The 57,671-nt window shown below is 74.2% G+C and carries 46 protein-coding genes and 1 riboswitch (2 of these 47 running past the window's edge); of the genes, 22 read left to right on the forward strand and 24 right to left on the reverse strand.

The annotated features are described in order from the left end of the window. The 6 genes from ACH436_RS14865 to ACH436_RS14890 all read left to right on the forward strand — a co-directional run. Nucleotides 1-149: the final stretch of an AAA family ATPase gene (locus ACH436_RS14865; RefSeq protein WP_430560960.1), read on the forward strand. It extends 988 nt beyond the left edge of the window; the window shows 149 of its 1,137 coding nt (coding positions 989-1,137); its start codon lies beyond the left edge, outside the window; it ends in the stop codon at nt 147-149. Then, nucleotides 140-2,632 (forward strand): DUF5682 family protein, encoded by a 2,493-nt coding sequence (locus tag ACH436_RS14870; protein ID WP_430560961.1) that lies wholly within the window; start codon nt 140-142, stop codon nt 2,630-2,632. The genes ACH436_RS14865 and ACH436_RS14870 overlap by 10 nt, the downstream gene beginning before the upstream one ends. Next, a complete protein-coding gene (locus ACH436_RS14875; protein WP_430560962.1) occupies nt 2,629-3,798 on the forward strand; it encodes a VWA domain-containing protein in 1,170 nt (389 codons plus the stop codon). Before ACH436_RS14870 ends, ACH436_RS14875 begins: the two co-directional genes overlap by 4 nt. Beyond that, on the forward strand, nt 3,795-5,924 hold the full coding sequence (locus ACH436_RS14880) for a hypothetical protein (protein WP_430560963.1): 2,130 nt from the start codon (nt 3,795-3,797) through the stop codon (nt 5,922-5,924). The genes ACH436_RS14875 and ACH436_RS14880 overlap by 4 nt, the downstream gene beginning before the upstream one ends. Before the next feature lie 131 nt (nt 5,925-6,055). Further along, nucleotides 6,056-7,111, forward strand: a complete 1,056-nt coding sequence (locus tag ACH436_RS14885) for a serine hydrolase domain-containing protein (protein ID WP_430560964.1) — start codon at nt 6,056-6,058, stop codon at nt 7,109-7,111. A gap of 20 nt (nt 7,112-7,131) precedes the next feature. Next, on the forward strand, nt 7,132-10,080 hold the full coding sequence (locus ACH436_RS14890; protein ID WP_430560965.1) for an FAD-binding and (Fe-S)-binding domain-containing protein: 2,949 nt from the start codon (nt 7,132-7,134) through the stop codon (nt 10,078-10,080). On the opposite strand, the gene ACH436_RS14895 is transcribed toward ACH436_RS14890, so the two are convergent. Continuing rightward, nucleotides 10,008-10,982 carry a DMT family transporter gene (locus tag ACH436_RS14895; RefSeq protein WP_430560966.1) on the reverse strand — a complete coding sequence of 325 codons (975 nt, stop codon included), beginning with the start codon at nt 10,980-10,982 and terminating at the stop codon, nt 10,008-10,010. The two genes, ACH436_RS14890 and ACH436_RS14895, sit on opposite strands and share 73 nt — an antisense overlap. A 39-nt stretch (nt 10,983-11,021) precedes the next feature. Between ACH436_RS14895 and ACH436_RS14900 the strand changes: the two genes are divergently transcribed. Beyond that, a complete protein-coding gene (locus tag ACH436_RS14900) occupies nt 11,022-11,507 on the forward strand; it encodes a MarR family winged helix-turn-helix transcriptional regulator (RefSeq protein ID WP_430560967.1) in 486 nt (161 codons plus the stop codon). Nucleotides 11,508-11,745: 238 nt separating this feature from the next. Here the strand turns inward: ACH436_RS14900 and ACH436_RS14905 are convergent, their stop codons facing one another. The 6 genes from ACH436_RS14905 to ACH436_RS14930 all read right to left on the reverse strand — a co-directional run bounded on the left by ACH436_RS14905 (nt 11,746) and on the right by ACH436_RS14930 (nt 15,456). Continuing rightward, on the reverse strand, nt 11,746-12,285 hold the full coding sequence (locus ACH436_RS14905) for a hypothetical protein (RefSeq protein WP_430560968.1): 540 nt from the start codon (nt 12,283-12,285) through the stop codon (nt 11,746-11,748). A 56-nt stretch (nt 12,286-12,341) separates the two neighbouring features. After that, a complete protein-coding gene (locus ACH436_RS14910; protein ID WP_430560969.1) occupies nt 12,342-12,968 on the reverse strand; it encodes a hypothetical protein in 627 nt (208 codons plus the stop codon). Between the two features lie 43 nt (nt 12,969-13,011). Further along, nucleotides 13,012-13,569, reverse strand: a complete 558-nt coding sequence (locus ACH436_RS14915; RefSeq protein WP_430560970.1) for a hypothetical protein — start codon at nt 13,567-13,569, stop codon at nt 13,012-13,014. Between the two features lie 115 nt (nt 13,570-13,684). After that, nucleotides 13,685-14,272, reverse strand: coding sequence for a hypothetical protein (locus ACH436_RS14920; protein ID WP_430560971.1), 588 nt, complete (start codon nt 14,270-14,272; stop codon nt 13,685-13,687). 61 nt (nt 14,273-14,333) lie between these two features. Further along, nucleotides 14,334-14,879: a hypothetical protein gene (locus ACH436_RS14925; RefSeq protein WP_430560972.1), complete on the reverse strand. Its 546-nt coding sequence runs from the start codon at nt 14,877-14,879 to the stop codon at nt 14,334-14,336. Between the two features lie 10 nt (nt 14,880-14,889). Beyond that, on the reverse strand, nt 14,890-15,456 hold the full coding sequence (locus ACH436_RS14930) for a hypothetical protein (RefSeq protein ID WP_430560973.1): 567 nt from the start codon (nt 15,454-15,456) through the stop codon (nt 14,890-14,892). A gap of 350 nt (nt 15,457-15,806) precedes the next feature. Here ACH436_RS14930 and ACH436_RS14935 point away from each other — a divergent pair, with 350 nt between their 5' ends. Then, nucleotides 15,807-16,391, forward strand: a complete 585-nt coding sequence (locus tag ACH436_RS14935) for a hypothetical protein (RefSeq protein ID WP_430560974.1) — start codon at nt 15,807-15,809, stop codon at nt 16,389-16,391. Between the two features lie 123 nt (nt 16,392-16,514). On the opposite strand, the gene ACH436_RS14940 is transcribed toward ACH436_RS14935, so the two are convergent. Continuing rightward, nucleotides 16,515-17,162 carry a TetR/AcrR family transcriptional regulator gene (locus ACH436_RS14940; RefSeq protein ID WP_430560975.1) on the reverse strand — a complete coding sequence of 216 codons (648 nt, stop codon included), beginning with the start codon at nt 17,160-17,162 and terminating at the stop codon, nt 16,515-16,517. Between the two features lie 101 nt (nt 17,163-17,263). Here ACH436_RS14940 and ACH436_RS14945 point away from each other — a divergent pair, with 101 nt between their 5' ends. Further along, nucleotides 17,264-18,496 carry an FAD-dependent monooxygenase gene (locus ACH436_RS14945; RefSeq protein WP_430560976.1) on the forward strand — a complete coding sequence of 411 codons (1,233 nt, stop codon included), beginning with the start codon at nt 17,264-17,266 and terminating at the stop codon, nt 18,494-18,496. A gap of 147 nt (nt 18,497-18,643) precedes the next feature. Here ACH436_RS14945 and ACH436_RS14950 read toward each other — a convergent pair whose 3' ends face one another. Then, nucleotides 18,644-19,867, reverse strand: coding sequence for an MFS transporter (locus tag ACH436_RS14950; protein WP_430560977.1), 1,224 nt, complete (start codon nt 19,865-19,867; stop codon nt 18,644-18,646). 129 nt (nt 19,868-19,996) lie between these two features. Between ACH436_RS14950 and ACH436_RS14955 the strand changes: the two genes are divergently transcribed. Then, nucleotides 19,997-20,941 carry a helix-turn-helix domain-containing protein gene (locus tag ACH436_RS14955; RefSeq protein ID WP_430560978.1) on the forward strand — a complete coding sequence of 315 codons (945 nt, stop codon included), beginning with the start codon at nt 19,997-19,999 and terminating at the stop codon, nt 20,939-20,941. A 184-nt stretch (nt 20,942-21,125) separates the two neighbouring features. Here ACH436_RS14955 and ACH436_RS14960 read toward each other — a convergent pair whose 3' ends face one another. Continuing rightward, on the reverse strand, nt 21,126-21,503 hold the full coding sequence (locus ACH436_RS14960) for an HIT family protein (RefSeq protein WP_430560979.1): 378 nt from the start codon (nt 21,501-21,503) through the stop codon (nt 21,126-21,128). 361 nt (nt 21,504-21,864) lie between these two features. Further along, nucleotides 21,865-23,721, reverse strand: a complete 1,857-nt coding sequence (ggt, locus tag ACH436_RS14965) for a gamma-glutamyltransferase (RefSeq protein ID WP_430560980.1) — start codon at nt 23,719-23,721, stop codon at nt 21,865-21,867. 134 nt (nt 23,722-23,855) lie between these two features. On the opposite strand from ggt, the gene ACH436_RS14970 reads away from it, so the two are divergent. Then, nucleotides 23,856-24,797 (forward strand): helix-turn-helix transcriptional regulator, encoded by a 942-nt coding sequence (locus ACH436_RS14970; RefSeq protein ID WP_430560981.1) that lies wholly within the window; start codon nt 23,856-23,858, stop codon nt 24,795-24,797. A gap of 35 nt (nt 24,798-24,832) precedes the next feature. On the opposite strand, the gene ACH436_RS14975 is transcribed toward ACH436_RS14970, so the two are convergent. Then, the gene (locus ACH436_RS14975) at nt 24,833-25,570 is read right to left on the reverse strand and encodes a PAS and ANTAR domain-containing protein (protein WP_430560982.1); all 738 of its coding nucleotides are present in this window, start codon (nt 25,568-25,570) and stop codon (nt 24,833-24,835) included. A gap of 266 nt (nt 25,571-25,836) precedes the next feature. On the opposite strand from ACH436_RS14975, the gene ACH436_RS14980 reads away from it, so the two are divergent. After that, nucleotides 25,837-29,940, forward strand: a complete 4,104-nt coding sequence (locus ACH436_RS14980; protein WP_430560983.1) for a phosphodiester glycosidase family protein — start codon at nt 25,837-25,839, stop codon at nt 29,938-29,940. Between the two features lie 21 nt (nt 29,941-29,961). On the opposite strand, the gene ACH436_RS14985 is transcribed toward ACH436_RS14980, so the two are convergent. Continuing rightward, nucleotides 29,962-30,120: a hypothetical protein gene (locus ACH436_RS14985; RefSeq protein WP_430560984.1), complete on the reverse strand. Its 159-nt coding sequence runs from the start codon at nt 30,118-30,120 to the stop codon at nt 29,962-29,964. Nucleotides 30,121-30,209: 89 nt separating this feature from the next. On the opposite strand from ACH436_RS14985, the gene ACH436_RS14990 reads away from it, so the two are divergent. From ACH436_RS14990 to ACH436_RS15030, 9 genes are all read left to right on the forward strand, one after another. After that, on the forward strand, nt 30,210-30,434 hold the full coding sequence (locus tag ACH436_RS14990) for a hypothetical protein (protein WP_430560985.1): 225 nt from the start codon (nt 30,210-30,212) through the stop codon (nt 30,432-30,434). Nucleotides 30,435-30,495: 61 nt separating this feature from the next. Further along, entirely contained in the window at nt 30,496-33,081 is a 2,586-nt protein-coding gene (locus tag ACH436_RS14995; RefSeq protein ID WP_430560986.1) for a LuxR C-terminal-related transcriptional regulator, read from the forward strand. Between the two features lie 227 nt (nt 33,082-33,308). Beyond that, complete coding sequence (locus tag ACH436_RS15000) at nt 33,309-33,938, forward strand: hypothetical protein (RefSeq protein WP_430560987.1); 630 nt, start codon at nt 33,309-33,311, stop codon at nt 33,936-33,938. 203 nt (nt 33,939-34,141) lie between these two features. Next, nucleotides 34,142-34,720 carry a hypothetical protein gene (locus ACH436_RS15005; RefSeq protein ID WP_430560988.1) on the forward strand — a complete coding sequence of 193 codons (579 nt, stop codon included), beginning with the start codon at nt 34,142-34,144 and terminating at the stop codon, nt 34,718-34,720. 8 nt (nt 34,721-34,728) lie between these two features. After that, nucleotides 34,729-35,358 carry a hypothetical protein gene (locus ACH436_RS15010; protein WP_430560989.1) on the forward strand — a complete coding sequence of 210 codons (630 nt, stop codon included), beginning with the start codon at nt 34,729-34,731 and terminating at the stop codon, nt 35,356-35,358. Continuing rightward, nucleotides 35,355-36,107, forward strand: a complete 753-nt coding sequence (locus tag ACH436_RS15015; protein WP_430560990.1) for a hypothetical protein — start codon at nt 35,355-35,357, stop codon at nt 36,105-36,107. Before ACH436_RS15010 ends, ACH436_RS15015 begins: the two co-directional genes overlap by 4 nt. Then, complete coding sequence (locus ACH436_RS15020) at nt 36,104-37,585, forward strand: hypothetical protein (protein WP_430560991.1); 1,482 nt, start codon at nt 36,104-36,106, stop codon at nt 37,583-37,585. The genes ACH436_RS15015 and ACH436_RS15020 overlap by 4 nt, the downstream gene beginning before the upstream one ends. Further along, nucleotides 37,582-38,262: a hypothetical protein gene (locus ACH436_RS15025; RefSeq protein WP_430560992.1), complete on the forward strand. Its 681-nt coding sequence runs from the start codon at nt 37,582-37,584 to the stop codon at nt 38,260-38,262. The genes ACH436_RS15020 and ACH436_RS15025 overlap by 4 nt, the downstream gene beginning before the upstream one ends. Then, on the forward strand, nt 38,259-38,840 hold the full coding sequence (locus ACH436_RS15030; RefSeq protein ID WP_430560993.1) for a signal peptidase I: 582 nt from the start codon (nt 38,259-38,261) through the stop codon (nt 38,838-38,840). The genes ACH436_RS15025 and ACH436_RS15030 overlap by 4 nt, the downstream gene beginning before the upstream one ends. Nucleotides 38,841-38,847: 7 nt before the next feature. On the opposite strand, the gene ACH436_RS15035 is transcribed toward ACH436_RS15030, so the two are convergent. From ACH436_RS15035 to ACH436_RS15085, 11 genes are all read right to left on the reverse strand, one after another. Further along, nucleotides 38,848-39,273 (reverse strand): Hsp20/alpha crystallin family protein, encoded by a 426-nt coding sequence (locus ACH436_RS15035; protein ID WP_430560994.1) that lies wholly within the window; start codon nt 39,271-39,273, stop codon nt 38,848-38,850. A 162-nt stretch (nt 39,274-39,435) separates the two neighbouring features. After that, nucleotides 39,436-39,951 (reverse strand): FBP domain-containing protein, encoded by a 516-nt coding sequence (locus tag ACH436_RS15040; protein ID WP_430560995.1) that lies wholly within the window; start codon nt 39,949-39,951, stop codon nt 39,436-39,438. Between the two features lie 365 nt (nt 39,952-40,316). Beyond that, nucleotides 40,317-42,713: a 5-methyltetrahydropteroyltriglutamate--homocysteine S-methyltransferase gene (metE, locus tag ACH436_RS15045; RefSeq protein ID WP_430560996.1), complete on the reverse strand. Its 2,397-nt coding sequence runs from the start codon at nt 42,711-42,713 to the stop codon at nt 40,317-40,319. A gap of 28 nt (nt 42,714-42,741) precedes the next feature. Next, on the reverse strand, nt 42,742-43,764 hold the full coding sequence (locus ACH436_RS15050; protein WP_430560997.1) for a methylenetetrahydrofolate reductase: 1,023 nt from the start codon (nt 43,762-43,764) through the stop codon (nt 42,742-42,744). A 5-nt stretch (nt 43,765-43,769) separates the two neighbouring features. Further along, a riboswitch (SAM riboswitch) is annotated at nt 43,770-43,876 on the reverse strand. Nucleotides 43,877-43,969: 93 nt separating this feature from the next. Beyond that, nucleotides 43,970-44,881, reverse strand: coding sequence for an NADP-dependent oxidoreductase (locus ACH436_RS15055; protein ID WP_430560998.1), 912 nt, complete (start codon nt 44,879-44,881; stop codon nt 43,970-43,972). Between the two features lie 78 nt (nt 44,882-44,959). Continuing rightward, complete coding sequence (locus tag ACH436_RS15060) at nt 44,960-46,078, reverse strand: SseB family protein (RefSeq protein WP_430560999.1); 1,119 nt, start codon at nt 46,076-46,078, stop codon at nt 44,960-44,962. Between the two features lie 164 nt (nt 46,079-46,242). Continuing rightward, entirely contained in the window at nt 46,243-46,731 is a 489-nt protein-coding gene (locus ACH436_RS15065; RefSeq protein ID WP_430561000.1) for a hypothetical protein, read from the reverse strand. Beyond that, nucleotides 46,728-48,404 carry a polymorphic toxin-type HINT domain-containing protein gene (locus ACH436_RS15070; RefSeq protein WP_430561001.1) on the reverse strand — a complete coding sequence of 559 codons (1,677 nt, stop codon included), beginning with the start codon at nt 48,402-48,404 and terminating at the stop codon, nt 46,728-46,730. The genes ACH436_RS15065 and ACH436_RS15070 overlap by 4 nt, the downstream gene beginning before the upstream one ends. Before the next feature lie 56 nt (nt 48,405-48,460). Next, a complete protein-coding gene (locus tag ACH436_RS15075) occupies nt 48,461-48,766 on the reverse strand; it encodes a hypothetical protein (protein ID WP_430561002.1) in 306 nt (101 codons plus the stop codon). A 106-nt stretch (nt 48,767-48,872) separates the two neighbouring features. Next, nucleotides 48,873-49,109 carry a YbdD/YjiX family protein gene (locus ACH436_RS15080; protein WP_430561003.1) on the reverse strand — a complete coding sequence of 79 codons (237 nt, stop codon included), beginning with the start codon at nt 49,107-49,109 and terminating at the stop codon, nt 48,873-48,875. Further along, a complete protein-coding gene (locus tag ACH436_RS15085) occupies nt 49,093-51,360 on the reverse strand; it encodes a carbon starvation CstA family protein (RefSeq protein ID WP_430561004.1) in 2,268 nt (755 codons plus the stop codon). Before ACH436_RS15085 ends, ACH436_RS15080 begins: the two co-directional genes overlap by 17 nt. Nucleotides 51,361-51,851: 491 nt before the next feature. Here ACH436_RS15085 and ACH436_RS15090 point away from each other — a divergent pair. Then, nucleotides 51,852-57,671, forward strand: part of the annotated coding region (locus ACH436_RS15090; protein WP_430561005.1) for an invasin domain 3-containing protein (this coding region is incomplete at its 3' end). Its footprint extends 159 nt past the window's final position; 5,820 of its 5,979 annotated nt are in view.

The raw sequence follows: 57,671 nt of genomic DNA on the forward strand, positions 1-57,671 counted from the left end.
CCCGCCAGGTGGGCGGCGTCGCACTCAAGGGGGACGAGGAGGACGCGCGCCGCCTGCGGCACTACGTCGACAACGTGGTGCGCGAGCGGGCGCGGTCCGACGCGCGCTGGAAGGACTTCCTCACCGCCGCGGGCGACCTGTGGCGGTAGCACTGCGCGCCGCCTGGGACGCGGCGCCGGCCCGCCTGACGCGGGCGGCGCAGGACCTCGTCGCGCTGCGCGAGCGGGACGGCGTGCACCTGGTCGGCGTGCGCCACCACAGCCCGGCGTGCGCGGTGGCGGTCGCCGCGCTGGTCGAGGAGGTGCGCCCGTCGGCGGTGCTCGTCGAGGGGCCCGAGGAGTACACGCGGCTGCTGCCCGCGCTGCTCGACGAGCGCACCGTGCCGCCCGTCGCGGTCCTCAGCCTCGCCGGCGACCCGGGGGACGGCGGCGGCTCCCGTGGCGCGGGCTTCTACCCGCTGGCGCGGTACTCGCCGGAGTGGGTCGCGCTCCGGGCGGGCCACGCGGCGGGCGCGGAGCTCGCGTTCGTCGACTCGCCCTGGGGCGAGCGGGAGGCCGGGGCCGCCGACGACGGTGCGGGCGCCACGGGCCGCACCGTCCTCGCGGAGCGCCAGCTCGCGCACTCGCGGACCGTCGCGCGACTCGCGGAGCGCCTCGGGTGCCGCGACCACGACGAGCTGTGGGACCACCTGTTCGAGGCGCGCGAGACGGCACGCCTGCGCGACTGGCGAGAGCTCGCCGACGACGTGTTCGCGTGGGCCGCGCTCGCACGCCTCGACTACGAGGAGGAGGCGCTGGCCGCGGACGGCTCGCTCGACCGGGAGGCGCGGATGTCGGCGCGCATCGCCGAGCACGCGGCGACGGCGGCGGGCCCGGTCGTCGTCGTCACGGGCGCGTTCCACACGCTGGCGCTCGTGGAGGCCCTCGCCGGGAGCCCGCACGGCGAGGCCGTCGTGTCCCGGCGGCCGGCGGGCGGCTACGGGGCGCTCGCCGACGCCCCCGCGTGGCTCGTGCGGTACGACGACGAGCGGCTGGACGCGCTGCGCGGGTACGGCGCGGGGATGCCGGCGCCCGGGTACTACGACCGGCTCTGGGCGGCGCACCACGACGCGGGCGGGCCGGCGGCCGCGGCGAACGCGGTGCTCGTGGACGTCGGGCGCGGGGCGAGCGCCCGCGGCGCGCTCGTGAGCGTCGCGCAGTCCCAGGCCGCCGTCGAGCACGCGCACCGGCTCGCCGCGCTGCGCGAGCGGCCGTGGCCGTGCCGCACCGACCTCGTCGACGCGATCACCTCCTGCTACGTCAAGGACGCCGACGACCTGGACGCGGCGGGCGAGCGCCCGCTCGGACTGGCGGTGGCGGAGGTGTTCGCCGGCCGGGCGCTCGGCGACGTCGCCCCGGGCGGCGCGGCCCCGCCGCTCGTGGAGGAGGCCCGCGCGCGGGCCCGGGCGCTGCGCCTCGACGTCTCCGACGCCGTCCCGCGCACGGTGCGGCTCGACGCCCGCCGGCGTCCCGCGCACCGCGACCGGCGCCGGTTCCTCGCGCTGTGCGCGTTCCTGGAGCTGGGCTTCGCGCGGCGCGTCTCGGGCCCCGACCACGTCGCCGGGCGCGGGCTCGGGCTGGTCCTCGAGGAGTGGGAGCACGCCTGGACGCCGCTCGTCGAGGCGCGGCTCGTCGAGCTCTCCCACCGCGGCGCGACCCTCGAGGCGGTCGCCGTCACGCTGCTCGACGACGCGCGCGAGCGGGCGCGCGAGGAACGGTCGAGCGACGCGGTGGCGCGGCTCGTCGCGCAGTGCGTCGTGGTGGGCCTGACCGACCGGCTGCCGCCGCTCGTCGCCCTCGTGCGCGCGACGCTCGACGTGGACCCGTCCCTCTCCTCGGTGGTCGGCGGGATGCGGCGCCTGGCCGGGCTGTGGCGGGCGCGCGCGGAGCTCGAGCTCGGTGAGCAGGGCGAGTCCCTGCTCGACCTGGCCGAGCAGGGGCTCGCCACCGCGGCCTACCTGGTCCCCGACCTCGCGGCCGCCGACGAGACGACGCAGGACGAGGCGCTGGCGAGCCTCGTCGCGCTGCGGTCGCTGGTCCGGGACGTGCGCGACGCGGGACGTGACGGGCCCACGGCGGCGGCGGGCGCCGTCGCGCGCGCCCTCGCGCAGGTGCGCGAGCAGGACGACGCCTCCCCGGCGGTGCGCGGCGCGCTCACGGCGTTCGCGGTGGTCGACGGCGACCTGCGGGACGACGACCTCGTGGCGCGCGTCCGGGCGCACCTGGCACCCGGCGCGGACCCCGTGACCGCGACCGCGTTCCTCGGCGGCGTGCTGCGCGCGGCCCCCGACCTCCTGCTGCACACGCCCGAGATGTTCGACGCGGTGGACGAGGGCCTGCGTCACCTGGACGAGGACGCGTTCCGCGCCGTGCTGCCGGACCTGCGCCGCGCGTTCACGTGGCTGCGCCCGACCGAGACCCACCGCCTCGCCGAGCGCGTCGCGGCGCGGACCGGGACCAGCGCCGCCGCGCTGGACCGGCGCGTGGCGGTGACCGAGGACGACCTGCGCACCGGGCTGCTCGTCGAGCGCGAGCTCGTCGCGGTGCTGGGGCGCGACGGCCTCGGCGCCTGGGCCGCGGGGGGAGCCCGGTGACCGCCGCGGACGCCGCGCCGTCCGGCCGGGCGGACGACCACGAGGCCGCGCGGCGCTGGCGGCTCGTGCTCGGCCGGTACGCGGGGGACACGCTGCCCGTCGCGCCGCAGGACCAGCGCCTCGACCGGACCCTCGGGCATCTGTACGACCGCGAGTACACCGCGCGCGGGCACCGGCACGGCCGGGACGACGGGCCGCGCGCCGGGCGGGGCGGCGGGCGCGACGGCTCCGTCGTCGCGGGCCTGGACTGGCTCGGGTCCGCGCGGGAGCTGTTCCCGCGCGACACGTTCGAGCGCATGCAGGTGGAGGCGGTGGGCCGCTACGGCATGACCGAGCTGCTCGCGGACCCGCGTGCCGTCGACGCGGTCGAGCCGAGCCCGGAGCTCGCGTCCGCGCTGCTGCGCGCCCGTGGCCGGCTGGGCCCCGACGTGCAGGATGGGCTGCGGCGGCTCGTCGCCCGCGTCGTCGAGGACGTGGTGCGCCGCCTGCGGCCGCGCTTCGTGACCGCCGTGGACGGTCGCCGCGACCGCGCGAGGCGGTCGTCCGCCCGGTCGAGCCGGACGTTCGACTCGGCCGCCACCGTCCGCGCCAACCTCGGGCGCTGGGACCCGGACCGGCGGCGCCTGCTCGTCACGGACCTGCGGTTCTCGGCACGACGCCGGCGCGCGCTGTCGTACGACGTGGTGCTGCTCGTGGACCAGTCCGGCTCGATGGCCTCGTCCGTGCTGTACAGCGCCGTCAGCGCGGGCATCCTCGCGGGCCTGCCCGGCATCACGGTCCGCCTGGTGCTGTTCGACACGTCCGTCGTGGACCTGTCCCACCTGGCGCACGACCCGGTGTCGGTGCTCCTCACCGCCCAGCTCGGCGGCGGCACCGACATCGCGCGGGCCGTGCAGTACGCGGAGCAGCACGTGCGCGACCCTCGCCGGACGGTCGTGGCGCTGGTCAGCGACTTCGAGGAGGGCGGGTCGGTGTCCCAGCTCGTCGCGGCCGTGGGACGGCTGCACGCGTCGGGCGTGCGGCTGCTGGGCCTGGCGGCCCTCGACGGCCAGGCGAACCCCGCCTACGACCGGGGCGTCGCCCGGCGCCTCGCGGAGCAGGGCATGGAGGTCGCGGCGCTCACCCCGGAGCGGTTCGCCGAGTGGCTGGGGGAGGTGCTCCCGTGAGCGCCCCCGCCGGTCCCGGCCCGTGGGCGGCCGTGTACGCCGGGTACGACGACGCGGCGCTGGCCACGCTCGCCACCGCGGGGCTGGTCCGCCGGGGGCGCAAGGACGTCGCCGCGGGCCGGGTCGAGGTGATCGAGCTGCGCGCCGACGGGGTCACGCTGTCCGTCGGCGGCGCGCACGTCGAGCTCGACGCGCGAGGTCCCGCCGCGGCGCGGTGCGCGTGCCCGACGCCGGGCGCGTGCCAGCACGTCGTCGCCGCGTGCCTCTGGGCGCGCGAGGCGGCGGACGACAGCGCGGTCCTGGACGACGGGGCGGTCCCGGACGACGCGACGGTCCCGGCCGGCGCGGTCGTCCCCGGCGACGCGGCGGAGTCGGCGGGCCCGGGCGCCCCGGCGGGTGCCGACCCGCTGAGCGAGATCCTCGCGCTCGACCCGCGGTCCGTGCACCGGGCCGCGGGGGCCGCCGTCGTGCGCGCGGTCGCCCAGGAGGTGCGGGAGCCCTCCGCCGGCACGTCGGCCGAGCCGGCGCGCACCTCGACCGACGTCACCGTGGACGGCCCGCGCGCGCTGGTGTCCTGGCCCGGCGCGCCCCGTGTCACCTACGTCGCGGGGGCGGGGTTCGCGGGGATGCTCGTGGACCGCGAGCAGCCCGGCGGCACGCCGTCCACGGGTCGGGCCGACGACCGGCGGTGGCGGCTCGAGGCCCTGGCCCGCGTGTGGCTCGCGCACGGCCGCGCCTGGCCGTGGCCGCAGGAGACCGCGACCGCGCCGCGTCCCAGCGGGGTGCCGGACGCCGGGACGGTGGCGGACGAGGTCGTGCGGGCCGTCGAGCGCGTGCTCGACGTGGGGCTCTCGCACCTCGGCCACGACGACCTGGAGGAGCTGCGGGGAGCGGGCGTGCTGGCCCGGCTGGGCCGCCGGCCGGCCGTGCAGCGGCTCACGACGTCGGCGCTCGGCCGGCTGGAGGCGCTCGCGGACCGCGCCGACGGCGTCGACGAGGAGGACTGCCTGCTCGCGCTGGCCGAGCTCTGGGCCTTCGTGCAGGCGGAGCCCGCCCCGGACGCCGCGGCACCCGACGAGCACGTGGCGGACCTCGAGCGCCTCGTCCCCGTCGGCGCCCGCTGGTGGGTCGCGGCATCGGGCGCGCGCGGTGTCACCGTGCACCTTTGGGACGCGGTCGAGGGTCGCACGCGCGCGGTCACCACCGGGCGCCCGCCTGGCGCCGACCCCACGTTCCGCCGGTCCTGGCACCTCCCGCTGGTGTGGGGCCGCTCCGTCGAGGCGCTGTGCCGCGGCCCGTTCGCGCTCCGCGGGGCGACCGAGCGTGCGGGGGCGGGCCTGCGCCCCGGCGAGGGGCCGGTCGTGACGCCGCTCGGCACGCTCGACGCCGCCACGGTGCGCGACGTCGCGGAGCGCACGGCCGCAGCCCCGGCGCGGACCGAGGTGGGGTTCGGCCGACGACCGGCCGTCGTGCGCGTCGTCATGGTCCGGGACGCGGGACCGGTCGGGGTGGACGAGGTGGCGCAACGGCTCACGTGGACGCTCGTGGCGGCGGACGGCTCGCCGGTCGTCGTGCGCGTGGACGCGGCGGACGAGCCGGCCTGCGACGTCCTCCTCGGCGTCGCGGCGGGGAGCGGGCGTCTCGTCGCCGTCGCGGTCGAGCACGACCTCGGGACGGACGGGGTCGAGGCCGTCGGCCTGTTCGTGGAGCACCCCGGCGGCGGGCTGCGGCTCGTCGTGCCGACGCTCACGCCCGCGGACGACCAGCGCGCGGCGTCGACCTCGTGGACGAGGCTCCGCGCCCGCGTGCGCGCGCTCCGGGGCCGCGCCGTCACCCAGGTGCGCGAGGCCCCGGTGCCGAGCCCGGTCGAGGACGTGTGTGCCACCGTGCTGGACGTGGTCGTGGCGCTCGCGGCGACGGGCAGGCGGCGGCCGAGCCCGCACCAGGCGGCCGCCCTCGCGCGCGCGGCCCGGACGGCCGACGACCTCGGCGCCACGACGCTCGCGGCCGCGGCCACGCTCCCGGACGCCGGGCCGGACGCCGCGGCGCTGCTGCGCGCCGCGTTCGTCGCCTCCCGGGGGCGCGCTCTCGCCCGGTCGCTCGCGGCGGCACCCGCCGGGGGCTGACGCCCGCGGGACGCCCCGCCGCGGCCCGGCGTCGTCGGGCGGTGGTGATGAAGGTTGCCCGGTATCTGGCCTCGTGCGAAAGAATCTGCCACGATCGGGTGTCGTCAGCGTCGCGGAGGGACGGAGGGCCCGTGCTGCCGGAACCGGACGGAACGGGGCTCCTCGACGGCCGCTCCGACGACGAGGGCTGGTCGCACGCGGCCGCCCTGCTCGCGACCCCGGCGGGGACGGTGCGCGCGTTCGCCCAGGGGCCGGGGGCCGCGGGGGAGACGAGCGCCGGGAGCCGCTTCGACCTCGCCTCCCTGACCAAGGCGTTCGTGGCCGTCACGGCCGCGACCCTCGTCGACGACGGGCTGCTCGACCTCGACGCGCCGGTCCGCGAGACGCTGGACGTCCCCGCCGTGTCCACCGGCGCCACGGCCCGTCAGCTGCTCACGCACACCGCCGGCCTCCGGCCGTCGTCCCTCGCGTGGCGCACGACGGCCGACGCCGCGCAGGTGCTCGACGATGCCCTCGGCCCGCCCGCGGACCCACCGGGCGCGGTGCACCGCTACTCCTGCCTGGGCTTCGTCGTCCTCGGCCTGCTCCTCGAGCGGCTCACCGGCGACCCGCTGGACCAGGTGGTGGGACGGCGGGTCGCGGAGCCGATCGGCGCGAGCGGGCTCCGGTGGTCGCCGGGCGACCTCGCCGGCGTGGTGCCGACCGAGCCCGGCACGCCCACGGGCCGGGTGCACGACGAGATGGCCGCCGCGCTGGGACGCCCGGTGGGCAACGCGGGCCTGTTCGGCACGCTCGACGACGTCGCCGGGCTCGCGGCGCTCGTCGCGTGCCGCGGCGCGGCGGGCGGACGGCAGGTCGTCGGCGAGGGGTCGTGGCGCGCCCTGGTCGAGCCGGACGCGGGCGCGCGGCGCGCCGGGGCCCCGTGGGGGCAGGCGCTCGGGCTGCGTCGCGGCGACCCGGCGTTCACGGTGGCGGCCGACCAGGTGGGTCACACGGGGTTCACCGGCGTGTCGTTCGTCGTCGACCTGGCGGCGGGCGCGTCGGCCGTGCTGCTGACGAACCGGGTGCACGAGGGCAGGAACTCGAGCGTGGCGGGCCGCCGTCGGCGGCTGGCCGCCCTGGCCGCGGGCGAGGGCGCCGGGCGCCCGCCCGGCGACGGGCACGGGGGCGGAGGATCGTGGCGGTGAGGGGCGACGGAGGTGCGGGGATGGCGGCACGACCCAGGGCACGCGGCGGGCAGCCGCGCCGGGGCGAGGACGACGGGCCCGGCTTCGAGCTGCGTACCGACCTGCTCACGCGGGTGGCGCACGCGCACGACGCGTCGCACTACCTGCTGCGCCCGGAGGCCGTGGTCCGCCCGCACGGCGTCGACGGCGTCGTCGCCGCGCTGCGCGAGGCGAGCAGGCGCGGACTGCCGGTGACGTTCCGCTCCGGCGGCACGAGCCTGTCGGGGCAGGCGTCGGGTGCGGGGATGCTGATCGACACGCGGACGCGGTTCGCGCGCGTGGAGGTGCTGGACGGCGGGGAGCGGGTGCGCTGCCAGCCGGGCGCCACGCTGCGGCTGGTCAACGGTCACCTGGCCCGCCACGGGCGGCGGCTCGGGCCGGACCCGGCGAGCGAGATCGCGTGCACCGTCGGGGGAGTGGTGGCGAACAACTCCTCGGGGATGTCGTCGGGCACCACGCGCACCGCGTACCGGACGGTCGAGTCGATGACGGTCGTGCTGCCCAGCGGCACCGTCGTGGACACCGGTGCCGCCGACGCCGACGTGCGGCTCGCGGCCCTGGAGCCCGACCAACACCGCGGCCTGGCGGAGCTGCGCGACCGGGTGCGCGGCAGCGCGACCATGCGCGCCGAGGTGGAGCGGCAGTTCGCGATGAAGAACACCATGGGCTACGCGGTGAACGCGCTGCTCGACCACGACAGCCCGGTCAAGATCCTGGAGCACCTGCTGATCGGCTCGGAGGGCACGCTGGGCTGGGTCGCGGACGTCACCTTCCGCACGGTGCCGCTGCTCACGAGGGCCGCCACGACGCTGCTGGTGTTCGACTCCCTGGAGCGCGCCACGGACGCGCTGGTGCCGCTGGGGGCGACCGGGCCGGAGGCGATCGAGCTCATGGACGCCGCGTCGCTGCGCGTGGCCGCCGCCGACCCGAAGGCGGACCCCTCGATGCGGGCCCTCGCGCGCGGCGCCGGCATCAGCGGCCAGACGGCGCTGCTCGTCGAGTACCGGGCGGCGACCGACGGCGCGCTGGCCCCGCTGCAGGACGCCGCGCGCGCCGTCGTCGACGGCCTCGCGCTCGAGGTGCCCGCCGCCCTCACCACCGACCCGGCCACGCGCGAGCGCCTGTGGCGGGTGCGCAAGGGCCTGTACACGGCGGTCGCCGGCGCCCGTCCGGCCGGCGCGACGGCGCTGCTGGAGGACGTCGTCGTCCCCGTCCCGGACCTCACCGGCACGGTGCGCGACCTGGGCGGCCTGTTCGCCCGGCACGGCTACGACGGGAGGCTGAACGACGAGGCCGTGACGTTCGGGCACGCGAAGGACGGCAACCTGCACTTCATGATCACGCCGCGGCTCGGCGACGCCGCCGAGCTGGACCGGTACGCGGCGTTCAGCGACGACCTGGTGGACCTGATCCTGTCCCGCGGCGGCTCGCTCAAGGCGGAGCACGGCACGGGCCGCATCATGGCGCCGTTCGTGCGCCGCCAGTACGGCGACGACCTGTACGCCGTGATGCGCGAGATCAAGGGCCTGTTCGACCCGCGCGGTGTGCTCAACCCGGGCGTGGTCCTCACCGACGACCCGCGCGCCCACCTGCGGGACCTCAAGGTCGAGGCGTCCGCGGGCGGCGAGGACGCCCCGCTGGTGGACCGCTGCGTGGAGTGCGGCTACTGCGAGCCCGGCTGCCCCTCGCGGACCGTGACGACGACGCCGCGGCAACGCATCGTGCTGCTCAAGGAGCTCGCCGTCGCGCCGGAGGGGGAGCGGGAGGAGCTGGCGAAGGCGTACGAGTACTGGGGCGTGCAGACCTGCGCCGCGGACTCGATGTGCGTCGAGGCGTGTCCGGTCGGCATCGACACCGGCGTGGTGATGAAGGGGCACCGGGCGCGGTCGAACCCCGCGGCCGTCCAGAAAGGCGGCGAGGCGCTCGCCGGGTCCTGGGGGCCGGTCGTGAACGTGCTGCGCGGCGCGCTCGGCGTGGTGGAGAAGGTGCCGACGCCCGTGGTGCGCGTCGCGTCGGAGGTCGCGCGCGGGGTCGTGGGGACCGACGTCGTGCCCCGCGTGGACGGGGACCTGCCCGGGCCCGGTCCGCGACGCGAGGAGGCAGACCTGGCCGTCGCCCACGCACCCCGGGCGGTCCTGTTCGCCTCCTGCATGGGCGAGCTGTTCGCCCCGGCGGACGGCGGGCTGCCCGACGACGGACGCCCGGTCGGCGCTGAGGCCGCGTTCCGCTCCCTGTGCGAGCGCGCCGGGATCGGCCTCGCTGTCCCGGTGGGCATCGGCGGCCTGTGCTGCGGCACGCCGTGGGCGAGCAAGGGCCTGCCCGACGGCGCGGCGCGGATGGCGCGCCAGGTGCTCGACGCGCTGTGGACGGCGACGCGCGGCGGTGAGCTGCCCGTCGTGTGCGACGCGTCGAGCTGCACCCACGGGCTGGTCGAGACGCCGCACCACCTCTCCGGGCAGGACGCGGAGCGGTTCGCGCGGCTGCGGATCGTGGACGTCGTGACGTTCGTGCGCACCGACGTGCTGCCGGCGCTCGCGGCCCGCGGGGTCGAGATCGAGACGCAGGACAGCGTCGTCGTGCACCCCACGTGCGCCACCGTGCACCTGGACGCGGTGGACGACCTGCGCGCCGTGGCCGAAGCCGTCGCCGACGACGCCGTCGTGCCCGCCGCGTGGGGCTGCTGCGGCTTCGCCGGCGACCGCGGGATGCTGCACCCCGAGCTCACCGCCGCCGCGACGCACGCCGAGGCGACCGAGGTCGCGGCGGGGGAGCGGGTCCTGCCCGGCGGCCGGTACGACGCCTACGTGTCGAACAACCGCACCTGCGAGATGGGCATGACACGTGCCACCGGCCGCGACTACGTGCACGTGCTGGAGCTGCTGGAGGCGGCGACGCGGGCCGCCGGCTCGGGGCGCCCGGCGTCGCCCTGAGGCACCGCCCGCGAGAGCGCGGCGGGGACGCCGCGCCGCACCGTGACGAGCGCGACGCTCGCGAGCACGAGGGCGATCCCGAGCGACTGGGACCAGGTGAGCACCTCGCCGCCCAGCGCCACCCCGAGGGCGACGCCGGTCACGGGGTTGAGCAGGCCGATCACCCCGACGGCGCCGGCCGGGAGGTGGCGGAACCCGCTGAACCAGCAGACGAACCCGAGCGCCGTCGCGACGAGGCTCACGTACGCGAACGCGAGGGTCTCGGTGACGGACAGGGCCGGCGGCGCGCCCTCCACGAGGGCTGCGGCGACGAGCAGCTCGACCCCGCCGATGACGAGCTGCCACGCGGTGACCGTGAGCACGGGCGTCCCGTCCTGCCACCGCTTGGTGAGGACTGCGCCGACGGACGAGAGGGCCATCGAGGCGACGGACGCCGCGATGCCCCAGCCGTCGAGGGCTCCGGTCGCGGTGCCCACGATGAGCAGGACGCCCGCCCCGCCCACGCCGGCGCCGGCCAGGACGCGGCGCGTGGGGCGCTCGCGGAGCAGGAGCCACGCCGCCCCGGCGATCGCGAGCGGGCTGAGCGACATCAGCGAGGCGGCGACGCTGGACGGGAGCAGCTGGGCGGCGACGTACACGAGGCAGAAGAAGACCCCCATGTTGAGCGTGCCGAGCACGACCGAGCGCCACCACCACGGGCCGCGCGGCAGCCGGCGGGCGACCGCCAGCAGCACGAGGCCTGCGGGCAGCGCGCGGATCGCCGAGCCCCACAGGGGGGTGTCGCCGGGGAGGAGGTGGTGGGTCACGACGTAGTTGGACCCGAACGCGACCGGCCCGACGGCGGCGACCAGGGGCCAGCGGACGCGGAGCCACGCCCGCCGGGCAGGCGAAGAACTTTCCATGGAAACCATTCTACTTTCCGCGGAAAGTAGAATGGGGCCATGTCTGAGGTCGATCGCGTCGCCACGTTCGTGGACCAGTGGCGCCGGGAGCGCCCTGACCTCGACCCGAGCCCCATGGCCGTGATCGGGCGGATGCGCAGGATCTCCGACGACTTCACCGCGGCGCTCCAGGCGAACTACCGGCGCTTCGGGATCGGGGAGGGCGAGTTCGACGTGCTGTGCGCCCTGCGGCGCGCGGGCGACCCGTTCGCGCTCCCCCTGGGGGAGGTCGCCGAGCACACCATGGTGACGGCGGGAGCGACGTCCAAGCGGGTCGACCGGCTGGAGGCCGCCGGCCTCGTGGCCCGGCAGGCGCGGGCCGGCGACGGGCGCGGGCGGGTGGTCACCCTGACTCCCGAGGGGCGCCGGCTCATCGACGAGGCGTACCCCGCGCACCTCGAGCTGGAGGACGGGCTGCTGGCGCCGCTCTCGCGCGCGGAGCGGGCGCAGCTGGAGACACTGCTGCGCAAGCTCGCCGCCGGCTGAGGCGACCCGCGAGCCCCGGGCCCGCCGTCCCCGGAGCGGGAGCGCCTCGGCCGGGTCAGGCCGGACGGGGCGGCCGAGGCGCACGAAGAGTTCGACCGGGGGGCGCTCACCCGGCAGGACCAGTCGATGCCCCCGCCGCCGGCGCGCTGAGGCCTGACGCCTGGCCCCGACAACGCCCCTGATCGGCATTCCTGAAACGGGCCCTAGGTGCCCGCGGTGCGGTCTGCGCTCCGGCGCGTCAGGGGATCGAGGTGATCTCGAGGACGACCGCTTCGCTGGTGTGCGTCATTCCTCCCGGGGTGAGGCAGTCCAGAAGACCGCTGACGGTCGGCCCGGTGATGGTCGCCAGGGCGAGCGCCCCCTCGAACCGCCCGTCCGTGACCGTGCCGTTCTTGGTCACGACCGTCGTGCCCCCGACCGAGACGACGGCGCTCGACATGGTGAGCACCGACTCGCTCCCGTCGTCCCACCGGATCGTCTCCGCGGCCCCGCTCGGGGTCACGCTGGTGCAGGACCGGGAGTCGGAGACGGAGAATCCTGAGGTCCCCGACTCGACGTCGGCAGAGAGGCAGTCGTAGGTGGTCGACCCGGTCACGGTCGTCTGACGTTCGGTGAGGAGGACGATGCCGGGGGAGTATCCGACCTCCTGGGTCCCGACGCAGGTGGCCTCGAGAACCTGCGGTTGTGCAGAGGCGCCCGCAGCGGGGGCGGCCAGGGCGAGAAGCGCGCCGGCCGCTGCTGCCAGGGTGCGGCGAGGGGTGAGTACGCGTGCAGTCATGACGGCTCTCCTTCGATCGGTGTCATCTGCCGTCGGGCCGGTCTGGTCGGGCTGGTTCAGTTGCTGATGGTGAGCGAGGTGATGCCGTTGCCGAGGCTGGTGAGCCCGTCGGGTGTCAGGCAGGACAGCAGTGCGGTCAGGTCGGCGTAGGTGACCTGCTGGGTGTAGTCGGCCCCGGTGGCGTGACCGCTGGTGATGGTGCCCTGCGCGGTGACGAGCAGGGCTGAGGTGACCTGGGTGGTGGTGACGTCGACGGTCGCTTCGGAGGTGGTGATCTGGCCGGTGAGGGCGTTGCGCCAGGTGATCGTCTGCCGTACTCCGGTGATCGTGCCGAGCAGGGTGGCGCAGGACCGCTCTGAGGTGCCGCTGGACTCGACGGTGAAGGGCTTCCAGTCGGTGCTCGTGGCGCAGCTGGTGTACTCGGCGCGGGAGTCGAACTGCACGTCGGCGGGTAGGAGCGTGACGCCGGGGTCGTAGTTCGCGACGGCCGTGCCGAGGGGGCAGCTCGCGAGGAGCGCTTGTGCGGTGGCCGCGCCGTGTGCGGCCGGCGCTGGGGGTGCCGCCGATGCGGCGGTGACCGGGGCGAGGAGGGCGGCCGTCGCCAGCGCGGCTCCGACGATCCGGCCTGCCGTGCGGGGTGGGCGGGAGGTGAGGCGTCGGGGGGCCGTGGTGTTCGGGTGCATGGTCTCTCTTCCTGACAGGGGGTGTGCGAGCTGAGGTCGTGTCCTAGCCGGGCAGGATGGCGAGGGTGGCCGCGCTACCGCCGCTTCCTGCCAGGTCGATGCCGTCTCCGAGGCAGAGCACGTCGTCGGGCTCGATGAGCGTGTAGACGATCGTGGCGATCCGCCCGGCGTACTTGCCCGCGGTGAAGGTGCCGGTACCGGTGGCGGTGACGCTGCCGCCGACGCGTGCGGTGACCCAGGTGAGGCTGATCGTGCTGGTCTCGCCGTCGTCCCACTCGATCGTGCGTGCGCTGGTGCCGAGCAGATCCGACAGCAGGCAGGACATCGTGCTCGTCTTCGTGTACTCGAAGAAGCCGTCCGGAGCGAGTGCTCCCAGGGTTCCGGTGCAGCTGTCGAACGAGACAGTGGTGGTCGAGGTGATGGTTCGCGGGACGTACGTCAGGTTGGGAACGTACTCCTCGATCGCGTCGCCGGAGAGGCACGTGATCAGGCCGCGGTCCTCGGCGGCGTGGGCCGCCGGGGCGATGCTCAGCGGGACGAGCAGCGACGATGCGAGCACGATGGCTCCCGTCAGCGTGCGCGTCCTGGTGTGCTTCGACATGAGGTTCTCCGATCGTCTGAGCCGGTGCTGCGGCAACGGTGGGGAGCCGGGAGCATCGCGGCTCCCCACCGCTGCGGCCCGCCCGCCAGGGCGGACGGATGACGAACTCCTGCGGTCAGGGCACGGAGGTGATCTCCAGGACGGTGGTGCCGGAGGACTCGGTGAGGCCGGTGCTGGAGAGGCAGGCCAGGGCGCCCGTGATGTTGGGTGTGGTCGTGGTTCTCACGAACGCGTCGCCCGCGAACATGCCGGAGGTGACGGTGCCGGTGACGGTGACGACGGTGGAGCCGGCGACGTTGGTCGTGACCGCGGTGCCGGAGAGCACCGAGTTGACGTTGGTGCCGGTGAAGCCCGTCCAGGCGATCGTCTCGTTGTGCTGCGCCAGTCCAACACTGAGGCAGCCGTAGGTGACGTCCTGCAGGTAGTACCCGCCGCCGCCCTGGAAGGTGCCCACGGCAGGCTCGCTCAGCCCGAGGCAGCTGTATTCGACGCGTTCGTCGAGGTCGACCGGTGCGGCGACGAGCTTGAGCCCGGGGATGTATTCGTGCTCGACGCTGCCGGTACAGGTGGCGTCCAGGACGTCGGCCTGGGCGGGTGCTGCGCCGACGAGCGCGAGGGCGCCGGCGGCCGCGAGTCCAGCGAGGGCGGCCAGTGCCGTGCGTGTGCGGCGCTTCCAGGTGGTGCGAGACGCGGTGGTGGACATGAGGTGGTCCCCGTTTCTTGAGGAGTGACGTGCCCGCCGGCCCGGCCGGCGGGCGGGGTCGCTAGAGCGAGGTGATCTCGAGGACGGTGGTCTCGGTGATCGTGGTCAGCCCCGTGGTGGTGAGGCAGTCGAGCAGGCCGCTGATGGTCGGCCCGGTGTTGACCTGGAGGACGGCGGCGCCCAGGAATCGTCCGGCCGTGACGGTGCCGGTCTTGGTCACCACGGTGGTGCCGGCGGCGTTCACGACCGTGACGGTGCCGCTGAGCACGGAGCTGGAGCCGTCGTCCCAGGTGATGGTCTCGACGTGGGCGGACGGCGCGGCGCTGAGGCAGCCGCGCTCGACGTCGTCGAGGGCGAAGCTCGAGACGCCGGAGCTCACGGTCGCCGAGAGGCAGTCGTACTGGCGGCCGCCGTCCACGTCGACCGTGCGCGGTGCCAGCCGGAGGCCGGGCGTGTAGTGGACGGTCGAGGTGCCGGTGCAGGTCGCCTCCAGCACCTCGGCGTGCGCGGTCGCCCCGCCGGAGGTGGCCAGGACGGTCGCGAGCAGCGCGCCGGCGAGGGTCCGCGCGAGGCGGCTGATCGCGACGCCATGACGATGTGCGCGCACGGCCCCGGCCCTACAACCCCGTGATGGTCAGCACGGAGGTGCCGCTGACCTGGGTCAGGCCGGTGGTGGTGAGGCAGTCGAGCAGGCCGGCGATGTTCGGCAGCGTGCGTACCAGGACGAACGTGTCGTCCTCGAACCTCCCGCCGGAGACCGTGCCGGTGATCGTCTCGACGGTGTTGCCGGCGATGTTGGCCGTCGTGGACGTGCCGGTCAGGTCGGAGGTGCTGTAGTCGGACCAGTAGACGGTCCGGTTGAAGCTGGTCGCCCCGACGCTCAGGCAGCCTCGCTCCACGCCGGTCGAGCTGTTGGAGAGGTGACCGCGGTTGATCGACGCCTTCGAGGTGGTGCACGAGAAGCTCGTGGTGTCGGTGACGTCGACTGTCGCCGCCACGAGCTTGATGCCGGGGCTGTACGCGATGTTGGTGGTGCCGGTACAGGTGGCGTCGAGCACGTCCGCCTGCGCCGGGACGGCGCCGCCGAGCCCCGCGGCCAGGGCGAGCGCGGCTCCGGCGACCGCAGCGAGGACGCCTCGGCGCCGCCGTCGACGGATGGTCGTGCGGTGGATGGTGTCGGTCATGATGAATCCCTTCATCACACTCAGGAACGCGGGCCCACAGCTGTGGGAGCGGTACCACCCGCAGGGTGGTAGCGCGACGAGGGTCGCAGTTGGTTCCTGGATGTCGGCCGCGCGGATCTCCGGCATGACAACCGCCAAGAAGTTAACCCGGGCTCCGACGATGCGCCCGGCGGGCACCGTGCCACCGGGCGCACGAAACGGTTCAGAACCCGGTGCAGCACCGCAAATGGGTCCGGGTGAAATTTGGCGCTGCCGCGGAGCCGGACCCGGGTCATCCTGTGGTCATCCGCGATCTCGTGCACCAGGGCAGCCGCGCCGCCGTGCCGGCCGCCGACAGAAAGGGACCCACGATGGACACCTTCGTCTCGGCCGCTCGACCGTCGTCCGGCAAGGCACGGATCTCGATCCTGGCGGTGGTGCTCGCCCTGCTCGTCGCCGTCGCCGGCGGGCTGGCGGCGCCACGCGCTCAGGCACTTCCGCAGCTCGGCAGCGTGGTCTGCGGAGGTACCACCTCGGCGACCTACGACCCGGGCATCACCTACACGCCGCAGAACGTGTCCTACGAGGCGACCCGGGACTACCAGGGCTGCGTCGTCATCGGCGGGGGCGGGATCACGAGCCTGCAGGACGAGCACATCGTCAGCTCCGGCACCCGGTCGTGCCTCGACCTGCTCTCCACCCAGTCGATCACCAAGACCTACGTGTGGGACACCGGCGCGACGTCCACGTTCGAGGGCACCTACACCTACGTGCAGGCGGCATCCGTGCTGACCATCGTCTGGGACGGCACGTTCACCGCCGGAGCGTTCGACGGCCACCACGTGCGGCAGGTCCTGGAGTACCCGGGCGTCGACGCCCTGACCGCGTGCTCCAGCCCGCAGGGCCTCCAGGAGCTGGACAACGGCATCGTCGCGTTCACCGTCCTGCCGCTGTGACGGTCACCGACTGAAGAGAAGTCCTGCAGAGCAGCACCGCGCCAGATTCGACCGATTCTGAACTGCACCAGAATCGGGTTCTGGATGTTTCGAAACCTCCGCGGCCGGACCCTGAGCCGCGCGCTAGCTGGTGCTGCGGGCGAACTCGTCATCGGTCAGGGCGAGAGCGCCGAGCGGGGTGGTGGCGTCGCGCGAGGTGCGCAGCCCGTCAAGGAGGAGTGTCGCGTAGCGGCGCCAGAGGTCTGGGGCGATTTCGCGACTGTGCTCGGTGACGGCTCCGAGCATGAGCTGGACCATCGGGAAGTCGGTGTGCGCGATGTCGGTCCGGAGCTGGCCGGCCTCCTGGGCGCGAGTGATGAGCGCCTCCACGGCCGGTGCAAGTCGCGTGCCCGCCACGTCAAGGGTGGTGCCGACGCCGTGACCACCCTCGACGAGGATCTGGCGAAGCCCTCGGTTCTCGGCGAAGTCCGCGGCCGCGGCAAGGAAGAACTGCTCGAACGCCTGCCACGGGTCTTCGCGGTCGAGGGCTTGCTCGGCGCGCCCAACGACCTGGTTCACGGCGCTGTCGAGCACGGCCTCCACGAGCTCGGCGCGGTTCGCGAATCGGCGATAGACCGTTCCGACACCGACTCCGGCATGGCGGGCGACGTCATCGAGTGTGACGTCTATGCCTCGGGCGGCGAAGAGTTCACGGGCGGCAGCGATGAGGCGTCGGCGGTTGCGCTCGGCATCGGCGCGCAAGGGCCGATTCACGGGACTCGGGTCGTTCACGAGGCCCAGCATACCTACGAAGCGGAGGCGCGTCCTCCGATTGATGTAGCCTGACGCCATAAATCGGAGGACGCGCCTCCGCTTAGATGGGAGTCTTGAGGATGAGTGCACCGCGCGCGTTGGTCGTGGGAATGGGCATCGCCGGACTGGCTGCGGCCATGCGCCTGCGGGAGGTCGGCTGGGAGCCCGTCGTGGTGGAACGCGCTCCTGACCGGCGCCCGGCCGGCTACTTCGTCGGCCTGTTCGAGACCGGCCGTGCCACCGCGCAGCGCATGGGCGTGCTGGACGCGATCGGCAACCGTGCCGACCCGGACGGCACCACCTACGACGTCGACCGGTCCGGCGAGCGGCGGCGGCCGAGCATGGGTTACGGCGATCTTCCCGGCGACCCGCGGCTCATCATGCGCGGCGACATCGAAGCAGCCTTGTACCCGCAGGTGGCCGAGACCGCCGAGATCCGGTACGGCACCACGCCGGTCGCGATCGAGGAGCACCCCGACGGGGTCGACGTCACGCTGCGCACCACGACCGCCGGCGACGCCGACAGCGGCTGGGCCGCCACCGAGACGACCGAGCGGTTCGACCTGGTCGTGGGCGCCGATGGGCTGCGCTCCACGGTGCGCAAGCTCGTGTTCGGGCCAGACTCCCGACTGCTTCGACCCCTGAACCACATCATCGGGGCCACCCTGCTCAAGGAGCAGGTGCCCGGCTTCCGACCCACCGACGGGCTCATCCTCGCCGAGGAGGGTCGCTCCGCGTGGGTGTTCCCCTTCGTCGACCATGCCCCGGGCGTGCTGTTCTCCTACCGCACCGACGACGAGGACGCCGAGTTCCGCGGTACTCCGATCGAGTCGCTGCGCGCCGCCTATGGCCCCGAAGCGCCAGGACTGATCCTGCAGAGCCTGCTCGACCAGTTCGAGGCCGCCGACGACAGTTTGTTCGACTCCGTGCACCAGGTCGAGATGCCCCGCTGGCACACCAACCGCGTTGTACTCATCGGCGACTCAGCCTGGTGCCTCACGCTCTACTCCGGCATGGGAGCCTCCCTCGGCCTGGCCGGCGCCGACCTGCTCGGCACCACCCTCGCCCGCAACCCGGGCCACACCGCCCGCGCGCTGCGCGAGTGGGAACAGCGATTGCGCCCGTTCGTCAGCGTCCAGCAGCGCTCCGGACGCACCGACGGCCTCGCCATGTTCGTGCCCCAGAACCGTCGTGACCTCGCGATGCGCAACGTCATGTCCAAGGTCACGAGCAACCGCCTGACCAACAAGGCCATGCGCGCCTTCATCGCCACCAAGTTCAAGGAAAAGTCCCTCGACGTCGCTGCCCCCTGAGCAGGTCGGCAGGGTGCGACGCGGGGCGGGCTGGCAAAGTAGCCGTGCCCCGGGTCGCTCTGAACGCGAGCACCGTGCACCAATACCGACCGATTCTGAGGCGCATCAAAATCGGGTTCTGGATGTTTCGAAACCTCAAGATGCAGCTCAGCTAGCGCTCATCTCTTCAACGCCCGCGCGCTGGGGCGAGCCGACAGGCCTCTTGGACTGCCGCCAGATGATGACGCCGACGACAAGGGCTCCGGCCGCGAGCAGAGCGCCAGCAAGGTTGGGGCTGCTGTCGCCGAAGCCCGTGCTGATGACGTAGCCGCCGAGCCAGGCTCCGATGGCGTTGCCGAGGTTGAACATGCCGATGTTCATGGACGACGCGAGGTTGGGGGCGCCGGCGCGCTCGGCTCGTTCCATCACCAGGCGCTGGATCGGGGAGACCGTGGCAAACCCGGCTGCGGCCATGAGGAACACGGCGACGAACGTGACCACGACGTTTCCTGCGGCGAGCCAGAACACGAGCAGTGTCGCTGTCAGGAGAGCGAGGCTTCCCAGCAGCAGGCCCATGAGGTTCTTGTCGGCGAGGCGTCCGCCGAGGAGGTTGCCGATGAACAGGCCGAGGCCGAAGACGAGCATGTAGAGGGTGACCCAGCTCTCCGGCGTGCCGGTCATGTTCATGGTGATGGGGGCGATGTAGGTGATCGAGGTGAAGAATCCCGCCGGCCCGAGGATGGTGATCAGCATCGCGAGCAGCAGCTGCGGGTTGGTGAAGGCGCGGACCTCGGCCGCGAAGTGGAACGACTCGTGGCTGGTGCTGGTGGGGATGTACGCGACGATGCCGACGAGGGCGACCAGGCCGATGGCGGAGATGCCCAGGAAGGACACGCGCCAGGAGAACTCCGTAGACACCCAGGTGGCGATCGGCGTACCGATCAGCGTGGCCAGGGTCATGCCGGAGAACATGAACGCGATCGCGCTCGTCTTCTTGTGCTCGGGGACCGCGCGCGCGGCGATGATCGAGCCGATGCCGATGAATGCCGCGTGGGTGAGCGACGTGACCACCCGGCCCAGCAGAATCAGCGCGAACGAGGGGGCGAAGGCGGTCAGCAGGTTGCCGACGATGAACAGGACCATCAGGACGAGCAGGAATTTCCGCTTGTCGAACCGCTGCCCGACCAGGGTCATGAGCGGTGCCCCGAGGAAGACCCCGAGAGCATAGGCGGTCGCCGCCCAGCCAGCGACGGTGACCGAGACGTCGAACTCGGCGGCGATCCCCGGCATCAGACCGGACACGGCGAACTCGGTGGTACCGATGCCGAAAGCACCGGCGGCCAAGGTCAGAAGGACCAGCCGGGTACGGGAGGCGTTGTCTGGAGAAAGCATGTCCACGAGCCTGACCGGCCCCAGACGCAGCAGCCACACACCCGTTGAACGTGCGCTCTGGGTTCCTACCACCGGCAGGGATACCCTCCTCGCCGCCCGAGGTCCGTATCCGTGCCTACGCTGGTTGACATGTCCCCCTCGGTGAGCGCGTCTTCGAAGAGCCTGGGCGAGTTCCTGCGCTCGCGCCGCGCTGCCCTCGACCCCGAGCAGACCGACGCCGTCAGGTGGGGCGGCCGACGCCGCGTCCCCGGGCTACGTCGCGAAGAAGTCGCCCAGCTCGCCGGCGTGAGCGTCGCGTACTACACCCGTCTTGAGCAGGGCCAGGCCCGCAACGCGTCGACCGAGGTGCTGATGGCCCTGGCCCAGGCACTACAGCTGACGGCGACAGAGACCGAGCACCTGCTCGACCTGGCCAAACCCACTCCGCTGCGCCCCGCGCCCCGAACACGTCCGGAACGCCCCCACCCACGCGCGCTGGCCATGATGGAAGCGATCTCCGAGCAGCCCGCCGTTCTCCTCGGAAGGCGCAACGACGTGCTGGCGTGGACCCGGATGGGACACGCGCTGCTGGCCCCACACCTGCCGTTCGACAGCCCCACGGATCCCTCGACGCGGCCGTCCATGCCGCGACTGCTGTTCCTGGACCCGCAGGTCCGCGACTCCTACATAGACTGGACGACTGAGGCCTGCACGAACGTCGCCTACCTGAGGCGGATCAGTGGGAAGTACCTCGACGACACCCGCCTGGCCGAACTCGTCGGCGAACTCAGCATGAAGGACCCCGACTTCGCCTCCCTCTGGGCATCGGGCCACGTCGGCGAGTGCACAGGCGGCGTCAAGAGCTTCCACCACCCCCTTGTCGGCGACCTGACCCTCGAGTTCCAGATCTGGCTGCAGGCAGACAGCCCGGACCATCGGCTGGAGATCTACACCCCCACCGACCAGACGTCCGCCGATGCTCTCACCCTGCTAGGAACAGTCACCCACGAGGCGAACGCCGCAACCCGACCCTCAGGAACCGCAAAGATCCAACGCGGGACGCGGCCAACGACGAAGAGCACTCGGAGCCGGTAGACGACACCGGACCGGGAGCCCCGGTTGAAGCAATCAAGCTCCACCGCGACGGAGCAACCAGGCTCTGTCGATCCCCCACGATCGCCGTCGACACTTCAAAACTGACCGATTCTGAGGCGCGCCAGAGTCGGGTTCTGGAAGTTTCGAAACCTCGCCGATGGTCCGGGTGGTCGGGACATCGATGTCAGTAGTGCCCCCGTCCGACTACTGCGTGCCGGACGCCTCCGGTGGGGTCTTCGACGTCGCCGTCGTGTCGAGGGATGACGTGCAGGTGCGCGTGGAAGACCGTCTGGCCAGCAGCTCGGCCGGCGTTGAATCCGACGTTGTAGCCGTCCGGCCGGAACTTCGAGTCGAGCAGCGCCTTGACGTCGCCGACCAGATCGAGGGCCGCTGCCCACTCTTCGCGAGTCGCGTCGAACCAGACCACGATCGGGCGGACCGGGATGATCAACGTGTGACCAGGTGACACGGGGTTCGCGTCGTAGATGGCAAACGCGAGGTCGTTCTCAGCGATCCGGCTCTCCCGCGGGACAGCAAGGAACGGGGACGCGGCGTGACTCATGCCTTGATCCAACACCACGCGGCTGCCTCGATCCCAGGCCCCAGGGAGGTCACACGCACAGCGCGCGGCCTGTAGACCTTCGACAACGGACACCGCTGCTTCAAAACTGACCGTTTGTGACGCACCCGCGAGCGTGCGCTCGAGACGCCTCGACACGCCGGTCAAGAACCCCGTTCGAAACCCGAGCCCGTTCAGAACCTCCGGCAGGGGTTTCCGCTACGGCGGCGGCATGGCGATCACCTACGGCTGTGCGTGGGTCTCGACGTGCACATGCTGGCGGCGCTCGCCCAGAGGGAGGCAGGCCTCATCCGCGACCGCCCCCTCGACGGCCCAGGCCCGGTCCTCTCGTACCCGGCGAGGCTCAGCGGTCGAGCGGCTCCACCACCATCGCTGCGCCGCCGCCGCGGCGGCGCGGTTCGGACACCGCCGTGAGCAGGCCGTCGTCGCCGATCTGCACGGCGGTGGCGGCGCCGATCTCCGCGGCGGACGTGAACGCGTCGCCCGCCGGCACGAGCGTGTGCCCGTAGGCCTCCAGCGCCGGCCCGTACGCGGCGATGAACTCCGGCTCGGCGGTGACGGACGCCGTGTTGCGCTGCGCTGCGCGGGGCGCGGCGAGCGCGTCGCCGATCGGCATGCCCCGGTCGAGGTGGTTGGTGAGCGTCTGCAGCACGGTCGTGATGATCGTGGATCCGCCCGGCGACCCGAGGGCCAGGACCGGCTCGCCGTCGCGCAGCACGATCGTCGGCGACATCGACGACCGCGGCCGCTTGCCCGGCTCGATGCGGTTCGGGTCGTCCGCCGCCCACACGGTGGAGAAGTCGGTCAGCTCGTTGTTCAGCAGGAAGCCGCGGCCCGGCACGAGCATCCCCGAGCCGCCCGTCTGCTCGATCGTCAGCGTGTACTCGACGACGTTCCCGTCCCCGTCCACGACGGTGAGGTTGGTGGTGGACACGTTCTCCGTGTCGGAGTCGGCGGGGGCGATCGTCTCGCCGCACGCCGCGTCGTCGGCGTCCACGTCGCCGGGCGTGACGGGCTTGGTCGCCGCGGCCTCCGGGTCGAGCAGGCACGCGCGCTCGGCCGCGAAGTCGTCCGAGAGCAGGGTGTCGAGGGGGACGTCGACGAACGCGGGGTCGCCCACGTACGCGCCCCGGTCGGCGAACGCCAGGGCGCTCGCCTCGAGGTAGTGGTGCAGGTAGGCGGCGTCGTCCATGGCGGCGAGGTCGAACGTCTCGAGGATGTTCAGCGCCTCGCCCACCGTGGACCCGCCGCTCGACGACGGCGCCATCCCGTAGACGTCGTAGTCGCGGTAGTCGGACTCGGCCGGGTCCTGGAGCAGGGCCTCGTACCCGGCGAGGTCGTCGAGCTCGAGGAAGCCGGGCGGCACGGGCAGGTCGGTGTCCGGCGAGGTCTGCGGACGCTGCACGGCGTCCACCATCTCGGCGGCGAGCGCGCCGCCGTAGAACGCGTCGGTGCCGCGCTTCGCGAGCAGGTCGTACGTGTCCGCCAGGTCACGGTTGCGGAACACGCTGCCGACGGCGGGCGGCTCGCCGCCCGGCAGGTACAGCTCCGCCGTCGCGGGGAACGCGGCGAACCGCTCCGCGTTCGACGCCGTCTGGTCGTGGAACGTCTGGTCGACGACGAACCCGCGCCGCGCGAGCTGCGTCGCCGGCTTGAGCGCCTTCTTCAGCGAGTAGGTGCCCCACTCGTCCAGCGCCGTCTGCCAGGTGGCGGGGGTGCCCGGTGTGCCGACGGAGACGCCGCTCGTCACCAGCTCGGGCGTGAAGGGGTACGGCTTGCCCGTCGCCGGGTCGATGAACGCGTCGTTCGGCATGTCCGCGGGGGCGGTCTCCCGGCCGTCGATCGTCTGCACCTCTCCGCTGTCGGCGTCGTAGTAGACGAAGTACCCGCCCCCGCCGATGCCCGCGCTGTACGGCTCGGTGACGCCGAGCGCCGCCGCGGCGGCCACCGCGGCGTCGACGGCGTTGCCGCCCTTGCGCAGCACCTCCAGGCCGACGCGGCTCGCCTCCGGGTCCACGGTGCTGATCGCGCCCCCGTAGCCGACGGCGGTGGGGACCTTCACGTCGTCGCGCGGGTGGCCGCTCGCGGGCGCCGTCCCGAGGGCGCCGACGACGGCGGTCGTCCCGGCCAGCGCTACGGCGGTGAGGGCGGCGGCGGTCCGGGTGCGGATCGACGGGCGTGCGGAACGGCGGTGGTCCACGGTGGCCTCCTGGACGGGTGTGCCCGGTGCGTTCCACCCACAGTGGCCGAAAACGTCCTCGGTCGCCCGCCGAGGGCCGTGGCGCCGTGCCCGGCCGGTTGCGTGGAGAGGGTCGATGGCGCGACCGTGGCCGGATGACGACACCGGTCGGCGGCTTCGCGCTGCGTACCTCGGACGCCCAGGCGGCCGAGGCGGCGCTCGCCGCGATCTTCCCGGGGGTGCAGCTGCGGGCGCCGAGGGAGTCCTTCGAGTTCTCGATCCGCTCCGCCTCCGTCGCCCACGCCACCTGGACCGACCACACGCTGCCGTTGGCGGGCACGACGACGATGGGCGACCCGGGGCCGGTCATCGTGCTCCGGCTCCAGGGTCGGATCCGGCTGGAGCACGCGGGCGCCGCCCACACCGAGGGGCCGGCGCTGCTCGACGCGGCCGGCCCGGCGAGCGCGACCTGGCAGACGGCGCGGTCGAGCGGCTTCGCGCTCGACCGGGAGTACGTCCGGGCCGTGGCCACCCGGTTGACGGGGCGGGACCAGCCGGCGCACCTGTTCCACGCGGGGCGGCCGCGGGGGCCGGCGGAGGCGCTCACCTGGGCCGCCGCGGCGTCCTTCGCGGCGGAGGCCCTGACCACCCACGCGGACGCGCTGGCGGCGCCCACGCTGCAGCGGTCGCTGGTGCACCACCTGGTGCTCACGCTGCTGCACACGTTCCCCAACGTGGCCACGGATGACCCCGGGGCCGGCGCCGACCGCGCGCTGCCGGCCGTGGTGCGGCGCGCGGTCGCGTTCATGGACGAGCACGCGCACGAGCCGATCACCGTCGACGAGGTCGCCGCGGCCGTGCACGTGTCGACCCGTGGCCTCCAGGCGGCGTTCCGCCGGTCGCTCGGGACGACGCCGGGGGAGGTGCTGCGCCGGGCCCGCCTGGACGGCGCCCGCCGCGAGCTCCTCGGCGCCGACCCGGACGTCACCACCGTCGCGGCGGTGGCGCACCGGTGGGGGTTCCTGCACCTCGGTCACTTCGCCTCCCGGTACCGGGACGCGCACGGAGAGCTGCCGTCCGCGACGCTGCGCCGCTGATCGAGGGAGGTCGCGGGAGGTCGCGGGAGGTGCGGTCAGGGACGCGGCGGCCCGGCCGGCCCTGACGGCTCCGGCCGGAGCAGCCGGTCGAGGCTCCGGCGGGCGTCCGGCCCGTCCCGGCGCGCGACCTCCAGCACTCGGGCGGCGAGGTCGCGAAGCCGGATGTTCCGGTCGTTGGACGTGGCGCGCAGCAGGCGGAAGGCCTCGTCCGGCCCGACGTCGTAGAGCAGGGTGAGCATGCCCTTGGCCTGGTCGATCGTGCCTCGGCTCTCCGCCGCGGCCGCGACCTGCCGGGACGCCTCCTGCCGCGCGCGCTCGTCGAGGTCGTGGGTGATGTCCGTGACGGCGCCGCGGATCGCCTCGACGCCCGCGGCCTCGGGGATGGTCTCGACCTGGCCGGTGAGAACCACGGTCCGCTCGCGCCCGCGGGCGTCCATGATGCGGTGCACGCTCGCGAACGGGGCGCGGGTGCGGCGCGCGCCGGCGAGCAGCCGGCGCACCCGTTCGCGGTCCTCGGGATGCTTGTGCGCGAGGACGAGCGACGTGGTGGGCACGACCTCGCCCGGCTCGAAGCCGTGGATCTCGTACGTCTCGGCGGACCACCACCAGGTCTCGTCGGGGAGGGTGCACCGGAAGGTGCCCGTCAGGTGCCGCCTGCCGAGGTCGAGGGCGTGGTCCACCGTGTCGGGGTCGAGCGCCGGGGCGGGGGCGGCGAGCGTACGGGGGACCGGTGCGTGCGGGTGGTCGGGCGTCGACGAACCATCGGGGTGCATGGGGACCTCCAACCTGCGGTCCCGAGGGGGACGCGAGGCAGCGCCGGTTCTCGACGCCGATCGATCACCTCACCACGGTCCGCGGGTCGGCCCTGCACCGGGTGCGTCTCGGGGACGGTGGTGTGCGCCCCAGGGATGCCGGCCGCCGGCGGTCGCGCATCGCTGACAGAAAGTTTCCCTTCTGGTTGACATCATGAAAGTTGGTGGCAACCTGGTCGCGGGACGCTGCGACGGCGCACGTCCCGGCCCGACCAGCGGAGGATCCGATGAGCCGAGCTCTGCCCCCTGCCCGACGCACCGTCCCCGCGGGGGTCGGCCTCCTGCTCGGCCTGGCGATGGCGGTGCCCGCGGGCACCGCCGCGGCCGCCCCTCCGGGCGACCCGCGCGACCTGCCCGTCGCGACCGCCGGCGTCACGCCCGCGCCGGCCGGGGCCGTCACCGGCACGGTCTCCGACGACGTCGCCGACCTGCCGCTGGACGACGCGGGCGCCGCGATCGTCACCGAGCGCACGGAGCGGCTGATCGCCCCGGGGCTGGAGCTCACCGAGTTCGCCCGCGTCTCGGCCGAGGGCTGGCTGAGCGGCGAGGTGCTCGTCGCGCACCTCGGCCAGGAGGGCGGGCCGCGGCTCGGCTACCTCGGCCCCGACGCCGTCGCCGGCAACGCGACCGTGAGCCAGCTGGCGGCCGACCGGGGCGCCGTCGCCGCGATCAACGGCGACTTCTTCGACATCAACAACTCTGGCGCCGCGCTCGGCGCGGCCGTGGACGACGGCACCCTGCTCAAGTCCGCGGCCCCCGGCCGCGAGAAGGCGCTCACGGTCGACTCCTCCGGCGTCGCGCGGCTCGCGGAGCTGTTCCTCGAGGGCACCGTCACGCTGGGCTCGGGCGCCGACGCCCGCGAGCTGCCCGTCGCCGGCCTCAACGTCACCGCCGTCCCGGCGGGCGGCGTCGCCGTCTTCGATGCCGCCTGGGGCGACGCCGCGCGCACCCGGCCCCTCGGCGCGGGGGAGCAGGGCGTCGAGGTGCAGGTGCGCACCGCGCCCGGCAGCGCAGGCGGCACGGGCGGTACCGTCGTCTCGGTCGGCGCGCCGGGCTCGGGCCGCCTGCCCGCCGATGTCCGCGCCGTCGTCGCCCGGCCCGGGGCCGCGGCCGACGCCCTCGCCGCGCTCACGCCGGGGGACGAGGTGGCGCTCGCCTACGGCCTGCGCGAGGACCTCGGCGACCTCACGACGGCCATCGGCGGCGACCCCGACGACTGGCTGCTCGAGGACGGCGAGGTGACTTCCGCGACCAGCGAGTTCGCGACGCTGCGCCACCCGCGCACCGCGGTGGGGCTGAGCGAGGACGGCACGACCGCCTACCTCGTCGTGGTCGACGGGCGGCAGGCGCACAGCATCGGCGCGTCGCTGCCGGAGCTCGGGCGGTTCGTGTCCCAGCTGGGCGCGGACGACGCGATCAACCTCGACGGGGGCGGCTCCACGACGATGGTCGCGCGCCTGCCCGGAGACGCGGGCACGAGCGTGCTCAACCGCCCGTCCGACGGCGCGGAGCGCCTCGACGCGAACGGCCTGGGGCTGTTCACCCCGGAGGGCTCGGGCGAGGTGCACGCGTTCGACGTCCGCGCGGCCGTGCCCACGGGCGACGCACCCACCGGCGACGCGCTGCGCGTCTTCCCCGGCCTGCACCGCACCCTCACGGCGGCGGGGTACGACGAGAGCCGCGCACCGGTCGAGACCCGCCCGGACGACTGGACGACGACCGACCCCGAGGTCGCGAGCGTGGCCCGCGCCGACCAGGGTGCGGGGGTCGTGACCGGTGTCGCGCCGGGCACCGCGACCGTCCGCGCCGCGACCCCGGCGAGCGACGGCGTCGCGACGGGTGCGGTGGACCTCACGGTGCTCGGCCGCCTCGAGCGTGTCACCGTCCCCGAGCCGGTGGTGACCCTCCCGGACGCGGACGCGACGGCCTCGCTGACCGTCGTCGGGCACGACGCCGACGGGTACTCCGCGCCGGTCGAGGCGCGCGACGTCGAGGTCACGGGCGGCGACGGCGTCGCCGCGCTGGAGCCGTCGGCCGACGGGTCGTTCACGGTGCGGGCGCTGCAGCCCTCCGGGGCGGCATCCTTCACGCTCACCGTCGGCGACCTCGCCGTCGACGTGGCCGTCGCCGTCTCCCTCGACGAGGTGCAGGTCGCGGACTTCTCCGACGCCGCGCGGTGGACGTCCGCGCACGACCGGGCGCCCGGCGGGTCCGTCGCCCCGGCCGACGGGCACGACGGCGCGGCCGGCCTGCGGCTCACCTACGACTTCACCCAGTCGACCGCGACCCGCGGCCAGTACGCGGTCGTGCCGGACGGCGGGCGCGTGATCGAGGGCCAGCCGCGCAAGCTCACGATGTGGGTGCACGGCGACGGGAACGGCGCCTGGCTGCGGCTCCAGGTGCGCCAGGGCAACGGCGTCACGACGAACCTCGACGGCCCGACGGTCTCGTGGGAGGGCTGGCGCCAGGTGGAGCTGACAGTCCCGGAGGGCGTCGCCTACCCGCTGACGATGCAGCGCGTGCGGTTCCTGGAGACGGGTGCGGCGGCGCAGTACGCGGGCGAGCTGGTCATCTCCGACGTCCGGGCCCACGTGCCGCCGGACGTCGAGGCGCCGGAGCCGGCGCGCGTCGAGGACCCCGTGGTCGTGGCCGACGGCGCGACGGACGACGCCCCGCTGCGGGTCGCGGTGCTGTCCGACGCACAGTTCGTCGCCCGCGACCCGGGGTCCGGAGCGGTGCAGGGCGCGAAGCAGGCCCTGGCGGAGATCGTCGCGGCCGACCCGGACCTGCTCGTCATCAACGGCGACCTGGTGGACGAGGCGTCACCCGCCGACTTCGACCTGGCCCGAGAGGTGCTCGACGACGGCCTCGCCGGCGCGGACTTCCCCTGGTACTACCTGCCGGGCAACCACGAGGTCATGGGCGGCTCCATCGAGAACTTCGAGGACGAGTTCGGCGAGCGCACGCACGTCGTGGACGTCCCCGACCCGAGGGGTGACGGCGGCACCACGCGCCTCGTCATGCTCGACTCGTCCAGCGGGCGCCTCGGCAGCGACTTCGCACAGCTCCGGGCGCTGCGCGACGCGCTCGACGACGCGGCCTCGGACGACGCCGTGACGGGCGTCGTGACCCTGTTCCACCACCCGCTCGACGACCCGCTGCCCACGAAGGCGAGCCAGCTCGTCGACCGGGTCGAGGCGGAGACGCTGCGCGGCTGGTTCGAGGACTTCCGTGAGACCTCGGGCAAGCAGGTCGCGTCCGTCGGGTCGCACGTGGGCGTCTTCCACGCCTCCACCGCCGACGGGGTCCCGTACGTGGTCAACGGCAACTCCGGCAAGAGCCCGGCCAGCACGCCCGCGGACGGCGGGTTCACCGGCTGGTCGATGATCGGCGTCGACCCGGCTGCCGAGGGGACGGGTGACGGCGGCTGGTTCTCCTGGGAGGTCGAGGCGCGCGCCGAGGACGTCGCGGTCAGCGGGCCCGAGGAGCTCGCCGTGGGCACGTCGGGACAGGTCAGCGCGCTGCTGACGCAGGACGGCACCCGCGAGGTGCCGGTCGCGTGGCCCGTCTCGTCCCGCTGGGGCGGGGAGAAGGTGTTCGTCGGCGCGGCCGCGGACGCCCCCGACGGAACCGTGCTGGCACTGGACCCGGCGTCGCACGAGGCGACCGCCGTCGCGCCCGGCCGTGCGACCGTCGAGGTCGAGGTGAACGGCGCCGTCGGCACGCTCGACGTCCTCGTCCCCGCCGGGGTGCCGGGTACCGCCCGGATCAGCGACGACAACGGCTGGGACACCGGCCTGCGCGACGGCGACTACCGCGTGCTCGTCGACCTGTGGTGGGGCGAGAACGCCACCAGCCTCCGGCTCTACGAGGACGGCGACCTGGTCCGCACCGAGAAGCTGACCCACGACGGCACGGCCGCCCAGCGGGTGGCGGTCCCGGTGACGGGCAAACGGAACGGGTCGTACGTCTACACCTGTGAGCTGGTCAACGCCGCCGGCACCACCCCGTGCGCGAACGAGCACACGGTGCGGGTCACCGACGCGAACCCCGGCACCCCGGTGCTGTCCCACGACAACCAGGACGGCGACGGCGACTACGTGGTCACGGCGAACAAGTGGTGGGGGACGCAGGCCACGGGCTACGTCCTGTACGAGGACGGCGTCGAGGTGGACCGTCAGGAGCTCGTCCCCGGCAGCGGTGGCGAGGCCCAGGCGGCGTCGACGGTCGTCACCGGCCAGGACCCGGGCACCTACCGGTACGTCGCGGTGCTCACCAACGCGGCGGGCGAGACGCGGAGCAAGGAGCTCACGGTCCGCGTGCGGCGCTGAGTGGTCGACGTGCCCGCCCGGTCAGGCGGCGGGCACGTCGACCCGCATCACCCAGCGCCACTTGGCGATCCGCCGGTCGCGGACGAAGCCGAACTGCTCGTAGGGCGCCTCGGGGGCCTGGACGAGCGACGCGAAGTCGTCCCGCGTGTCGGTGGTCAGGTGCTTCGTCGCGTACGCCATGTCCGGACGATAGGCACGCGGCGTCGCGCAGGCACGAGCGCGGCCGGGGGCGTTCGCCCCGCCCGCCGCGGTCGGCCTATCCTCGGACCATGAGCGACTTCCAGGTCAACCCGCGCGTCAAGTCCGAGCCCACCGGTGCCGTCCTCGGCCGTTTCCTCGGGGCGCTCGTGCTCTTCCTGGCCGGGCTGGTGCTGCTCGGGTCCGGCGCCTCCGGCGGGAACCCGACCCTGGACCCCTACATGGTCGTCGGCGGCATCCTCGCCGTCGGGCTGGCCTTCGGCCTGCCGATGATCGGCGCGCACGAGCGGGGCTGACCCCACCCCTCACCGCGCCGTCTCGCATGCGCCCGGCCCGATCGGCCCGCACGATGGCGTGGTGACCACCACGACGCTGCACGACAGCACGCGCGACGCCGCGGTCTCCTGCCTGGTCGACGGCACGAGCGTGAACCTCGTCGGTTCCAAGGCGTCGGGCCGCAGCCAGATCGTGGCGAACGTGACCGAGCTCCTCGAGGCGGAGGGCTGGACCGTGCACCGCGTGGCCGCCGTCGCGGCCCTGCGGTCACGACCGCTGGAGCCCCTCGCGATCGCCGGCCTGGTGGGCGCGCCGGGTCGCGGCTCGGCGGTGGCGGGCGCCGTCGAGGCGGTCGTCGCCGCGGTCGCGGACGGCCGGACGGTCGTGGTGGTCGACGACGCCGACGACCTCGACCCGGTCTCGACGGGGGCGCTCGCGGCCGCGTACGCGGTGCGGCGCTTCCCCGTCCTGTGCGTCACGCGGCCCGGACGGCGCGCCGGCGCGGCGGAGGACGGCGCCCCGGTCCTCGCCGACGAGGTGCGGCCCTGCGTGGACCTGCCCGTGCCGCCGCTGCGCTACGTCGACGTGCACACCCTGCTGCTCGAGCTGCTCGGCAGCCAGGTCGACGCGACCGTGGTCGGCCGCGTCTACGCGTCGTCGGGCGGGCTGCCGGGCCTGGTCCACGCCATCGCCGCGACCTCGCGGCGCGCCGGGCACCTCGCCGAGCGCGACGGCGTCTGGCACGCGGACGCGGACCTGTGGACGCCGCAGCTCGTGCGGGCCGTCACGCCGCTCTTGAGCGACCTGACGCCGCCGGCGCTGCGCAGCCTCGAGGAGCTGGCGCTCGTGGGGCCGGTGGAGCCGGCGACGGCCCGCAGGCTGGTGCCCTGGGAGGACCTCGAGCAGCTCGAGGCGTCCGGCCGGCTCTACCTGCGCACGATGGCGGGCGAGCCGCGCCTCAGCGTCTACCCGCCGCTCGTGGGCGAGTACTTCCGGCACGTCAGCACGGGCGTGCGCCGCCTGCACACGCTCGAGCGGGTGTCGGGGGCCCTCGAGGGGTCCGACGGGCTCGACCTGCCGCAGCCCGAGGGGCCCGCCGGACCCGACGACCCGGCCTCGCCCCACCTTCCCCGCGAGTCGGGGGCGGTGCTCGGGCGGCTGGTCCACGAGCAGTGGACGGCCGAGGTGCTCGCCCGCCGCCACGCCTGGACCCGGGCGGCGACGCCGCGCACCGCCGCGTCCTTCCTGGCGGTGCTGCTCAGCGGACCCGTCGACCGTGCCACGGCCTGGCACGTGCTCGGCAGCACCCCGCGGACCGGCGACGACCACGGCCTCGCCCGGCTCACGGAGCGCGAGGCCGAGCTCGTCGCTTTCGTGGACCGGGACCCCGACGCCGCGATGCGGCTCCTCGCCGACGCGCGCGAGCAGGTGGGCGGGTGGTCCGGCCTCCTCGACGCGGTCCGCGCCCGGGTGGCGCTCGCGTCGGGACGGCAGGTGCCGGACGTCGCGGAGAACCTCGGCTCGGACGTCCCGGAGGTGGCGGCCGTCACCCGCACCGTGCAGGCCGCGCGGCTCACCACGACCGGGCGGACGCGGCAGGCGCTGGAGCTGCTGCGCGCCTTCCCGGAGGAGCGGGGGAGGGACCGCGACGTGGTGCACGGCGTGGCCCTGGTCTGCGACGGAGCGTTGGAGGAGGGCCTCGAGTGGGCCCGGCGTCACCTCGACGAGGCGCGGGCCGCCCTCGCGCCGGACGCGCTCCTCGGGCACGGGTACGTCGTGTCGCTCGCGCTCATGCTGCGCGGCTCGTGGGGGGAGCTGCGGGAGCACCTGGGCGAGCTGCTGGCCGTGGGCCAGACGCCCGTCCGCCAGCAGCAGTACCAGGTGGGCAACCTCGCCCTGGCGGCGTCGATCGCCCACCTGGACGGGCGGCCGTCCGCCGCCGCCGCGCTCGTCGCCCAGGCGAGGGCCTTCGGGCTGCCGCCGGGCCCCTTCCCGTACATGTCCACGGTGTGGGCGCGCACGTCGGCCGCGCTGATGCGGGGGGGCCGCGACCCCGAGCTCGCCGAGCTGCTGTGGCGGGAGAGCCGTGCGCTGCGGGACCGGGACTGCCTGGTCTCGGGCGTGCTGGCCGGCATCCCGTCGCTGGAGCTGCGGCCCGACCCGGCGCGGGCCGCGGAGCTCGCCGAGGCCGCCGCCGGCGCCGAGGGCACGCTCGTGCCGCTCCTCGTCGAGCACGGGCTGGCACTGGGCGACGGCGACCCGGAGGCGATGCACCGGGTCGCCGGCCGGCTGGACGACGCGGGCCTGCTGCTGCACTCGGTGCGGCTGCGCGCCGCGGCCGTGCGGGTGCTGCGCGAGCGCGGGGACATGAGCGCGGCCACCGAGGCGCTGGCGCGTGCCCGGCGTCTCGTGGCGCGCCGCCCCGACCTCCTGGCGTTCCTCGCGCCCCTGGCCCCCGGGGTGAACCTCACGCCGCGCGAGCGCGAGGTCGCGCGGCTCGCCGCGCGGGGCCTGGCGAACGCGGAGATCGCCGACGAGCTCGTGCTGAGCGTCCGCACGGTGGAGAACCACCTCGCGAGCGCGTTCCGCAAGTCCGGGGTCGGCACCCGCGCCCAGCTCGCGGAGCTTCTGGACGACGACGCACCCCGGCCGGCACGGCTCGTCTGACCTGACTCCCGGTCGACAAGCGTCAGATACCTGGGTCGGAGGGCGGCGCCCCCTACCCGCCCCGCGACCGCTACCCGGTGTGCCCCGCGGCGCTACCCGAGCGCGCCCGTGCGGGCCCGTGGCGTGCCCGGCCGGGCCTCTACTGGAGGCACGACCCACCGCGGAGCCCACCCGCCCCGCACGCACAGGCCGTCCAGCAGACCGGGCGCCGCCGGAGAGGAACCACCATGACCGAAGCCCTGGAGCGTCAGGAGCAGAGCAAGCGGCGCCGCAAGGCGGTCGTCGGCTGGGGCGCCGTCATCGGCATCGGGGCGCTGCTCACCACCGCAGCCTTCACCGACGTCGAGTGGGGCTCGCTCGGCAGCGGGATCGGCAACGCCGACTCGCGCTACAACCTGCAGATCAAGGACGTCGCCAACGACACCTGGCAGGACAACACGGCCGAGACCACGGCCGAGATCATCACTCTCGCCGATGCCGAGAACATGTTCCCCGGGTCCGGCCCGGTGAGCGGCACCGTCGAGGTCTGGAACGACTCCACGTTCGTGTCGACCCTGAACCTGGCGCTGGTCGACGACACCACCACGCCGAGCGACGTCGACTTCCTCGCCGCGCTCCGGTTCACCGTGACGCAGGACGGCAGCGCCGTCGGCGGCACCTACACCTACGCGGAGCTGGCCTCCGGCATCACGCTGGCGAACCTCGCGCAGGACGACGGCACGGCCGACTCGGGCCCCGACCAGACGGCTCTGGTCATCACCGTCGAGCTGCCCGACCAGGGCTCGGCGGCCGCGAACAACGCGCTCCAGGGCCAGGCCGCACAGGTGCTCGTCAAGGTCGACGGCGAGTCCGTCTGACCCCGACCGCCGTCCCCCGATCTCCCAGGAGCCGCGAGACTTCCCCCTCCCGTCCCGCGGCTCCTGGGCACTGCCGGGCACCCGCCGGGCACCGGCCCGGCACTCCCACCGACCTCCGTGCCGTGGGGTCTTCCCCCGCACCCCACGGCACGGATTCTCCGCACCGCACCCGACGCCCGAGAGGACCATGTGAGGAGGCCCTGGTGAGCACCGACCGTCGTCGTCGCCGCGTCGCCGCGCTCCTCGGCATCCCCCTGGCCGTGGTCGTCGCCCTCACCACCGCGTCCGTCGTGCACCGCACGGACGCCCTCGCGCACCTCACGCCCACGACGTTCGACCTGCAGATCGCGGCGAGCGAGGAGGCGGGGTGGCAGCCCGCCGACGCCGACTGGCGCGAGGGCCGGGGCGGCGAGGCCGCCCTCGACCTGGAGCTCACCCAGGCCGCCGCGACGGGCATCCTGCCCGACCGCCCCGTGGTCCTCCGGTTCGCCGTCCGCAACACCGCCGCCGTCGCCGCCCGGATCACCCTGGGCGCCCGCGACCTGGACCCCGGCGTCGTCGCCCGCGACGCCGCCCTCGACCTCTACGACGTCCTGGTCGTGACCGTCCACGACGGCGGCACCACGCTCGCGGACGCCGTCCCCGCCGCCGACCTGGCACCCGCCTTCGAGCTCGGCGCCGGCGAGCACGTCGTGCTGGACGTCCGCCTCGCCCCGACGGGCGACGCGTACCTCGGGGCGAGCACCCGGCTCGCCCTCGTGGCCGAGGGGGCGAGCCTGTGAACGCCCCTGTGGATCTCCGCACTGCCCGCGGCGGGCGTCGCCCGTCCGCCCGCGCCGTCGTCCTCGCCGCCCTCGCCTCCGCGGCCCTGCTCGTGCTGGGCGTGGGCGTCACCTCCGCCGGGTTCACCGACCAGGCGGAGGCGACCCTGGGCGCCGACGGCACCCTGGGCGGGTCCTACGACATCGCGTTCCTCGACGGCGACGGCGAGCTCCAGCAGGGCGACCCGGACGCCTGGGTCGTCGACACCGCGGACCTCGGGGTCGTCCCGGTCATCGGCCAGGGCGAGGAGCCGTCGTTCACCGTGCACGCCGTGACGACCACCGCCGCCACCGGGCCCGTCGTGCTGACGCTCGTGGACCCCGACCCGTCCGCGCGGGCGGCCGACCCCGGCATCGCCGGCGACGGCGCGGAGCCGTTCGACGTCGCGCTGTTCACGGTCGCCGTCGACGGCGAGGTCGTCGCCCAGCGCCTGACGGCGGCCGAGATCGCGGACGCCGGCCTCACGATCGCCTCGTGGGAGCGAGACATGCCGCGGTCGATCACCGTGGCGATGGCGCTGCCCGCCGCGACCGGGAACCCGTACTACTTCGGCCGCGCCTTCCAGGTGGGCCTCGTGCTCGAAGGGATGACGTCATGACGCCGCGACCGCACCCGGCACGCCGCGGGCGCACCGCCGGCCTGCTCGCCGGCCTGCTCGCCGGCCTGGTCGGCGTCGTCGGGATCCTCGCCCCCGCACCGGCCCTGGCGGCGGTGACGGCGGTGACGGCGGTGACGGCGGGGCAGCGTTCGCCGATCGAGGACGTGAGCGTCGCGGTGCCGTACCCCGGCCACAGCGCGAGCTTCAGCGTGCGGGTGGTCAACACGGAGGCCGTCCCCGCGACCCTGCACCTCCAGGTGCTCGACGGGCCCGACGAGCTCACCGCCGACGACGACCTGCTGGTCGGCGGCGACACGCCGCTGCACGTGACCCTCGTCGGCCCGTCGGGCCGGGCGGTCGCCGACGGCCCGCTGGGCGAGCTCGTGGGCGCCGAGACCGGCCTGGGCCGCCTGGCCGCGGGGGAGAGCACCACGCTCCGCGCCGAGATCAGCCTGCCCGCCGAGGCCGGGGACGAGCTGCAGGGTGTGGGCAGCGCGCTCGTCCTCCGCGTGACCACCGTGGCGGACGACGCCGCCGCCGACCAGGGCGACGGCGTCGCCTCCCTCCTGGGCCGGCTGCCGCGGACGGGTGCCGACCTCGCATGGGCCGCCGCCCTCGCCGCGCTGCTCGTCGCCTGCGGCCTGACGCTGCTCGCGGCCCGCCGGCGCGCCGCCGACGACGCGGGCGGTGAAGACGGCGCCGACGGTGCGACCGGCGCCGGCACGGGCCGTACGGAGGTGGACCGATGACCCGCACCGCAGCCCGCCCCCGCCGCGCCCGCCTGGTCCGGGCGCTGGCCGGCACCCTGGCGGTCGGCCTCGTCGCCGCCGGGCTCGTCGGCGCGGCGACGGCGCCGACCACCACCGCGGCGTACACCGACCGCGCCGCGGCGGAGACGGCCGGCGTCATCACCACCACGGTGGGCCTGACGCCGCAGCAGACCCGCCTGGCCGGCACGGCCACCGCGATCCTCGACGACGGCACGGTCGCCGTCTGGGGCTTCCGCGGCAACGGGCTGTCCGGCACCGGGGTCGCGACCGTCGCGCAGGGCGCGGCGATCTCGGTGACGACGCTGCCCAGCGACGGCCACGCGGACGGCGCACGCCGCGCGGTGAAGCTCGCGGGGACGAGCCTGGACAACTACTTCGCCACGGACGCCGGCTACACCGGCATCGCGGCGCTGTCGGACGACGGGCGCGTGTACACGTGGGGCGGTACCCAGGCCAACAACGTCATGGGGCGCACCAACGCGACCACGCCGTTCACGCAGCCCGGCCAGGTCGACATCCCCGGCACGGTCGTGGACCTCACCTCGTCGGCCACGGTGTTCATGGCGCTGACCTCCGACGGCGACCTCTACACCTGGGGCCACGCCCAGGCGCGCGGAGCGACCGGCCAGGGCGGGACGTCGACGTCCGCCGCCGTGCCCACGAAGATCCTGTCCGGCGTGCACTCGGTCGGCGCCGGCATGTGGAACGGCTGGGCCGTGCGCACCGCCACGGGCGACGACGCGGCCGGGGTCTACTGGTGGGGCTGGGCGAACTCCGCCACCGGGTACGCGGGCGACCCGTCGGGGGCCAACCAGACCTCCAACGCGAACGCGCCCACGCGCTCCGAGGTGCTCTCCGCCTACGTGGCCGGCTGCGACACCGTAGGCGTGGTGGCCGGCTCGGCCGACGACACCTGCTCGGTCCGGTCGCTCACCGGCCACTACTACGGCAACCAGATGGTGCTCGCCGACGGCTCGCTCTACACCTGGGGCAACTACTCCGAGGAGGGCACCGGCCGGCCCGACGGCACCAACCTCGAGGACAACACCCCGACGCTCGTCGAGCTCGCTCCCGGCGTCGGAGCCGTGCAGGTCGGCACGTCCGAGGACTACGTCATGGTGCTCGGCACCGACGGCCAGGTGTACGTCTACGGCCGCTACAGCTTCTCCCGCGGTCCCGATCCGGCGACCGGGGCGATGACGGCGACCAACGTGCTGGCCCCGACGGCGCTCGCGACGCTCGGCAGCGACGTCGAGGCCGTCGTCGGCTTCGGCTACTCCGGCGGCGTCCGCCACGCCGACGGCACCACGTCCTGGTGGGGCGGCACCGACCAGGGCGGCAACGAGAACTGGTACCAGCCGATCCGCACCGGCTTCGCGACGACCACGCTGGGCACCACCCCCGCCGCCCCCATCACGAAGCTCGACTTCCCCGGGGCCACGCAGGAGGGATCATGACCACCGACCGCACCGCCCGGCCCGACCGCCGCCTGCTGCGGGCGGCGCTCGCGGCCGTCGCCGCGCTGGCGGCCGTCACGGCAGCGGTGCTCGGGGTGCGCACCACGTGGGCGGCCTTCTCGGACGTCGAGCACGGCGCGCTCGACACCGCCGCGGGCACGCTCGACGTCGTGCTCGTCGACGAGGACGACGTCGTGCACCAGGCGGAGCCCGGCGACGGCGTCGCCCTCCCGGTCTCCGGCGGCCAGAGCCTGGTCCCGGGCCGCACCGTGGAGGCCGCCTTCGGCGTCGCGACCAACGACGACGTCCCGGCGGAGCTCACGCTCGCCGTCGCGGGCGCCGCGGTGGCCGACGTCCCTGACATCCGTGAGCACCTGCGCCTCACCGTGCTCTCCGCCGACGGCGCGGTGCTCGCCGGGGAGGGGGAGGACGCGCCGGAGGGCGGGCTGACCCTCGACGAGGTCGCGGCCGGCCCCGTCGCGCTGCCGGCCCTCGCGGCGCGCGACGACGCCCCCCTGGCCGACGGCGACCCCTGGACCGCCGGGGCCGACGGCTCGCGCACCGACGTCCGCGTGCTCGTGCACTACGTGGACGCCGACGGCACCGAGGACCTCAACGGGGGCCAGGTCGCGCTCACCGTGCACGTCGACGCCATGAGCCCCGGAGGTGCCTCGTGAGAGCGCTGCGGTTCCTGCAGTCCACCCTGTTGAACGTCGCCGCCGTGGTGGGCGGCCTCTGCATCGTCGTCGTGCTGGCCTGCCTGGCCACGGGGCTGCGGCCCGCCATCGTCGTCTCGGGGTCCATGGCGCCGGGCATCCCGGTGGGCGCGATGACCTTCGCGCGGACCACCCCCGCCGACGAGCTGCAGGTCGGCGATGTCGTCACGCTGCCGCGCACGGACGGCCGCGGGCTCGTCACCCACCGGATCACCGCGATCGACGAGCTCCCCGACGAGGTCGTCGACCCCGCGGGCACCGGCGCCGCGCTGACGCTGCGGGGCGACGCCAACGAGTACGAGGACCCGCGGCCGTACCACGTGGCGACCGTCGGCAAGGTGGCGTTCGACGTGCCCTACCTGGGGGCGCTCGCGGGCTGGTTGCAGACCCACGTCCTCCTCGTGGCGGGCATCCTCGTCGGGCTGACCGTCGTCGTGATGCTGCCGAGCGGCACGGGCCGCCGCGCGGCGCCGGCGGACGCGGACGCGCCCGACCCCGCCGTGGCGGAGCGCACCCCGGCGGGGTCGGGAGCGTCCTGAGCAGCGGTCAGGAACCTGCCTCGATCGCGGTGGGGGTAGAGGTGTGGCTCACCTCGATGCGCCGCGGCTTGGCGTCCTCGGCGACGGGGATCGTCAGCGTCAGCACGCCGTCGGCGTAGGACGCCGAGATCTGGTCCAGCGCCAGACCGCGGCCGAGCGTGAGCTGCCGGGCGACGGTGCCGGTGGTGCGCTCCCGAAGCAGCCACTGTCCCTCGGCCGAGCGCGGCGTCCGCTCCGCGCGGATCGTCAGCGTCCGGTCCTCGCACGACACGTCGATGCTGCCCGGGTCGATACCGGGCAGGTCCACGGCCAGCACGTAGTGGTCGCCCTCGCGGAACAGGTCCATCGGCATCCCGGGGGCGCTGCGGCCGTTCAGTGCGAGCGAGCCGAACATCCGGTCCATCTCCTGGAACGGGTCCCAGTAGGTAGCCATCGCGCATCACCTCCTCGTCGCGAGGCCGCGCCCGCGGCCTCGGTCGCGAACGGCGGGCCGGGCCCTCCGGCTCCGCCGTGGCTACACCAGAAGATTTAGCACTCTGGAGGTGCGAGTGCCAGATCTGGGTGATCGCCGTGGGCGAACGCCGGAGGGCGGGCGTCAGGCGGTGCGGCGCACCTCGTCGACGAAGCGGCGCACGTGCTCGCGCAGGGCGTCGACGCGGCGCTCGACGATCGCCTCGCGGACGCCGTCGTCGTCGCGCCCCGCCTCGGCGAGGGTGGGGCGACGACGCGCGTTGCGGGAGCAGCGGAAGTCGCTGCAGATCAGCGTGCCGATGGTGTCGCCCTTGCGGCCCGCGGCGCCGCCGCGCTTCGCGACGTAGAGCTGCACGTCGCGGGTCTCGACCACGTCCTCGCACCAGGCGCACATGGCGGCGCGGCGCGGGCCGGTGCGCTCGCTCGCGCGCAGGATGACGCCGACGGGCTCGGCGTCCGGCTCGTCGTCGAGGGTCGTGACGACGTACGCGGACAGGGGCTGCTTGCGGTCGCGCCAGCCCAGGTAGTCGAGGCGGTCCCAGTCGACCTCGGCGAGGTCGGGGACGATCATGCGCTGTCGCTCGCTGCGGGTGGCGTTGACGAGGGACGCGCGAAGCTGCTGCTCGGTGAGCGGGGTCATGGGGTATCGGCTTTCAGGTGAGCGGGGGTGGGCAGGGCAAGGCCCCGCACCGTCACCGTGCCGATCGGGTCAGCGCGTGACGGTGCCGGGGCAGGCGGGACTGCCCGAGCAGGCCTGGTGGCCCACCCCGCTCCCTGCGACGCCCGGCATCGCGCTCTCCTCGCTCGTGTGAAAAGTCGTGGTCCGCTCGCGCTCGACGGCGCGACCGGCCCTTCCATGGTGGCACGGGACCGTCGCCCGGGTCGACGTCTATTCCGTCACGCGCGGTCCCAGCCGAGCGCCGAACAGGCGGTTGACACCGTTATGGCGGCAATCCGCACGCCATAACGGTGTCAACCGCCTGTTCGGCAGCTCGGTGGACGAGATCAGAGGGTCGCGCGCACCTCGCGGGCGGCGGCGACCAGGTGCGCCAGGGCCGGCTCGACCTCCGCGTACCCGCGCGTCTTGAGCCCGCAGTCCGGGTTGACCCAGACGAGGGCGGGGTCGATCGACTTCACCGCGAGCCGCAGCAGCTCGGTGACCTCGTCGGACGACGGCACGCGGGGCGAGTGGATGTCGTACACGCCCGGCCCGATGCCGCGGGAGTACCCGGCGTCGGCGAGCTCGGGCACGATCTCCATGCGCGAGCGGGCCGCCTCCACCGACGTGACGTCGGCGTCCAGGCCGTCGATGGCCCCGATGACCTCGCCGAACTCGGAGTAGCACAGGTGGGTGTGCACCTGCGTGGCGGCCTCCACCCCGGACGTCGCGAGCCGGAAGGACCCGACCGACCAGCGCAGGTACTCGTCCTGGTCCGCGCGCCGCAGGGGGAGCAGCTCGCGCAGCGCGGGCTCGTCCACCTGCACGATGCCGATGCCCGCGGCCTCCAGGTCCGCGATCTCGTCGCGCAGGGCGAGGCCCACCTGGTTGGCGGTGTCGCCGAGCGGCTGATCGTCGCGCACGAACGACCAGGCGAGGATCGTCACGGGGCCCGTGAGCATGCCCTTGACCGGCTTCTGCGTGAGCGACGCCGTGTACGCGGACCACTCGACCGTGATGGGGGCCGGGCGCTGCACGTCCCCCCACAGGATCGGCGGGCGCACGCAGCGCGACCCGTACGACTGCACCCAGCCGTTCGCCGTGACCGCGAAGCCGTCGAGGTGCTCCGCGAAGTACTGCACCATGTCGTTGCGCTCCGGTTCGCCGTGCACCAGCACGTCGAGGCCGAGCTCCTCCTGCAGCCGCACGACGCGCCCGATCTCCTCCCGCATCGCGGCGGAGTAGTCGGCGTCGGCGAGCTCGCCCTTCGTCCACGCGGCGCGGGCCTTGCGGATCTCGGGGGTCTGCGGGAACGAGCCGATCGTCGTCGTGGGCAGCGGGGGCAGGTTCAGGCGCGCGGCCTGGGCGGCCGCCCGCTCCGCGTACGAGCCGCGGGCGAAGTCGGCGTCGGTGAGCGCCGCGGCCCGGTCGCGCACCGCGGGCACGACGACGCCGGCCGCCGTCGCGCGCGAGGCCACGGCCGCGGACGACGCGGCGAGCGCGTCCGCGACGGCGTCCCGGCCCTCGGCGAGCGCACGGGCCAGGGTGGCGACCTCGCCCACCTTCTGGTCGGCGAACGCGAGCCAGTCGCGCAGGCGCGGGTCGAGCGTGGTGCCCGCACCGTCACCGAAGACCTCGTCCTCGACGTCGTGCGGCACGTGCAGCAGCGACGTCGACGTGCCGACGGCGAGGGCCCCGGCGCCGAGCGCGCGCAGCGGCTCCACGGCGTCGAGCTTCGCGGTCAGGTCGGCACGCCAGACGTTGTGGCCGTCGATCAGGCCCGCGACGAGGGTCTTGCCCTCGAGCCCGGGCAGCGGCCCGGCGGGTGCCGCGCCCTTGACCAGGTCGATCGCGATCGCGTCGACGTCGGTGGCGGCGAGGAGCGCGAGGGCGTCCTCGTGCAGGCCGCCGAACGGCGCCGTCACGAGGATCGCGGGCCGCTCGGGGTCGGTGTCGTCGGTGCCGGTCGTGAGGTCGGTCGCCAGGGCGCGGTACGCGGAGGCGATCGCCGCGTGCAGCCGCTCGGCCGGCACGTCGAGCGAGTCGGTGACCAGCGCGGGCTCGTCGAGCTGCACCCACGGCACGCCGACGGCGGCCAGCGCGCGCAGCAGGTCGGCGTACGCGGCGACCACGTCGTCGAGCCGGTCGAGCGGGTGGAAGCCCTCGCCCGCCTCGTCGGCGGCCTTCGACAGCGCCAGGAACGTCACCGGGCCCACGAGCACGGGACGCGTGGTGACGCCGGCCTCCTTGGCCTCGGCGTACTCGCGCACGACGCGGTGGTCGGCGAACGAGACCGGCGTCGTCTCGCTGATCTCCGGGACGAGGTAGTGGTAGTTGGTGTCGAACCACTTGGTCATCTCGAGCGGGGCGTCCTCGCCGCGGCCGCGGGCCACGGTGAAGTACCCGTCGAGCTCGAGCGAGCCGTCCTCGTCGTCGAGCAGGTCGCGGAACCGCTCGGGCACGGCGCCCAGCAGCGCGACGACGTCGAGCACCTGGTCGTAGTAGGAGAACGAGCCCGGCACGGAGCCGTCGTCGGGGTTCAGGCCGAGCTCGACGAGGCGGCGCGCCGTCTCGCGGCGCAGGGCGCCGGCCGCGACCTCCAGGTCGACGGCGTCGGAGCGGCCGGCCCAGAAGGACTCGACGGCGCGCTTGAGCTCGCGGCGGCGCCCGATGCGGGGGTAGCCGAGGATCGTGCCGCCGGGGAACGCCGCGGCGGGGGTGGGGCTTGTCGGTGCGGTGGACATGAGCACTCCAGAGGTCGGGCTCCGCGCGTCAGACGGCGGGAGCCTGGGTCGGGATGCTCGGTACCCACGGCCTTCTGGCCAGGTCCGCGCCGTCCGACGTGTGGTCGGCCGGCGCCGGTCCGCCGAGGTGGACACCCTCGAGCAGGTCCAGAGCGGGACGGTACTTGTTGAACGTGTACACGTGGATGCCGGGGGCGCCGGCGTCGAGCACGCGCTGGGCGAGCTCCACGGCCCGCGCCGTCCCGTAGGCGTGCTGGGCCTCCGGGTCCGGCAGGGCGTCGAGCGCGTCCAGCAGGTGCCGGGGCGCGCGGACGCCGGTGAGCTCCTCGACGCGACGGAGCCGGCGGGGCTCGGTCGTGGGCAGCTGCCCGGCGAGGATCGGGATCGTCACCCCGGCCGCACGGGCCTCGGCGACGAAGTCGGTGTAGGAGGCGGCCTCGTAGAACAGCTGCGTGATGGCGAAGCTCGCCCCCGCGTCCTGCTTCTCCTTGAGGCGGCGGACCTCCTGGGCCCGCGTGGTGCCCGCCTGGACGTTGCCGTCGACGAACGTCGCGACGGCGATCGTCATCGGCCGCGCGGCGCCGCGCAGCGCGGCGCCGGGGTCGGTCGCGCAGCGTCGCGCCTCGACCTCGCGCAGCAGGTGCACGAGCTCGATCGAGGACGAGACGCCGTCGGCCGGCGGCTGCCAGTCCGGCTGGTCCTTCGGCGGGTCCCCGCGCAGGGCGAGGAACGCGCGGGTGCCGGCGTCGAGGAAGTCGTCGATGACGGCGGACACGTCCTCGCGGTGCGCGCCCACGCAGGTCAGGTGGGCCACCGGCAGCACGGGGGTGCCCCCGAGCAGGGTGGCCACGACCTGGCGCGCGGTGGCGCGGTCGCCGCCGCCCGCCCCGTACGTCACGGACACGAAGTCCGGGCGCGCGGCCACGAGCCGGCGGGCCGTCTCCCAGAACTTGGGGGCGGCGTCAGGCCGGCGCGGCGGCATGAGCTCGAACGAGACCGTCGGGCGTGCCGGCAGCACCGGGGTGGGCGAAAGGGATGCCTCTGCGACCATGCGTCACTCCATCGATCCTGGCGTGAGCACCTTCGTCCTCGGGAGGCTTCCGTCGGAGAACGGGTTGCTGCGGCGTCGTCGAGCCAGGACTCTCGGCCGCTCTGGATGGCTTGTCACGCGATCGTACGCAGCATCCGCGATGCGGGCGAGGATGAGACCGCCTGCTGAGACGATCGCGGAGGGCGGCCGGGCCTGAACGCCCTGCTCAGGGCACCAGCACGACCTTGCCGCCCGCGTGCCCGGACTCGACGAGCGCGTGCGCCCGGGCGGCGTCGGCCAGCGGCAGCACCGCGCCGACGGTGGTGGTCAGGTCGCCGCGGGCCAGGGCGGCCACGACCTCGGCGAGGTCCCCGGCGTCCCGCTCGGACCGCCAGCTGGCCTCGACGCCGAGCTCCGCCGCGGCGTCGTCGGCGATGGTGACGATCCGGTCCGTGCCGCCGCGCAGGGCGATCGAGTCGGGCAGCACGCCCGCGCCGGTGGTGTCGAGGACGGCGTCCACGCCGCCGGGCGCGAGGGCGCGGACGCGCTCGACCAGGCCGGCGCCGTACGTGGTCGGCGTGGCACCGAGGGCCGCGACGCGGTCCTGGTTCCGTGCGGACGCGGTCCCGATCACCCGGGCGCCGCGGCGCACGGCGAGCTGGGTGGCCAGCGCGCCCACCGACCCCGACGCCCCGTGCACCAGGAGCGTCTCGCCGGCGCGCACCTCCAGGAGGCGCAGCACGCGGGTCGCCGTCTCCGCCGCGACGGGGAGCGTGACGGCGTCGGTCGGGGCCAGGCCGTCCGGGACGCGCGCGAAGACCTTGGTGAGCGCGAGCTCCGCGTACCCGCCGCCGACCGTGAAGCCCACGACGCGGTCGCCGGGTGCGACCCGGGCCGCGCCGTCCCCGGCGGGCGGGCCGACCTGGTCGACGACCCCCGCCACCTCCAGCCCGGGCACGACGGCCGACGTCGACGCCGGGGCGCCGGGCGCCCCGGCACGCGACTTCACGTCCCAGCCGTTGACGGCGGCCGCCTCGACGCGCACGCGCACCTGTCCGGGGCCCGCCTCGGGAGCGGGCACGTCGGCGAGGTGCAGCACCTCGGGGTCGCCGTGGGTCTCGAACACGATCGCGCGCACGCGGTCATCCTGGCGCAGGCGCCGCCGCCCTGCCCGCGCGGACCAGCGGCGGCGCGGCGGTGTCGCGGCACGACGGGATCACGGGGTGGCGGGTTCGGCCGCGTCCAGGACGTCGCCAGGGGCGCTCATGAGCCACTCGGTGGCGAACAGGACCTTGTCGGTGAGGCCGAGGATCGCGTCGCGGATCTCGACGTGCGGGGTCGAGAACGCGAGACGGGCGACGGACCGCGCGCCGGGGGCCGGCGCCCAGTAGTCGACCAGGAGCAGGGGAACGTCCTGCCCGCCGAGCTCGCCCGCACCCCGGCCGACGCGGACGTGGCGCAGGAACGGCCCCGACAGGGTGTCGGTGACGGTGAGCTCGTCGTCGGGCCCGAGCCGAGGATGGAGGCGGTCGTGGATGCGCTGCAGGTGCGTGACCTCGCCGGCCTCCGGGCCGAGGTCGTGCCAGTACAGCGTGAGGCTGAGCGCGAGGGCGGCGTCCTTGCCGGGCAGCACCAGGTAGGCCATCACCTGCCCGCCCGCGGCCGAGGCCTTCGCGGCGACCGCGGTGAGCTGCTCCCGCAGGTCGCGCCGCAGCCCGGCCCCGCGGTCGCCGAGCGCCGCGCCCTGCTGCTTGACGATCGCGCGGATCTGCAGGTCGCGCTGCGCCTCGTCCTCCAGGTCGATCAGGGCCCAGTGGTCGGGCAGGTTGAGCTCGATGCCGATGCCGCGCGACCCGCCGGGCTCGTCGACGCTGGCCATGGCATGGAGGCCCTCGATGCTGATGCCCGCGCCGGTGCTGTCGGCCAGGCCGGTGCTGTCGGCGGCGTCGCCGGGGCCCAGCGTGTCGCTGAGCTCGGCCACCCCCAGGGTCATCTCGTGGGTGCTGCCGGGGTCGACGACGACCCGGTCGAGGACCGCGCCGTGCCGGCGGAGGAACGGGACCAGGGAGTCACGCCGGCGAAGGCTGTAGGCCCGTGCGGGGTCGTCCGCGAGGAACCGCTCGAGGGCACCGGGCGTGGAGAAGAGACACAGGGCGTAGGGGAGCGTGGCCCCCTCGGGCGCGGCGAACACCCGCACCTGCGGGGTGTCGTCCTCGCGGGGGAGGACGGGGACGACGACCGGGTCGGAGCGCAGGGCGCGGCCGACGGCGTCGCGGTCGGCCGCGGCGAGAGCCGCAGCGAGGGGCGACCTCGAGTCGGGGGGTGCGTCCGTCATGGTCGATCAGGTCTCCTGGTTGGTCGGCGGAACTCTCTGCGCCGTCGACACCGAGCACGGCGGCCGTCCCGCCGAGGCGGTCATCGGGCCTCGCGCGTGCATGGCGTGGTGATCTCGCGTCGGTGGACACGATGAAGCGCGCCCTTCACCGATGACTCCCGTCGCTAGCTTCCCGGTTCATGGGTCGCCAGACGTCGATTCGCGGCACCGCCCCAACGGATCCCGACCGCGCCGACGAGCCCTGAGTCGAGGATGCCGAAGAAGACCGGCCCGCGCCCGCGCCAGTCTCTGAACGTCTCCGTGGAGAACGTCATGAGGACGCAGTCCTGGTAGTACGCGATGTCCAGCCGGGGGTACTCGTACCCCTCAGGGCCTCCCGACCAGCGTGCGGTGACGGGTGCGTCTGCGACCTGGGCGGCGAACGACTGCTCGACGGACCGGGCACCGGGGGCGTTCACGAGGACGAGCTCGGCGAGGTCGTGCTCCACCGGGTCGAACTTCAGCTCGAGGAGACGGTGCTGCTCGACGGCGCGCACGTAGGTGGGAGGGCTCGAGAGCCGTTCGTAGGCGGGCCACGTCGCGGTGACAGGGACGTACTCGTCGAACTCCACGGCCACCTCGCCGGGGGCGTCGGGTCCGGCGAGCTCGATCATGACGTGCCTCCGAGGTGTCGTGCGTGCTTCAGGACGTCAGCGAGCCCTTCCTCGCGGGCCGCCGAGAAGATCAGCTCCCAGCCGCCGACGAGCTGCATCTCCTCGAAGTTCCCGACTACCGCGCCGTCGATCGCATCGACGAGGTCGTCCAGGCGCACCTGCTCACCGAGCCGCCGCGCCTGAGGCGCCAGGTGCCGCGTCTCCTCCCAGATGTGCTTGGAGGCGTTGGGGTTCACCCACACCTCCGCCCCGTCGGTCCGGGTCACGGTGAACGACTTCGGCAGCGCGGAACCGGCGTCGCGCGGGCCCTGCGTCGCCGCGATGCGGGACATCCCGTGGCCGCCGGCGTTGTGGACCAGGACGGGGACGTCGCCGGCGAGGACGTAGTAGTCGTGGTGGGTCTCGACGTGGACGTTGTACACAGCGACGGGTCCGTCGGGGGCGTGCTCGTCACGGTGCTCGACGTCGATCCGGTCCAGCGTCACGGTCCCCGTGCCTTCGCCCGTGTCGGGGGTCACGAGGATGTCGCCGGGCTGCAGGTCACGGGCCAGGATCCAGCCCATGTTGGCCACCATGAACGGGTGCTCGTCCGTGGTCGTCACGGTGTGCCCGCCGATGGTCAGGTGGAACAGCGTCGTGGTGGTGCGGACGAACGTCTCGGCCACGAGCTGCGGCTCATCGGCACCCGTCTGCAGGTCGTGCGCCCAGATCTTGTCCCCGGCCCTGATCTCCTCGATCGGCCGGTCACCGTCGACCGTGCGCACCAGGGTGCCCGCGGTGAAGCAGGTGCCGAACCCGACCTTGCACCACGCCTTCTTCGCCCCGGACTTCACGCCCTGCTTGAACGCCGCCTTCGACAGCCCGGTGGCGGCCTTGGCCGCGCCGCCCAGACCGATCACCGACAGGGCGGCGCCCGCGATCGCGATGCCCGCCTCCGCCCAGGAGCGTTCCCCGGTCGCGGCGAGCGTGATGTTCGCCAGCGCGGACACGATCGCCGCGACCGCGGCGACCACGATCAACACCCCCGCCAACGCCGTCCCGACCACCGGGATGAACGCGACCACCACCGCCAACAACCCCGCGATCATCGAGACCATGTCCGCGATGTCGGCGATCGCGGCCACGACCTTCGAACCCCAGTCGTCCCACCACGAGTCGTTCAGATCATCACCGCCGGTGATGTCCTCGATCCGGGCGACCGCATCGTTCGCGGCCCGGTCCCGGTCGCTCACCGCCGACTCGATGTCCGAGCGCGCCGCCGCGGCCCGCCCGTTCGCGTCGTCCGCGCTCCCACCCGCGGCCTCCGCCTGCTGCTGATACTCCCGCTTCTCCTCAGCATCCGTGGCCGAGTCCGCCAGATCCTGGAACCGGTCCCGCGACCCGGCCGCCGAGTCCGCCGCGTCCCGCGCCGCCCGCGCCCGCTCCAACGCGTGCAACGTCTCGGACTGCACCCGCTCCAGGACGCTCGCGTAGTCGACCAGCGCCTCCCCCGTGGCCTGGTACCGCGAGTGCGCGCGCCGGATCTCCGAGACCGTGTCCTCCTTGGTCTCCATCAGCGCGTCGACCGCCTGGGAGATCGTGCCCGCCACGTCCAGACGCGACATCGCGCCCGCCGCGTCGTCGATCGATCCCGCGACCTCCAGATAGTCCTGCCCACCCGAGAGCACCAGCACCGGATCCCCCGGCGTCGGGTCCGCGTCCAACCCCACCGGCGACCAGTCCGCCGGCCTCACACCGGTCCGCCGGGCCGTGCCGGGGCGGGGGCGCCGTCGCCGCTGATGCCGTCGGCGAGGTCGGAGTCGATGTCCGTGAACGCCTGCGCCACCTGCACCGACGCGTCCGCCAGCAGCCGGAGGTTCTGGGTCATCTTCTCCCGGGTGTCGTCCCACGAGCTCGCGAAGTCGCGCACGGCGCCGGCCAGGCCGTCGTGCCCCACGGCGTCCGCGATGCGGTCCGAGCGCGTCGTCGCGTTCTCGAACTCGTCCGCCACCGTGGTCAGGCTCGACCCCAGCTCCGTCACCGCATCAAGGTCCACCCGGAGATCCGCCACCGGCCCTCACCCCCCTTCGCCCGCAAGAGAGTAACCAGGTTCACGTCTGATGCACCACGGGGAGAACTCCCCGTCGTGCCTGGTCAGCGGGTCAACAGCAGCGCGAGCCGGGGTTGCGGTCCTGCTCCGCGTAGTGCTCCCGCCAGAACTCGCGCTCGCCCATCGGCTCGCGGTCCGGGTGCGCGGACCGTTCGTGCGCCACGTACGTCGCGTACGCGTCGTCGCCCATCACCTGCCGCACGTACCAGCGCAGGCTCGACGCCGCCCGGGCGAGCGCCCGGGCGGCGTCGTGCACCATGCCGGTGCGGGCGTCAGTGGTGCCCGGCACCGCTGGTCTCCCGCAGGCCGGCGTCGGCCCACTGCTTCTCGATCCGCTTCTCCTCCGCCGAGGCGATCAGGCCGGCCGGGGCGAAGCGCCGCGAGGCGACGGGCGGGTCCTCGTGGTTCTCGCCGCCCCCGGTGCGGAACGCCTTGAGGGTCACGACCACCGATGCGACGATCACGATGATCGCCAGCACCACGAACACGATCGACAGGGTGCCCTGCACGAAGGTGTTGCGGACCACGGCCTCCATCGCCGCGACGTCGGGCGCCGTGCCGAACGACGTCTCCCCGGCCGCGAGGGCGTCCTTGAACGCCCGGTGCTGCGCCCAGTACCCCACCTGCGGCACGTCCGAGAAGATCTTCTCGAACGACGCCCAGATGGTGATGATCGCCGTGAACGCCAGCGGCACGGCCACGATCCACAGCCAGGCCCAGTACCGGCGGCCGCGCTTCGCGACGATGGCGAGCACGACGGCGAGGGCGATCGCGGCGAGCAGCTGGTTCGCGATGCCGAACAGCGGGAAGAACGTGTTGATGCCCCCGAGCGGGTCGGTGACGCCCAGGTAGAGGATCGTGCCCCACCCGGCGACCATGATCGCGGTGCAGATCCACACCCCCGGCCGCCAGCTCACGTCCTTGAACCGCGGTGCCACGTTGCCGATCGTGTCCTGCAGCATGAAGCGGGCCACGCGGGTGCCGGCGTCGACGGCGGTGAGGATGAACAGCGCCTCGAACATGATCGCGAAGTGGTACCAGAAGCCCATCATCGCCGTGCCGCCCACCAGCTGGTGCATGATGTGCGCCAGCCCGAGCGCGAGCGTCGGGGCGCCGCCCGTGCGGGAGACGATCGACGGCTCGCCCACCTGGGTCGCCAGGGTGCTGAGCATGTCGGGCGTGAGGTTGACGCCCGCGAGGCCGAGCGAGTTCACGAACGCGACCGCGCCCTCGATGGTGCCGCCCGTGGCGGCCGCCGAGGAGTTCATCGCGAAGTAGACGCCGCGGTCGATCGAGATCGCGGCGACCAGCGCCATGATCGCGACGAACGACTCCATGAGCATGCCGCCGTAGCCGATGAAGCGCGTTTGGCGCTCCTTCTCCACGAGCTTCGGCGTCGTGCCCGAGGAGATGAGCGCATGGAACCCGGACAGGGCGCCGCACGCGATCGTCACGAACAGGAACGGCCACAGGTTGCCGGACACCACCGGGCCGGTCTCGCCGCTCGCGAACTCGCTGATGGCGGGCACGTTGATCTCGGGCCGCACGATGACGACGGCGCCGGCGAGCACCACGATGACGCCCACCTTCATGAAGGTGGACAGGTAGTCGCGGGGGGCGAGCAGCAGCCACACGGGCAGGACGGCAGCCACGAACCCGTAGACGATGATGCCGACGGCGATGGTGGTGCGGTCGAGGTGGAAGAACTCGGCGCCCCACGTGGTCTCGGCCACCATGCCGCCGCCGATGATCGCGGCGAGCAGCAGCACGAACCCGATGAGCGAGACCTCGGTGATCTTGCCCGGGCGCAGGTACCGCAGGTAGATGCCCATGAACAGGGCGATGGGGATCGTCATCGACACGCTGAACACGCCCCACGGGCTCTCGCCGAGGGCGTTGACGACCACCAGGGCGAGGATCGCCACGATGATGATCATGATCAGCAGGGACGCGATGATCGCGGCCACCCCGCCGATGCGGCCCAGCTCCTCGCGCGCCATCTGCCCGATGGTGCGGCCACCGCGGCGCATGGAGAAGAACAGCACCGTGTAGTCCTGCACGGCGCCCGCGAGCACCACGCCCACGATGATCCAGATGGTGCCCGGCAGGTACCCCATCTGCGCGGCGAGCACGGGGCCGACCAGCGGACCGGCGCCCGCGATGGCGGCGAAGTGGTGGCCGAACAGCACGCGGCGGTCCGTGGGGACGAAGTCCTTGCCGTCCTCGCGCGTCTCGGCGGGCGTGGCACGGCGGTCGTCCGGGCGGGTGATGTACCGCTCGATGACCTTCGAGTAGAAGCGGTACCCGATGAGGTAGGTGCAGACCGACGCGAAGACGAACCAGATCGCATTGATGGTCTCGCCGCGCACCAGCGCGATCATGACCCACGCCACGCCGCCGAGCAGCGCGATCGCGGCCCAGAGCGCGATCTTCGCGGGTGTCCAGCGGGGCTTGAGGTCCTCGGCCGGCACGGCCGTCGGGGGGAGCGAGGGGTCGGGGACGATCTCGTCCGTCGCCGTGGCTCCGGCATCTGCTGACAAGGTGAGCCTCCAAGGCGTCGCGTCGTCGGGACCCGACACAGGATAGGCCCCGGGCGACGGACACCCGGACCGCTCCCGCGCGGGGGGATGCCGGAGCCCGGGGATGAGGCGTCCGTCACACTTCTGACGAAGTTGCTAGAAGTGTCAGATCCCTGACCTGCGACGTCGCCGCGGGCATCTGTCTCACGCTTGTGAAAAAAGGCGCAAGGTGCCGAAGGCAATCAAAATATGAGATGGGTCTATACGAACTGCCAATAGACTGCTATAAGCCCGATCCCCCCCGAGATCCTGCCCCGGGCGACCCCCGGGAACGCAGGCGAGAGAGGTCCCTCATGGACGCGCACGCTGCTGGAACGCGCCCGGAATCAGCCCGCCAAGGACGCAGGGCGCTCGCCGCAGCCCTCGCGGCCGTGCTTGTCGCGGCCGTGCTCGTCGTGGTGCAGGCCCCCCAGCGAGCGTCTGCGGCGACCCATACGTTCCTCATCAACTCGTTGAGTCACCAGGGCGACGACGCGAACCCCGGCGACGGCGTCTGCGCCACCGCGGACGGCCTGTGCACGCTGCGCGCCGCGCTGCAGGAGGCCAACGCCCTGCCGCTCGAGGACGAGATCGTCATCGCGCCGGCCGAGGACGTCGACGCCTCCACCGCGGGCGTGCAGAGCTCCGGGACGATCGTGGGCACGGGCAGCGGCACCGCCAACTTCATGTACTCCGGCAACCTCACGCCCGAGGGGGACACCGGCGCCTACTTCATGGCGACGCGGCCGGTGACCATCGACTTCCAGAACCGCCTCGGCATCGCCTCGCTCAACGACGCGTACGGCGCGACGGCGCTCTACATCAACGGACCGGGCGTCACGCTGCGCAACTTCTCCAGCATCAAGTCGAACGAGACCGCGGTGGTCTTCGGGCCGGAGAGCGACGGGTCCACGGTCGAGAACGGCACCTGCACCGACCCGAGCAGCATCAACCTCGAGCGCTGCTTCTGGCTCGCGGACGGCGCGAACCAGATCACCATCCGCAACGTCGAGATGGGCTCCACCTACGCGGGCGCCGTCGGGGCGATCGGCGTCGCCGCCAACGCGACCATCGACGACCTCACGCTCGACCGCATCCGTATGTACGACCCGGACACCGAGTACTACGACGGGTTCGCCATGTACGGGAACGCGACCCTCAACCGCCTCACCGTCACCGGCTCGACGTTCGAGGGCTTCCGGTCGGGCCGCTACGCGCTCGACCTGCGGGGCGCCGTGCTCACCGACGCGCGGATCACGGGCAACTCGTTCCTGCGGAACAGCAGCGGCGGCGCCGCACCCATCACGGTGAACAGGGCGGGCTCCGGCAACGTCATCGCGGACAACACGTTCGACAACACGGGCGGCAGCGCCTCCTACGCCGTCCAGTTCACGGGCCTGGGCCTGGCCGCGACGGCCGACTCCGGCTGGACGGTGCGCGACAACTACTTCGACGCCTTCACGTCCACGTCCGTGCGCCTGGAGGCAGGCTCCGGCATCCTCCCGGTCGAGCAGAACACCTTCGGCCCGAAGTCGTACGGCGACGCCAACGCAGCCGCCGAGACCGGCGGCGCCGCGCTCGTCTACAACGCGACCGCCACGGCCAACCAGAACATCACCACCTGGTACCCGACGGCCGTGACCACCGACCCCGGCACGTGCACGCTCGACGTGGACGTCACGCCGCCCACCACCGGCGTCACGCCGTCCACCCCGGTGACGATCGACGTCTTCTACACCCCCACCACCAAGGCGGAGATCTACCTCGGCCGCCAGACCGGCCTCACGGAGGCGGGCACCGTCACCGTGCCGTACACGCTGGGCGAGGGGAACATCCGCGTCCAGACGACGGCCGCCAGCGGCGCCACGTCGCAGTACTCGCGCACCGTCGCGCAGACGTCGCCCGACAGCTGCGGCCCCGCGATCACCGTGGAACAGGCCTCCAGCCAGGCCGACCCGACGTCCGTGCGTGACATCCGCTTCACGGTGACGCTCTCGGAGACGGTCTCCGCGGAGCTCGAGGCCTCGGCCTTCAGCACCGAGGGCTCCACCGCCCCCGGCGTCACGGTCACGAAGGTGACCCGCACGTCGGGCAGCTCCTTCGAGGTCGTGGCGCGCGCCGACGGCTCCGGCACCGTGCAGCTCTCGCTGCCCGAGGGCGCCATCGCCGACGACGTGGGCAACCCGTCCCAGGCGTCCACGTCCACGGACAACGAGGTCGAGTACGTCTCGCCGCTGAGCGTCTCCCCGGCCGAGGTGGAGGTGAACGAAGACGGCACCACCGCCACGTACACCGTCGCGTCGTCGCTCGCGGCCACCTCCCCGCTGACGATCACGCCGACCGTCGCCGACCCGGCGTGGGCGTCCGTCTCGCCGTCGCCGCTGACGATCGACACCATCGCCTCGTCCGGCACCGTCACGGTCTCCGCGGTGGACAACACCGTGGTGGACGGCACCCGTTCCACGTCCGTGAGCCACGCCGTGGCGTCGTCGGACGCGAACTTCGACGGGCTGCTGCTGGACGACGTGGCCGTCACCGTGCTGGACGACGACACCCCCGTGGCGTCCACGTCCGGCCTCACGCTGACCTCCGGGACGCGCACGGCCGACGGCGACTCGACCCACACGGCGTCCGCGGTGGTGCGCAACGCGGCGGGGACCCCGGTCTCGGGCGTCCTGGTGACGTTCCGCGCGTCGGGCGACGCCGACCTGTCCGCCACCTCGTGCACCACGGGGGCGGACGGCAGCTGCGCCGTCGACGTCACGTCGACGGTCGCGGGCACGTACGACGTGCAGGCGTTCCTCGACGGCACCGCCGAGATCGGCGGCAGCCCCGCCCAGGCCGCGTTCGTGGCCGGCCCGGCCGACCTGACGACGTCCACCATCGGCGCGTCCGCGCTCTCCGTCCCGGCGGACGGCAGCTCGACGACGACCATCACGGTGCGGCTGCTCGACGCGCAGGGCAACCCGCTCACGGCGAGCGGCGGCACGGTGACGCTCGGCGCGACCGAGGGCACCCTGGGCGCGGTGGAGGACCACGGCGACGGGACGTACACGGCGACCCTGACCGCCCCGACGACGACCGGCACCGCGACGGTCACCTACGCGCTCGACGGCGTGGCGGGGGAGAGGTCCGTCGTCATCAGCTTCGTGGCGGGCGACCCCTCGCCGTCCACGTCCCAGATCGAGGCCGACCCGGCCGAGGTCGTCGTCGGGACCGGCACGTCGACCGTGACCGTGACGCTGCTCGACGGGTACGGCAACGCCGTCACCACGGGCGGCCACGACGTGGCGGTCGAGACGTCCGCGGGCACGCTGGGCGAGGTCACCGACAACGGCGACGGCACCTACACCGCCACGCTCACCGCGTCGGACACCGCCCAGGTCGCGACCCTCGAGTTCCTGGTCGGTGAGGACCGGGCGACCGCCACCGCGACGGTGGCGTTCGTGCCGGGTGAGACCGACCTGGACGAGAGCACGATCACGGCGGCGCCGAGCTCCCTCACCGCGGACGGCGTGAGCCAGTCCGAGGTCCGGGTGACGCTGCTCGACGCGCTCGGCAACGTCGTCGGCGCGGGCGGCGCCGACGTCGTGGTCGCGACCGACCGCGGCAGCGTCGGCGACGTCGTCGACAACGGCGACGGCACGTACACGGCGATCCTCACGGCGCCCACGTCCCCCGGGACGGCGACGCTCACCGCGACCGTCGACGGCGCGGCGCTGACCGCCACCGCGACGGTGACGTTCCTCGCCGGCAGCCCGGACGCCGCGGCGTCCAGCATCGCGGCGAGCCCGACGACGATCACGGCCGACGGCGAGAGCCGCTCCACGGTCACGGTGACCGTGCGGGACGCGCAGAGCACCGTCCTGGTCGACGGGGGTGCCGACGTCGCCCTCTCCACCGACGCGGGAGCGCTGTCCGACGTCGTCGACAACGAGGACGGGACCTACAGCGCGACCCTGACGTCGGCGACGACGGTGGGCACCGCGACCGTCGGCTTCACCGTGAACGGGGTGCAGGGCGCCGGCAGGGCGACGGTCGCGTTCGTGGCCGGCGCCGCCGACCCGGCGTCCGCGACGATCACGGCCGAGCCCCCGACGGTCACGGCCGACGGCACGGCCACCTCGACCCTCACGGTCACCCTGGTCGACGCGCACGGGAACCGGGTGACGACCGGCGGCACCGCCGTGACCATGGCGAGCACGCTCGGGTCGCTCGGGTCGGTCATCGACAACGGCGACGGCACCTCCACCGCCTTCCTCTCCTCCGAGGTCGCGGGCGACGCCACGGTGTCGTTCACCGTGGCGGGCGTGGACGCGGACGCGACCGCCGACGTCGAGTTCGTGGCCGGCGCGGCCGACGCGGCCACGTCGACGATCGAGGCCGACCCGGCCACGATCACGGCGGACGGCACCAGCGAGTCCACCGTCACCGTCACGCTCCACGACGCGCAGGGCAACCCCCTGACGGCCTCGGGCGGCGAGGTCACGATGACGGCCGACGCGGGCGAGCTGTCGGTTGTCACGGACGAGAGCGACGGCACGTACACGGCGACCCTGGCGTCGTCGACGGAGGTGGAGACCGCCACGGTGACGTTCGCGCTGGACGGCGTCGCGGGCGAGGACTCCGCCGAGGTCGCGTTCGTCGCGGGCGAGGCGAGCGCCTCGACCTCGACGATCGAGGCCGACCCGGCCAGCATCACCGCCGACGGCGACGCCACGTCGACGGTCACCGTCACCCTGCTCGACGCCCAGGGCAACCCCGTGGGCGCGTCGGGCGGCGACGTGACGATGGCGACGACGGCCGGCGAGCTCGGCGCAGTCACCGACCACCTGGACGGCACGTACACCGCGACCCTCACGTCGTCGAAGACGGCCGGCACCGCCACGGTGTCGTTCGCCCTGGACGACGAGGACGCCGACGCCACGGCCGAGGTGACCTTCACGGCGGGCGTCGCGAGCACCGCGACGTCGACGATCGAGGCCGACCCGACCACGATCACCGCGGACGGCGCGAGCACGTCCATCGTCACCGTCACCCTCCAGGACGCCTACGGCAACCCGCTGACGGCCTCGGGCGGCACCGTGACGATGGCGACCGACGCCGGCAGCCTCGACGAGGTCACCGACAACCAGGACGGCACGTACACGGCCGAGCTCACGTCGTCCACGACGGCGGGCACCGCGACCCTGACCTTCGCCGTGGACGGCGCGGAGGCGGACAAGAGCGCCTCGGTGGCGTTCGTGGCGGGCGCGGCCGACGCGGCGCGCTCGACCATCGCGGCCGACCCCACGCAGCTCACCGCGGACGGCACGAGCACGTCGACCGTCACCGTGACGCTGCTCGACGCCCAGGGCAACGCCGTGGGCGCGTCCGGCGGCGACGTGACGATGGCGACGACGGCCGGCGGGCTCGGCGCCGTCACCGACCACGAGGACGGCACGTACACCGCGACCCTCACGGCGCCGTCGTCCACCACCCCGCCCGCGGCGACGCTCACCTTCGCCCTGGACGGCGAGGACGGCACGGCCACGGCCACCGTCGCGTTCGTCGCGGGGGTGCCGTCGACCACCACGTCCACGATCGAGGCCGACCCGGCGTCGATCACGGCGGACGGCTCGAGCGAGTCCACCGTGACCGTGACCCTGCGCGACGGGAACGGCAACCTCGTCACCGACGCGGGCGACGTCGTCACCGTGTCCACCGACGCGGGCCGCCTGTCCGAGGTCACGGACGAGGGCGACGGCACGTACACCGCCACCCTGACCTCCGCCACGGCGGCGGGCACGGCCACCGTGGGCTTCGCCGTCGACGGCGCGGGCGCGTCAGCCACCGCGCACGTGGCCTTCGTGGCCGGGTCCGCGGACGCCGGCAGCTCGACGATCGCGGCGTCGCCGACGTCGGTCACGGCGGACGGCACCTCGACCTCCGCGATCACGGTGCGCCTGGTCGACGCCCACGGGAACCCGCTGACCTCCTCCGGGGGTCGGGTGGCCCTGGCGACGACGACCGGCGCCCTGAGCCCGGTCACCGACAACGAGGACGGCACGTACACCGCGACGCTCACCGCGCCGCAGGCCGTGGGCACCGCGACCGTGTCGTTCACGGTGGACGGCGAGGACGCCACGGCGAAGGCCGAGGTCGCGTTCGTCGCGGGCGAGGCGGACGCCTCGACCTCGACGATCGCCGCCGCCCCCGAGACGATCACGGCCGACGGCCTGAGCACCTCGACGGTCACGGTGACGCTGCGCGACGCGCACGGCAACCTCGTGACCGGCGCCGGCGACGTGGTC

The organism is Isoptericola sp. NPDC019693 (genome assembly GCF_044389085.1).
Lineage (GTDB): Bacteria > Actinomycetota > Actinomycetes > Actinomycetales > Cellulomonadaceae > Isoptericola.

What these genes read in the sequence shown, in the direction of transcription:
- ACH436_RS14890 (WP_430560965.1), top strand. Translation starts at nt 7,132, where the DNA reads ATGGCGGCACGACCCAGGGCACGCGGCGGGCAGCCGCGCCGGGGCGAG.
- ACH436_RS14895 (WP_430560966.1), bottom strand. Translation starts at nt 10,982, where the DNA reads ATGGAAAGTTCTTCGCCTGCCCGGCGGGCGTGGCTCCGCGTCCGCTGG.
- ACH436_RS14900 (WP_430560967.1), top strand. Translation starts at nt 11,022, where the DNA reads ATGTCTGAGGTCGATCGCGTCGCCACGTTCGTGGACCAGTGGCGCCGG.
- ACH436_RS14905 (WP_430560968.1), bottom strand. Translation starts at nt 12,285, where the DNA reads ATGACTGCACGCGTACTCACCCCTCGCCGCACCCTGGCAGCAGCGGCC.
- ACH436_RS14910 (WP_430560969.1), bottom strand. Translation starts at nt 12,968, where the DNA reads ATGCACCCGAACACCACGGCCCCCCGACGCCTCACCTCCCGCCCACCC.
- ACH436_RS14915 (WP_430560970.1), bottom strand. Translation starts at nt 13,569, where the DNA reads ATGTCGAAGCACACCAGGACGCGCACGCTGACGGGAGCCATCGTGCTC.
- ACH436_RS14920 (WP_430560971.1), bottom strand. Translation starts at nt 14,272, where the DNA reads ATGTCCACCACCGCGTCTCGCACCACCTGGAAGCGCCGCACACGCACG.
- ACH436_RS14930 (WP_430560973.1), bottom strand. Translation starts at nt 15,456, where the DNA reads ATGACCGACACCATCCACCGCACGACCATCCGTCGACGGCGGCGCCGA.
- ACH436_RS14935 (WP_430560974.1), top strand. Translation starts at nt 15,807, where the DNA reads ATGGACACCTTCGTCTCGGCCGCTCGACCGTCGTCCGGCAAGGCACGG.
- ACH436_RS14945 (WP_430560976.1), top strand. Translation starts at nt 17,264, where the DNA reads ATGAGTGCACCGCGCGCGTTGGTCGTGGGAATGGGCATCGCCGGACTG.
- ACH436_RS14950 (WP_430560977.1), bottom strand. Translation starts at nt 19,867, where the DNA reads ATGCTTTCTCCAGACAACGCCTCCCGTACCCGGCTGGTCCTTCTGACC.
- ACH436_RS14955 (WP_430560978.1), top strand. Translation starts at nt 19,997, where the DNA reads ATGTCCCCCTCGGTGAGCGCGTCTTCGAAGAGCCTGGGCGAGTTCCTG.
- ACH436_RS14960 (WP_430560979.1), bottom strand. Translation starts at nt 21,503, where the DNA reads ATGAGTCACGCCGCGTCCCCGTTCCTTGCTGTCCCGCGGGAGAGCCGG.
- ACH436_RS14970 (WP_430560981.1), top strand. Translation starts at nt 23,856, where the DNA reads ATGACGACACCGGTCGGCGGCTTCGCGCTGCGTACCTCGGACGCCCAG.
- ACH436_RS14975 (WP_430560982.1), bottom strand. Translation starts at nt 25,570, where the DNA reads ATGCACCCCGATGGTTCGTCGACGCCCGACCACCCGCACGCACCGGTC.
- ACH436_RS14980 (WP_430560983.1), top strand. Translation starts at nt 25,837, where the DNA reads ATGAGCCGAGCTCTGCCCCCTGCCCGACGCACCGTCCCCGCGGGGGTC.
- ACH436_RS14985 (WP_430560984.1), bottom strand. Translation starts at nt 30,120, where the DNA reads ATGGCGTACGCGACGAAGCACCTGACCACCGACACGCGGGACGACTTC.
- ACH436_RS14990 (WP_430560985.1), top strand. Translation starts at nt 30,210, where the DNA reads ATGAGCGACTTCCAGGTCAACCCGCGCGTCAAGTCCGAGCCCACCGGT.
- ACH436_RS15000 (WP_430560987.1), top strand. Translation starts at nt 33,309, where the DNA reads ATGACCGAAGCCCTGGAGCGTCAGGAGCAGAGCAAGCGGCGCCGCAAG.
- ACH436_RS15015 (WP_430560990.1), top strand. Translation starts at nt 35,355, where the DNA reads ATGACGCCGCGACCGCACCCGGCACGCCGCGGGCGCACCGCCGGCCTG.
- ACH436_RS15020 (WP_430560991.1), top strand. Translation starts at nt 36,104, where the DNA reads ATGACCCGCACCGCAGCCCGCCCCCGCCGCGCCCGCCTGGTCCGGGCG.
- ACH436_RS15025 (WP_430560992.1), top strand. Translation starts at nt 37,582, where the DNA reads ATGACCACCGACCGCACCGCCCGGCCCGACCGCCGCCTGCTGCGGGCG.
- ACH436_RS15035 (WP_430560994.1), bottom strand. Translation starts at nt 39,273, where the DNA reads ATGGCTACCTACTGGGACCCGTTCCAGGAGATGGACCGGATGTTCGGC.
- ACH436_RS15040 (WP_430560995.1), bottom strand. Translation starts at nt 39,951, where the DNA reads ATGACCCCGCTCACCGAGCAGCAGCTTCGCGCGTCCCTCGTCAACGCC.
- metE (WP_430560996.1), bottom strand. Translation starts at nt 42,713, where the DNA reads ATGTCCACCGCACCGACAAGCCCCACCCCCGCCGCGGCGTTCCCCGGC.
- ACH436_RS15050 (WP_430560997.1), bottom strand. Translation starts at nt 43,764, where the DNA reads ATGGTCGCAGAGGCATCCCTTTCGCCCACCCCGGTGCTGCCGGCACGC.
- ACH436_RS15060 (WP_430560999.1), bottom strand. Translation starts at nt 46,078, where the DNA reads ATGACGGACGCACCCCCCGACTCGAGGTCGCCCCTCGCTGCGGCTCTC.
- ACH436_RS15065 (WP_430561000.1), bottom strand. Translation starts at nt 46,731, where the DNA reads ATGATCGAGCTCGCCGGACCCGACGCCCCCGGCGAGGTGGCCGTGGAG.